The organism is Streptomyces sp. NRRL WC-3626 (assembly GCF_000718785.1).
Lineage (GTDB): Bacteria > Actinomycetota > Actinomycetes > Streptomycetales > Streptomycetaceae > Streptomyces > Streptomyces edwardsiae.
Window position 1 is genome coordinate 113,998 of sequence record NZ_JOCA01000011.1, and the last position, 57,134, is coordinate 171,131.

Annotated in this window: 52 protein-coding genes and 2 tRNA genes (2 of these 54 only partly in view); 8 read left to right on the forward strand and 46 right to left on the reverse strand. The window is 70.8% G+C overall.

Going from position 1 to position 57,134, the window contains the following annotated elements:
• The 16 genes from IF28_RS36435 to IF28_RS0119145 all read right to left on the reverse strand — a co-directional run.
• Nucleotides 1–673, reverse strand: partial view of a Pro-rich N-terminal domain-containing protein gene (locus tag IF28_RS36435; protein ID WP_030221618.1) — the 5' portion only. The gene continues 200 nt to the left of window position 1, outside the view; the window shows 673 of its 873 coding nt (coding positions 1–673); it begins with the start codon at nt 671–673; its stop codon lies beyond the left edge, outside the window.
• A 127-nt stretch (nt 674–800) separates the two neighbouring features.
• Entirely contained in the window at nt 801–1,895 is a 1,095-nt protein-coding gene (gene aroB / locus IF28_RS0119075; RefSeq protein WP_030221622.1) for a 3-dehydroquinate synthase, read from the reverse strand.
• A complete protein-coding gene (locus IF28_RS0119080; RefSeq protein ID WP_030221626.1) occupies nt 1,892–2,410 on the reverse strand; it encodes a shikimate kinase in 519 nt (172 codons plus the stop codon). Before IF28_RS0119080 ends, aroB begins: the two co-directional genes overlap by 4 nt.
• Nucleotides 2,407–3,591, reverse strand: a complete 1,185-nt coding sequence (gene aroC, locus IF28_RS0119085; RefSeq protein ID WP_030221629.1) for a chorismate synthase — start codon at nt 3,589–3,591, stop codon at nt 2,407–2,409. Before aroC ends, IF28_RS0119080 begins: the two co-directional genes overlap by 4 nt.
• A gap of 184 nt (nt 3,592–3,775) precedes the next feature.
• Nucleotides 3,776–4,162: a hypothetical protein gene (locus IF28_RS0119090; protein ID WP_030221633.1), complete on the reverse strand. Its 387-nt coding sequence runs from the start codon at nt 4,160–4,162 to the stop codon at nt 3,776–3,778.
• A gap of 50 nt (nt 4,163–4,212) precedes the next feature.
• Nucleotides 4,213–5,049 carry a shikimate dehydrogenase gene (locus IF28_RS0119095; protein ID WP_030221636.1) on the reverse strand — a complete coding sequence of 279 codons (837 nt, stop codon included), beginning with the start codon at nt 5,047–5,049 and terminating at the stop codon, nt 4,213–4,215.
• On the reverse strand, nt 5,039–6,763 hold the full coding sequence (gene mltG, locus IF28_RS0119100) for an endolytic transglycosylase MltG (protein ID WP_037893564.1): 1,725 nt from the start codon (nt 6,761–6,763) through the stop codon (nt 5,039–5,041). Before mltG ends, IF28_RS0119095 begins: the two co-directional genes overlap by 11 nt.
• A gap of 127 nt (nt 6,764–6,890) precedes the next feature.
• Nucleotides 6,891–7,385: a Holliday junction resolvase RuvX gene (gene ruvX, locus IF28_RS0119105; protein WP_030221642.1), complete on the reverse strand. Its 495-nt coding sequence runs from the start codon at nt 7,383–7,385 to the stop codon at nt 6,891–6,893.
• Entirely contained in the window at nt 7,382–10,054 is a 2,673-nt protein-coding gene (alaS, locus tag IF28_RS0119110) for an alanine--tRNA ligase (RefSeq protein WP_030221645.1), read from the reverse strand. Before alaS ends, ruvX begins: the two co-directional genes overlap by 4 nt.
• On the reverse strand, nt 10,054–10,431 hold the full coding sequence (locus IF28_RS0119115; protein ID WP_030221648.1) for a hypothetical protein: 378 nt from the start codon (nt 10,429–10,431) through the stop codon (nt 10,054–10,056). The genes alaS and IF28_RS0119115 overlap by 1 nt, the downstream gene beginning before the upstream one ends.
• Nucleotides 10,432–10,438: 7 nt before the next feature.
• Nucleotides 10,439–10,891 carry a DUF948 domain-containing protein gene (locus IF28_RS0119120; protein ID WP_106982090.1) on the reverse strand — a complete coding sequence of 151 codons (453 nt, stop codon included), beginning with the start codon at nt 10,889–10,891 and terminating at the stop codon, nt 10,439–10,441.
• A 192-nt stretch (nt 10,892–11,083) separates the two neighbouring features.
• Complete coding sequence (gene rpsD / locus IF28_RS0119125) at nt 11,084–11,698, reverse strand: 30S ribosomal protein S4 (protein WP_030221654.1); 615 nt, start codon at nt 11,696–11,698, stop codon at nt 11,084–11,086.
• A gap of 300 nt (nt 11,699–11,998) precedes the next feature.
• A complete protein-coding gene (locus IF28_RS0119130; protein ID WP_030221655.1) occupies nt 11,999–13,354 on the reverse strand; it encodes a replication-associated recombination protein A in 1,356 nt (451 codons plus the stop codon).
• Nucleotides 13,355–13,398: 44 nt separating this feature from the next.
• The gene (locus IF28_RS0119135) at nt 13,399–14,067 is read right to left on the reverse strand and encodes a vitamin K epoxide reductase family protein (protein ID WP_030221657.1); all 669 of its coding nucleotides are present in this window, start codon (nt 14,065–14,067) and stop codon (nt 13,399–13,401) included.
• A 245-nt stretch (nt 14,068–14,312) separates the two neighbouring features.
• The gene (gene hisS, locus IF28_RS0119140; RefSeq protein WP_030221659.1) at nt 14,313–15,575 is read right to left on the reverse strand and encodes a histidine--tRNA ligase; all 1,263 of its coding nucleotides are present in this window, start codon (nt 15,573–15,575) and stop codon (nt 14,313–14,315) included.
• A gap of 11 nt (nt 15,576–15,586) precedes the next feature.
• Nucleotides 15,587–16,303 carry an MBL fold metallo-hydrolase gene (locus IF28_RS0119145; protein ID WP_030221662.1) on the reverse strand — a complete coding sequence of 239 codons (717 nt, stop codon included), beginning with the start codon at nt 16,301–16,303 and terminating at the stop codon, nt 15,587–15,589.
• Nucleotides 16,304–16,488: 185 nt separating this feature from the next.
• On the opposite strand from IF28_RS0119145, the gene IF28_RS0119150 reads away from it, so the two are divergent.
• Nucleotides 16,489–17,310 carry a peptidylprolyl isomerase gene (locus IF28_RS0119150; RefSeq protein WP_030221664.1) on the forward strand — a complete coding sequence of 274 codons (822 nt, stop codon included), beginning with the start codon at nt 16,489–16,491 and terminating at the stop codon, nt 17,308–17,310.
• A 138-nt stretch (nt 17,311–17,448) separates the two neighbouring features.
• Nucleotides 17,449–18,678 carry a DUF349 domain-containing protein gene (locus tag IF28_RS0119155; RefSeq protein WP_030221666.1) on the forward strand — a complete coding sequence of 410 codons (1,230 nt, stop codon included), beginning with the start codon at nt 17,449–17,451 and terminating at the stop codon, nt 18,676–18,678.
• 86 nt (nt 18,679–18,764) lie between these two features.
• On the opposite strand, the gene relA is transcribed toward IF28_RS0119155, so the two are convergent.
• The 15 genes from relA to pgsA form a co-directional block, all read right to left on the reverse strand.
• Nucleotides 18,765–21,284 carry a GTP pyrophosphokinase gene (gene relA, locus IF28_RS0119160; protein ID WP_030221668.1) on the reverse strand — a complete coding sequence of 840 codons (2,520 nt, stop codon included), beginning with the start codon at nt 21,282–21,284 and terminating at the stop codon, nt 18,765–18,767.
• Nucleotides 21,285–21,694: 410 nt separating this feature from the next.
• On the reverse strand, nt 21,695–22,234 hold the full coding sequence (locus tag IF28_RS0119165; protein WP_030221672.1) for an adenine phosphoribosyltransferase: 540 nt from the start codon (nt 22,232–22,234) through the stop codon (nt 21,695–21,697).
• Entirely contained in the window at nt 22,231–23,349 is a 1,119-nt protein-coding gene (gene secF, locus IF28_RS0119170; protein WP_030221675.1) for a protein translocase subunit SecF, read from the reverse strand. Before secF ends, IF28_RS0119165 begins: the two co-directional genes overlap by 4 nt.
• A gap of 3 nt (nt 23,350–23,352) precedes the next feature.
• On the reverse strand, nt 23,353–25,131 hold the full coding sequence (secD, locus tag IF28_RS0119175) for a protein translocase subunit SecD (protein ID WP_078621259.1): 1,779 nt from the start codon (nt 25,129–25,131) through the stop codon (nt 23,353–23,355).
• Nucleotides 25,132–25,263: 132 nt separating this feature from the next.
• Nucleotides 25,264–25,764, reverse strand: coding sequence for a preprotein translocase subunit YajC (yajC, locus tag IF28_RS0119180; protein ID WP_030221680.1), 501 nt, complete (start codon nt 25,762–25,764; stop codon nt 25,264–25,266).
• Nucleotides 25,765–25,929: 165 nt separating this feature from the next.
• Entirely contained in the window at nt 25,930–26,997 is a 1,068-nt protein-coding gene (gene ruvB / locus IF28_RS0119185; RefSeq protein WP_030221684.1) for a Holliday junction branch migration DNA helicase RuvB, read from the reverse strand.
• Nucleotides 26,998–27,024: 27 nt separating this feature from the next.
• Nucleotides 27,025–27,630, reverse strand: coding sequence for a Holliday junction branch migration protein RuvA (gene ruvA / locus IF28_RS0119190; protein WP_030221688.1), 606 nt, complete (start codon nt 27,628–27,630; stop codon nt 27,025–27,027).
• Nucleotides 27,627–28,193, reverse strand: a complete 567-nt coding sequence (gene ruvC / locus IF28_RS0119195) for a crossover junction endodeoxyribonuclease RuvC (RefSeq protein WP_030221691.1) — start codon at nt 28,191–28,193, stop codon at nt 27,627–27,629. Before ruvC ends, ruvA begins: the two co-directional genes overlap by 4 nt.
• Before the next feature lie 123 nt (nt 28,194–28,316).
• Nucleotides 28,317–29,069, reverse strand: a complete 753-nt coding sequence (locus tag IF28_RS0119200; protein ID WP_030221694.1) for a YebC/PmpR family DNA-binding transcriptional regulator — start codon at nt 29,067–29,069, stop codon at nt 28,317–28,319.
• A gap of 49 nt (nt 29,070–29,118) precedes the next feature.
• On the reverse strand, nt 29,119–29,724 hold the full coding sequence (gene pdxT, locus IF28_RS0119205) for a pyridoxal 5'-phosphate synthase glutaminase subunit PdxT (protein WP_030221697.1): 606 nt from the start codon (nt 29,722–29,724) through the stop codon (nt 29,119–29,121).
• Entirely contained in the window at nt 29,718–30,629 is a 912-nt protein-coding gene (gene pdxS, locus IF28_RS0119210; protein WP_030221700.1) for a pyridoxal 5'-phosphate synthase lyase subunit PdxS, read from the reverse strand. The genes pdxT and pdxS overlap by 7 nt, the downstream gene beginning before the upstream one ends.
• 130 nt (nt 30,630–30,759) lie before the next feature.
• Nucleotides 30,760–31,302: a membrane protein gene (locus IF28_RS0119215; protein WP_030221702.1), complete on the reverse strand. Its 543-nt coding sequence runs from the start codon at nt 31,300–31,302 to the stop codon at nt 30,760–30,762.
• Nucleotides 31,303–31,827: 525 nt separating this feature from the next.
• Complete coding sequence (locus IF28_RS0119220) at nt 31,828–32,991, reverse strand: glycosyltransferase family 4 protein (protein WP_030221705.1); 1,164 nt, start codon at nt 32,989–32,991, stop codon at nt 31,828–31,830.
• Nucleotides 32,988–33,929 carry a phosphatidylinositol mannoside acyltransferase gene (locus IF28_RS0119225; protein ID WP_030221708.1) on the reverse strand — a complete coding sequence of 314 codons (942 nt, stop codon included), beginning with the start codon at nt 33,927–33,929 and terminating at the stop codon, nt 32,988–32,990. The genes IF28_RS0119220 and IF28_RS0119225 overlap by 4 nt, the downstream gene beginning before the upstream one ends.
• The gene (gene pgsA / locus IF28_RS0119230) at nt 33,926–34,597 is read right to left on the reverse strand and encodes a phosphatidylinositol phosphate synthase (RefSeq protein WP_030221711.1); all 672 of its coding nucleotides are present in this window, start codon (nt 34,595–34,597) and stop codon (nt 33,926–33,928) included. The genes IF28_RS0119225 and pgsA overlap by 4 nt, the downstream gene beginning before the upstream one ends.
• 862 nt (nt 34,598–35,459) lie before the next feature.
• On the opposite strand from pgsA, the gene IF28_RS0119235 reads away from it, so the two are divergent.
• Both IF28_RS0119235 and IF28_RS0119240 read left to right on the forward strand, forming a co-directional pair.
• The gene (locus IF28_RS0119235) at nt 35,460–37,658 is read left to right on the forward strand and encodes an elongation factor G-like protein EF-G2 (protein WP_030221714.1); all 2,199 of its coding nucleotides are present in this window, start codon (nt 35,460–35,462) and stop codon (nt 37,656–37,658) included.
• A 209-nt stretch (nt 37,659–37,867) separates the two neighbouring features.
• Nucleotides 37,868–39,523 carry a hypothetical protein gene (locus IF28_RS0119240; protein WP_030221716.1) on the forward strand — a complete coding sequence of 552 codons (1,656 nt, stop codon included), beginning with the start codon at nt 37,868–37,870 and terminating at the stop codon, nt 39,521–39,523.
• Nucleotides 39,524–39,634: 111 nt separating this feature from the next.
• Here IF28_RS0119240 and IF28_RS0119245 read toward each other — a convergent pair whose 3' ends face one another.
• Both IF28_RS0119245 and thrS read right to left on the reverse strand, forming a co-directional pair.
• Nucleotides 39,635–40,183 (reverse strand): HIT family protein, encoded by a 549-nt coding sequence (locus tag IF28_RS0119245; RefSeq protein ID WP_030221717.1) that lies wholly within the window; start codon nt 40,181–40,183, stop codon nt 39,635–39,637.
• A gap of 90 nt (nt 40,184–40,273) precedes the next feature.
• Nucleotides 40,274–42,250 (reverse strand): threonine--tRNA ligase, encoded by a 1,977-nt coding sequence (gene thrS / locus IF28_RS0119250; protein ID WP_030221718.1) that lies wholly within the window; start codon nt 42,248–42,250, stop codon nt 40,274–40,276.
• Nucleotides 42,251–42,775: 525 nt separating this feature from the next.
• On the opposite strand from thrS, the gene IF28_RS0119255 reads away from it, so the two are divergent.
• On the forward strand, nt 42,776–43,501 hold the full coding sequence (locus tag IF28_RS0119255; protein WP_030221719.1) for a 3'-5' exonuclease: 726 nt from the start codon (nt 42,776–42,778) through the stop codon (nt 43,499–43,501).
• Between the two features lie 60 nt (nt 43,502–43,561).
• On the opposite strand, the gene IF28_RS0119260 is transcribed toward IF28_RS0119255, so the two are convergent.
• The 9 genes from IF28_RS0119260 to IF28_RS0119300 form a co-directional block, all read right to left on the reverse strand.
• A tRNA-Val gene (locus IF28_RS0119260) sits at nt 43,562–43,633 on the reverse strand.
• Between the two features lie 39 nt (nt 43,634–43,672).
• Nucleotides 43,673–44,122 (reverse strand): SRPBCC family protein, encoded by a 450-nt coding sequence (locus IF28_RS0119265; protein ID WP_030221720.1) that lies wholly within the window; start codon nt 44,120–44,122, stop codon nt 43,673–43,675.
• A gap of 36 nt (nt 44,123–44,158) precedes the next feature.
• Nucleotides 44,159–46,891 carry a hypothetical protein gene (locus tag IF28_RS0119270; protein ID WP_030221721.1) on the reverse strand — a complete coding sequence of 911 codons (2,733 nt, stop codon included), beginning with the start codon at nt 46,889–46,891 and terminating at the stop codon, nt 44,159–44,161.
• Between the two features lie 100 nt (nt 46,892–46,991).
• Entirely contained in the window at nt 46,992–47,591 is a 600-nt protein-coding gene (locus IF28_RS0119275; RefSeq protein ID WP_030221723.1) for a hypothetical protein, read from the reverse strand.
• Between the two features lie 10 nt (nt 47,592–47,601).
• Entirely contained in the window at nt 47,602–48,480 is an 879-nt protein-coding gene (locus IF28_RS0119280; protein WP_030221724.1) for a carbohydrate ABC transporter permease, read from the reverse strand.
• Nucleotides 48,477–49,433 carry a carbohydrate ABC transporter permease gene (locus IF28_RS0119285; RefSeq protein ID WP_030221727.1) on the reverse strand — a complete coding sequence of 319 codons (957 nt, stop codon included), beginning with the start codon at nt 49,431–49,433 and terminating at the stop codon, nt 48,477–48,479. The genes IF28_RS0119280 and IF28_RS0119285 overlap by 4 nt, the downstream gene beginning before the upstream one ends.
• 14 nt (nt 49,434–49,447) lie before the next feature.
• The gene (locus IF28_RS0119290) at nt 49,448–50,737 is read right to left on the reverse strand and encodes an extracellular solute-binding protein (RefSeq protein ID WP_030221729.1); all 1,290 of its coding nucleotides are present in this window, start codon (nt 50,735–50,737) and stop codon (nt 49,448–49,450) included.
• Between the two features lie 365 nt (nt 50,738–51,102).
• Nucleotides 51,103–51,174: transfer RNA gene (locus tag IF28_RS0119295), tRNA-Val, on the reverse strand.
• A gap of 79 nt (nt 51,175–51,253) precedes the next feature.
• Nucleotides 51,254–51,718: a TIGR02611 family protein gene (locus IF28_RS0119300; RefSeq protein WP_030221732.1), complete on the reverse strand. Its 465-nt coding sequence runs from the start codon at nt 51,716–51,718 to the stop codon at nt 51,254–51,256.
• Between the two features lie 191 nt (nt 51,719–51,909).
• Between IF28_RS0119300 and IF28_RS0119305 the strand changes: the two genes are divergently transcribed.
• Both IF28_RS0119305 and IF28_RS0119310 read left to right on the forward strand, forming a co-directional pair.
• Nucleotides 51,910–52,323, forward strand: coding sequence for an SsgA family sporulation/cell division regulator (locus IF28_RS0119305; protein ID WP_004002642.1), 414 nt, complete (start codon nt 51,910–51,912; stop codon nt 52,321–52,323).
• 432 nt (nt 52,324–52,755) lie between these two features.
• Nucleotides 52,756–53,316 carry a CGNR zinc finger domain-containing protein gene (locus IF28_RS0119310; RefSeq protein WP_030221734.1) on the forward strand — a complete coding sequence of 187 codons (561 nt, stop codon included), beginning with the start codon at nt 52,756–52,758 and terminating at the stop codon, nt 53,314–53,316.
• Nucleotides 53,317–53,390: 74 nt separating this feature from the next.
• On the opposite strand, the gene IF28_RS39240 is transcribed toward IF28_RS0119310, so the two are convergent.
• On the reverse strand, nt 53,391–53,564 hold the full coding sequence (locus IF28_RS39240) for a hypothetical protein (RefSeq protein ID WP_158713699.1): 174 nt from the start codon (nt 53,562–53,564) through the stop codon (nt 53,391–53,393).
• Between the two features lie 155 nt (nt 53,565–53,719).
• Entirely contained in the window at nt 53,720–54,163 is a 444-nt protein-coding gene (locus IF28_RS0119320) for a hypothetical protein (RefSeq protein ID WP_030221738.1), read from the reverse strand.
• 643 nt (nt 54,164–54,806) lie between these two features.
• Between IF28_RS0119320 and IF28_RS0119325 the strand changes: the two genes are divergently transcribed.
• Nucleotides 54,807–55,328: a DsbA family protein gene (locus tag IF28_RS0119325; protein ID WP_030221740.1), complete on the forward strand. Its 522-nt coding sequence runs from the start codon at nt 54,807–54,809 to the stop codon at nt 55,326–55,328.
• A 246-nt stretch (nt 55,329–55,574) separates the two neighbouring features.
• Here IF28_RS0119325 and IF28_RS0119330 read toward each other — a convergent pair whose 3' ends face one another.
• Together IF28_RS0119330 and IF28_RS0119335 are read right to left on the reverse strand one after the other, a co-directional pair.
• Nucleotides 55,575–56,399, reverse strand: a complete 825-nt coding sequence (locus tag IF28_RS0119330; RefSeq protein ID WP_030221741.1) for a GNAT family N-acetyltransferase — start codon at nt 56,397–56,399, stop codon at nt 55,575–55,577.
• A 63-nt stretch (nt 56,400–56,462) separates the two neighbouring features.
• A protein-coding gene (locus IF28_RS0119335; protein ID WP_030221743.1) for an aminotransferase class IV crosses the window boundary here: on the reverse strand, nt 56,463–57,134 show its 3' portion. Its footprint extends 150 nt past the window's final position; the window shows 672 of its 822 coding nt (coding positions 151–822); the start codon falls outside the window, past its right edge; it ends in the stop codon at nt 56,463–56,465.

Sequence of the window (57,134 nt, forward strand, 5' to 3'; positions counted from 1 at the left end):
TGTCCAGACCGGGGAGGAGAACCACCGGCAGCAGACCCGGGCCCACGTGCCGCTTCCAGCCGCCGAGGCCGACGACCGGCCGGTCGGGGAAGACCGCGTCGTCGAGAATGCAGGAGATCCCGTTGGCGAGGAAGTTGCGCGCCGCGAAGCCGCAGGTGCGGCGGGCGAGACGATACTGCGCCTCCGAATGGTCGTTCCACCCGGACTGCGGATCGGCGAACCCCGAGCGCACCCATTCGCGTACGTCGTCGAGGCTGATGTGCGCCGTCGGCACCCGGCGGTGGTCCGCCCAGTACTTGGCCACGCTCGTCTTGCCCGCGCCGGCGGGACCTATCAGCAGCACCGCGAGAATCGTCCCGGCCGGGTCGGGCGCCGCGGGCGCCTGGGGCGGGCTCGGCATGGCGACCGGGCCGCCGGGCGGCAGCGGTACATGACCGGTGGTGTCCGGCGGCGGAGGCATCGAGGCGTGCTGCGGACCGGCGTGGGCCGGGCCGGGTCCTGGCGGCGGCGGTGCCGGATAGCCCGGTGCCGGAGGCGGCATGGGCAGCGGGGCGGAGCCCTGGTGCGCTCCCGGGTGCTGACCCGGGTGGTGTGCGGCCGGTGACCAGCCGGCGGCCGGTCCGTGCCCCGGCTGATGGGGCGGCGGCAGCGGAGACCCCACTGCGTGCTGCATCCGGTGCCACTCCGTCTCGTACAGGCGATGGGGCGCTGACAGCGGGCTTCTCCCGCGTGCTACCGAACGGTACCGCCCCCTGCCGTCGTTGTGTGAACGGCCGGGGGCGGTGATGAGTGCCCGGGGGCTACTCCCCCACCTCGCCGTACGCGGCGAGCAGGACGGCCGGGTCCGGCCCCTCCAGCACCGTGGGCTTGGCGAGGCCGTCGAGGACGATGAAGCGCAGCAGGTCGCCGCGGGACTTCTTGTCGACCTTCATGTTCTCCAGCAGCTTGGGCCACTGGTCGTGGCGGTAGTGCAGCGGGAGGCCGACCGATTCGAGGACCGTACGGTGGCGGTCCGCCGTGGCGTCGTCCAAGCGGCCCGCGAGGCGGCCGAGTTCGGCGGCGAAGTGCATGCCGACGGCGACGGCCGCGCCGTGGCGCCACTTGTAGCGCTCGTTCTTCTCGATGGCGTGGCCGAGGGTGTGGCCGTAGTTCAGGATCTCCCGCAGGCCCGATTCCTTGAGGTCGGACGAGACGACCTCGGCCTTGACCCGGATCGAACGCTCGATCAGCTCCGCCGTGTGCGGGCCGGACGGGGTGCGGGCGGCCTGGGGGTCGGACTCGATGAGGTCCAGGATCACCGGGTCGGCGATGAAGCCGGCCTTGATGACCTCCGCGAGCCCGGAGACGTAGTCGTTGACCGCGAGCGAGTCCAGCGCGGCGAGGTCGCACAGGACGCCGGCGGGCGGGTGGAAAGCTCCGACCAGGTTCTTGCCCTCGGCGGTGTTGATGCCCGTCTTGCCGCCCACGGCCGCGTCGACCATGGCCAGGACGGTGGTCGGGATCGCGATCCAGCGCACCCCGCGCAGCCAGGTCGCGGCCACGAAGCCGGCCAGGTCCGTCGTGGCCCCGCCGCCCACGCCGACGATGACATCGGTGCGGGTGAAGCCGGACTGGCCGAGCGCCTTCCAGCAGTAGGCGGCGACCTCGGCGGTCTTGGCCTCCTCCGCGTTGGGCACCTGGATGGCGATCGCCTCGTAGCCCTGCCCGGCGAGATCCTCGCGGAGTGCCTCGCCGGTCTCGGCGAGGGCTTCCGGGTGCACGATCGCGACGCGTTTGGCCTTCGCTCCGATCAGTCCACCGAGCTCGCCGAGGAGCTGACGGCCCACCAGGACCTCGTACGGGTCGGTGCCCGCCGTGCCGCCGATCTGGATCCGCGTCACTGCTTCGCTGCTCATGCGTCCTTCAACTCCAGTGCGTCCAGGGCCGCTTCGGTGACTTCCTCGGGCGTACGGCCGTCGGTGGGCACGACGGCCGTGGCGGCCTCCTCGTACAGATGCCGGCGGGCCTCCATCAGCTCGCGCCACTGCTTGCGCGGGTTGACCGCGAGGAGCGGACGGGCGGCGTTGAGGCCGGTGCGCTTGACCGCCTCCTCGACGTCCATCGAGAGGTAGACGACCCGCTGCCCGGCGAGCAGCGCACGTGTCTCCGGGTCGAGGATCGCGCCGCCGCCGAGCGCCAGGACGCCCTCGTGCCCGGCGAGGGCCGTACGCACCGCGCGCTTCTCGATCACGCGGAACGCGGGTTCGCCCTCGTCGACGAAGATGTCGGCGATGGTCCTGCCCTCGGCGGTGACGATGTCGTCGTCGGTGTCGCGGTAGGCCACGTTCAGCCGCTCGGCGAGCAGCCGCCCGACGGTGGACTTGCCCACGCCCATCGGGCCGATCAGCACGATGACCGGTGCACCCGTCATCGGATGGCCAGGTTCTCGAGGTACGACGTGACATTGCGGCGGGTCTCGGTGACGCTGTCGCCGCCGAACTTCTCCGCGACCGCGTCCGCGAGAACCAGCGCCACCATGGCCTCGGCGACGATCCCTGCCGCCGGCACGGCGCACACGTCGGAGCGCTGGTGGTGGGCGGCGGCCTCCTCGCCGGTGACGACGTCCACGGTCTTCAGCGCGCGCGGCACGGTCGCGATCGGCTTCATCGCCGCGCGCACGCGCAGCAGCTCACCGGTGGTCAGTCCGCCCTCGGTGCCGCCGGAGCGGCCCGACGCGCGCCTGATGCCGTCGTCGGTGACGACGATCTCGTCGTGCGCCTTCGAGCCGGGGACACGGGCGAGGTCGAAGCCGTCGCCGACCTCCACGCCCTTGATGGCCTGGATGCCCATCAGGGCGGCGGCCAGCCGGGCGTCCAGGCGACGGTCCCAGTGGACGTGGGAGCCGAGGCCCACGGGCACGCCGTAGGCCAGGACCTCGACCACGCCGCCGAGGGTGTCGCCGTCCTTGTGGGCCTGGTCGATCTCCGCGACCATCGCCTTCGAGGCGTCCGCGTCCAGACAGCGCACCGGGTCGGCGTCGAGACGCTCCACGTCGGCGGGGGTCGGGTACACGCCGTACGGCGCCTTCGCGGCGGCCAGCTCGACGACATGACTGACGATCTCGACGCCGGCCGTCTCCTTCAGGTACGACCGTGCCACCGCGCCCAGTGCCACGCGGGCGGCGGTCTCGCGGGCGGAGGCCCGCTCGAGGACCGGCCGGGCCTCGTCGAAGCCGTACTTCTGCATGCCGGCCAGGTCGGCGTGGCCGGGGCGGGGGCGGGTCAGCGGGGCGTTGCGCGCCAGGCCGGCCAGCACGTCGGGGTCGACCGGGTCGGCCGCCATGACCTGCTCCCACTTCGGCCATTCGGTGTTGCCCACCATGACCGCGACCGGGGAGCCCATGGTCAGACCGTGCCGGACGCCGCCGAGGAAGGTGACCTCGTCGCGCTCGAACTTCATCCGGGCACCGCGTCCATAGCCCAGCCGCCGCCTCGCGAGGTGGTCCGCCACCATGTCGGTGGTGATCGGTACGCCGGCGGGAAGACCCTCCAGCGTCGCCACGAGTGCGGGACCGTGCGACTCCCCCGCGGTCAGCCAGCGCAACCTGCTCAACGGTGCTCCTCAAATGCTCGCGCCCCGGTACTGCCCTGCGTACACGTCTCCTCGTGTACGACTGCGGCGTGACGGGGTGCGCGGCCCCGGTCCGCCGTCTTCGATCCTCCCACGTCCCTGCCGGGTGTCCGGCCGCCGGTCCATCAGGCGGACGGGCGGGATCCCGGGCCGGGCGGGCAGGAGATCAGGCCGTTCCGCCCTCGCTTCGGCGCTGCCGCGGGGCGTAGGCGCCGAGGAAATCGGCTCCGCTGCCCTGCGGCCGCGCCTGCTGGGGCGCGTGCTGTCCCAGGTAGTCGGCACCGCTCGGCTGCTGGGCGGTCTGCTGCGGGGCGTAGGCGCCCAGATGGTCGGCGCCGCTCCCCTGGCCGTACTGGGCCGCCGCGTGGACCGGCTGTCCGCGCCGGACCGCACGGCGGTGCGCGATCCTGCGCTTGAGCTTGACGACCCAGGACGCGACGACGGCGAGCACGATCAGCGCCAGCACCGTGATCTGCACCCAGTCGGGCAGGAAGCCCAGCACCGACTCGAAGATCTGGGACTTCACCGACGCCAGTGGTATGCCTGCGGACATGGAACGCGTTCCCTCCCGTGTTCCGCCCCCTGCGGAACCGACGGTGGATCTTATCGGGCCGCGAGCGCCAGCTCTCCCGCTTTTCGCATCGCGTCCAGGGGCGCCGGTGAACGTCCCGTCATCTGCTCCACCTGGAGCACCGCCTGGTGCACCAGGAGGTCCAGCCCGCTGACCACGGCACCCCCGTACGCCGACCAGCGGGCGGCGAGCACGGTCGGCCACGGGTCGTAGAGCACGTCGAAGAGGGCCCCCGGGTGTTCCGGGACGGCCCTGGCGAGGGTGTCCGTGACGCCGGCCGGGGTGGTGCTGACGACCAGCGGGGCGTGCAGGGCCTGCTCCGCGTCGTCCCAGGCGGCGATGCGCACCGCCACGTCGAGCCGCTCCGCCCACTCGCGCATCTCCGTCGCACGGGTCTCGCTGCGGACGTGGACGGTGACCTCGCCGGAGCAGATGCGGGCCAGGGCCGCGAGGGCGGAGGAGGCGGTGGCGCCGGCGCCGATGATGGCAGCCGTCTCCACCTTGTCGATGCCGTGCTCGCGCAGGGCGGCGACCATCCCGGGGATGTCGGTGTTGTCGCCGGTCCGGCGGCCGTCCGGCGTGAGGACGACCGTGTTGACCGCCTCGACCGAGGTGGCGGTCTCGCTGACCGAGTCCAGCAGCGGGATCACCGCCCGCTTCAGCGGCATGGTCAGCGACAGCCCCGCCCACTCGGTCCCGAGCGTGTCGAAGAAGCCGGGCAGGGATGTCTCGTCGACCTCGAAACGGTCGTACGTCCAGCCGTCCAGGCCCAGTTCGGCATAGGCGGTGCGGTGCAGCACCGGGGAGAGGGAGTGGGCGATCGGGGAGCCGAGTACGGCGGCCCGCCGCACCCCGGTCCTAGCTGGCATTGAACTTGTCCTTCAGCTTCAGGAACTCGTCGTGCGTCTTGGCGAACTCCGTCTTGTTCACGCCGTCGGTCGCCACGAAGTAGATCCAGCCGTCGCTCGTGGGGTTCAGCGCCGCCTGCAGGGCCTCTTCACCGGGGTTGCCGATGGGGCCGGGGGGCAGGCCCTTGTTGGTGTAGGTGTTGTACGGGTCCTTGTTGCTGTTGATCTCGGACTCGCTGATGTCGATGTTGCTCTCGCCCCTCAGATAGTTGAAGGTCGAGTCGAACTGCAGCAGCTGGTACGTCTCCGTGTTGTCGGGCTTGAGCCGGTTGTAGACGACCTCGGACATCTTGCGGAAGTCGTCGTGGGTCTTGCCCTCCGCCTGGACCAGGCTCGCTACCGTCACCAGCTCCCACGGACCCTCGAGGCCGAGCTTCTTCGACTGCCCCTCGAAGTCCAGTTCCTCGTACTTCTCGGTGGCACGGGCCACCATCTGTTTCAGCACGTCCTCGGGTTTCTGCCCCTTGGCGACGGCGTAGCTCGACGGGTAGAGGAAGCCCTCCAGCGGGTCCTTGAGCTTGTCGTGGTTCATGGCCCAGTCGGGCAGGCCGAGGCTCTTCCACTTGGTCTCGGCGACCTTGGCCGTGGTGCCGTCGTCCACCTTGAGGCGCTTGTCGATCAGCTCGTAGACGGCCGCGTTGCGCTTACCCTCGGCGATGATCAGATTGTCGCGGCTCTTCGGGCTGAGCATCAGCTCGACCGCGCTCGACGCCGACATCTCCTTCTGCAGCGTGTAGACGCCGTCCTGGATGGCCTTGCCGCCCGGGTTGGCCGCCTGGGCCGCGACGAAGGCGTCGACGCTCTTGACGACGCCCGCCTTCTTCAGCTCCTGGCCGATGGCGTATCCGCCGGATCCCTTGGGGATCGTGACGGTCACCTGCTCGCCGTTGCCGGCCCCCGCGAAGTCCGGGGCGCTGCCGAAACGATCCTGGTAGAACTGGTAGCCGAAGTAGGTGACACCCGCGAGGCCGCCGCCGAGGACCACGACCACGACGAGGCAGGCCATGCCACTGCGCCGCTTCTTCTCCTTGCCGCCGCGGCCCTGTCGTTCGCCGCGCCCGCGCCGCTCGGCCGGCTCGTCGTCGCGCTCGTCATCGTCGTCGCCACCGCCCGCGAAGAAGGCGTGTTCGCCCTGGTCGGGGCCCGGATCCCAGTCCGTCCGCGGCTCGGATTCCGGTTCGGGCCCGGGCTCGGGTTCGGCGCGGCGGCGGCCGGGCGGCTCCGGCGGCGGGTAGGCCTCGGGGGTGCTGTAGTAGTCGGGCTGTTCGCCCCCGTACGTCCCCGGCTGCTGCTGCCCGTACGCATCAGCAGGGCCGGCCGCGTAGGGGTCCTGGGGGTAGGAGCCCGTGGGCCAGCCGTTCTGGTCGTACTGCGGCTGTTGCTGCTGAGCGGCGTACTGCTGCTGGTCGTACTGATGCTGGTGCTGTTGCTGCTGGTCGTACTGGGGCTGGTCGTACTGCGGGTACTGCTGACCGCCGTACCCGTGCTGGTCACCGGTGCCCCAGTCGCCGTACTGCTGCTGCGTCTGCGGCTGCTGCGGGTAGTCCTGTGGCTGGCCGCCGTAGGGGGACTGCTGACCCTGCTGGGTCTGCTGTCCGCCCCATCCGCCGTCCCCGTACAACGGGTCGTCCGGATGCCACGGTTCGGAGCCCTGGCCCCGGCCATACTCAGTCATCGATCCCCTAGAGCCGCGAGGCGGCGGATACGCGGCCACCTGAAGACCGCGACTCCCGTCCCGCCTCTCTCTGTGCGGCGGCTGTTCGAACACCGTCCGCATCGCGCGGAACGTTACCGTATCGCGATCAGATGACCACTTCGACGCCCTCACCGGGTGGTCTGCCTGACACCCGTTCGGATTCCAGCGCCTGCTGGAGGATGATCACGGCGGCGACCTGGTCGATCACCGACCTGCCCTTCCTGGATCCGACGCCGGAGGCGCGCAGTCCCTGACTCGCCGTGACCGTGGTCATCCGCTCGTCGACCAGCCGCACCGGAACGGGCGCGATACCGCGTGCCAGTTCCTGTGCGAAGCCCCTGACCTTGGCCGCGGCCGGTCCCTCGCCGCCCTTGAGGGAGCGGGGGAGGCCGACGACGACCTCGATCGGCTCGTACTCCTCGACGAGTTGCCGCAGCCGCCGGTGCGCGGCCGGGACGTCCCGGCCGGGCACCGTCTCCACCGGCGTGGCGAGGATCCCGTCGGGGTCGCACGAGGCGACCCCGATCCGGGCGTCCCCCACGTCGAAGGCGAGCCGGCGGCCCCGGCGCAGGGCCGGGGCGTCGCCCTGGTTGCCGGTCACTTGGCGGTGTCCGCCACGAGCCGCTCGACGGCGTCGACGGCCTCGCCGACGGCGGCCGGGTTCTGGCCGCCGCCCTGGGCGACGTCCGGCTTGCCGCCACCGCCGCCGCCGAGGGTCTTGGCGGCGGTGCGGACCAGTTCACCGGCCTTGAGGCCGCGCTCGCGGGCGGCGTCGTTGGTGGCGATGACCGTCAGCGGCTTGCCGTTGTTCACGGTGAACAGGGCGACGACGACGGCCCGGCCGCCCTGGATGCGGCCGCGTACGTCGAGGACCAGCTTGCGCAGGTCGTCCGGCGTGGTGCCGTCGGGGACCTGACCGGTGACGACGGCGATGCCGCGGACGTCCTTGGCGGACTCGGCGAGACCGGCGGCGGCCTGGAGCACCTTCTCGGCGCGGAACCTCTCGATCTCCTTCTCGGCGTCCTTCAGCTTGCCGAGCATGGCGGAGACCTTCTCCGGAAGCTCCTCGGGGCGCCCCTTGATCAGCTCCTGGAGCTGGGCGACGACCGTGTGCTCACGGGCGAGGAAGTTGTAGGCGTCCACGCCGACGAGGGCCTCGATACGGCGCACTCCGGAGCCGATGGAGGATTCGCCGAGCAGCTTCACCAGGCCCAGCTGGGCGGTGTTGTGCACATGGGTGCCGCCGCACAGCTCCTTGGAGAAGTCGCCGATGGTGACGACGCGCACGCGCTCGCCGTACTTCTCGCCGAACTCGGCGATGGCGCCCTGCTTCCTGGCCTCGTCGATGCCCATGACGTCGGCGCGGACGTCGAGGTCGCGGGCGAGCACCTCGTTGATCTTCTGCTCGACGTCGGTCATCACGGCCGTCGGTACGGCCGACGGGGAGCCGAAGTCGAAGCGGAAGCGGCCGGGCTGGTTCTCGGAACCGGCCTGGGCGGCCGTCGGGCCGAGGGCGTCGCGCAGGGCCTGGTGGGTGAGGTGGGTGGCCGAGTGGGCGCGGGCGATGGCCGTACGGCGGCGGCCGTCGATGGACGCCTGGGCCTTGGCGCCGACGGTGACCTCGCCGACCTGGACGACGCCCTTGTGGACGTACACGCCCGGGACGGGCTTCTGGCAGTCGCGGATCTCGACGACGGCGCCGGTGTCGACCTTGATGCGGCCGGTGTCGCCGATCTGGCCGCCGCCCTCGGCGTAGAACGGGGTGCGGTCGAGGACGATCTCGACCTCGTCGCCCTCGGTGGCGGCCGGGGAGGAGGCGCCGTCGACGAGGATGCCGACGATCGTGGACTCGCTCTCGGTGTCGGAGTAGCCGACGAAGTCGGTGGCGCCGGCCTGGTCGGCGATCTCCCGGTAGGCGCCGGCGCCGGCGTGGCCGGTCTTCTTGGCCCGGGCGTCGGCCTTGGCGCGCTCCCGCTGATCCTTCATCAGGCGGCGGAAGCCGTCCTCGTCCACGGAGAGGCCCTGCTCGGCGGCCATCTCCAGGGTGAGGTCGATCGGGAAGCCCCAGGTGTCGTGGAGCAGGAAGGCCTTGTCGCCGGCCAGGACCTTGCCACCGGACCGCTTGGTCTCGGTGACGGCGGTGTCGAGGATGTTGGTGCCGGCCTTCAGTGTCTTGAGGAAGGCGTTCTCCTCGGCGAGGGCGACCTTCTCGATGCGCTCGCGGTCGGTGATCAGCTCCGGGTACTGCTGTCCCATCATGGCGATGACGACGTCGATGAGGTCCTTGACGACCGGGCCGGTGGCGCCGAGGAGGCGCATGTTGCGGATGGCGCGGCGCATGATACGGCGCAGTACGTAGCCGCGGCCCTCGTTGCCGGGGGTGACGCCGTCGCCGATGAGCATCACGGACGTACGCATGTGGTCGGTGACCACGCGCAGGGAGACGTCCGAGGCGTGGGCGTCGCCGTAGGCCACGCCGGTCAGCTCGGTGGCCTTGTTGATGACGGCCATGGAGGTGTCGATCTCGTACATGTTCTGCACGCCCTGCAGAATCATGGCGAGGCGCTCCAGGCCGAGGCCCGTGTCGATGTTCTGGCTCGGCAGGTCCCCGAGGATCTCGAAGTCGTCCTTGCCGGTGCCCTCGCCCCGCTCGTACTGCATGAAGACGAGGTTCCAGATCTCCACGTACCGCTCGTCGTTGACGGCGGGGCCGCCCTCGACGCCGAACTCGGGGCCGCGGTCGTAGTTGATCTCGGAGCAGGGGCCGCAGGGGCCGGGGACGCCCATGGACCAGAAGTTGTCCTTCTTGCCCAGGCGCTGGATGCGTTCGGCGGGCACGCCGACGACATCGCGCCAGATTCGCTCGGCCTCGTCGTCGTCCTGGTAGACGGTGATCCACAGGCGCTCGGGGTCGAGGCCGTAACCGCCCTTGTCCTGGGCGCTGGTGAGCAGCTCCCAGGCGTACTTGACGGCGCCTTCCTTGAAGTAGTCGCCGAAGGAGAAGTTGCCGCACATCTGGAAGAACGTGCCGTGGCGGGTGGTCTTGCCGACTTCTTCGATGTCGGGGGTGCGCACGCACTTCTGCACGCTGGTGGCGCGGTCGAAGGGCGGCTTGACCTCGCCCAGGAAGTAGGGCTTGAAGGGCACCATGCCGGCCGGGACGAGCAGCAGAGTCGGGTCGTCCGCGATGAGCGACGCCGAAGGGACGACGGTGTGCCCGCGCTCCTCGAAGAAGCTCAGCCAGCGGCGGCGGATCTCGGCCGACTCCATCAGTGGTCCTCATTCCGGTTGTACGGGTGCGTCGGGTACGTCTGGCGCGGCTCGAGTGCCGGGCCCTCGACGTACTTGGTGCTGTTGCGGTTCTCGATGACGGCGTAGCCGCGGGCCGCGGGGAGTTCACGGTCGACGGGGGCGGCAAGGCCGAGCGCGTCGCCGAGTTCGGCCTCGCGCCGGTCCATGTGGTCGCGGACCTCGAGCGCGAAGTCCACAGCCCGGTCCTTGAGCCGGCCGCCGGCCTCGATCGCCTTGTTCGCCGCGGTGACGGCGAGGTTCTCGGGCGTCAGCTGCTTGAGCTTGTGGTTGACCTTGGTGGTGGCCCACACTCCGGCGGCGACGCCGGTGGTGAACCAGAACGTTCGGCGGAACATCGCTGGGTCAGTCCTTCTTTCCCCGGGTCCGCTTTTCCCGCCGCGCGCCCGGTACCGTGCGGCCCACGATCACGTCGCGCCGCGACCGCTCGGCCGGGGCGTCGTCCTTGCGGCCGCTGACGGCGCGGCGCACGCCGTAGCCGAAGGCGGCGACCTTGACCAGGGGGCCGCCGAAGGTGGAGGCCACGGTGGTCGACAGCGCGGAGGCGTTGGAGGTGACCTCCTGGACGTCGGAGGCGATCGCGTCGACCCGCTCGATCTGGGTCTGCGCGGACCGCACCGCCGCGGAGGCGTCCGCCAGCAGGGGGACGGCCTGGTCGGTCACGTCCGCCACCAGCCTGGTGGTCGCCCGGAGCGTCTGGGCCAGCCTCGCGAGCGCGACCGCGAGGAAGGAGACCAGGATCGCCCAGAACACGGCCACCAGGATTCCGGCCACCTCGCCACCGGACACTGTGTGCACCCGCTCCCTTGAAACGCGCCTGAACATCGAGAAAAGTCGTGCGCCCGAGCCTATCGCGCCGGTGACGGGACTCCGTACCGGATTACCGTCCGCCGCGGGTGGAGTCGCGGGAAGAGACGACGAACCCGCCGCCTCGCCCGCCCACAGGGGGCGGGGAGACGGCGGGCTCGGGATACCGCGCGCCTGCTGGGGTCAGCGGGCGTAGTACTCGACGACGAGCTGCTCGTCGCAGATCACCGGGATCTCCTTGCGGTTCGGCTCGCGGTCCAGGCGGAACGCCAGGGACTTGAGGTTCACCTGGAGGTAGCGCGGGGTCTCACCGTCGGGGGCGAAGCCGCCTTCACGGGCGATCGTGAAGAGGGTCTTCTCCTTGCTGCGCTCACGGACCTGCACCACGTCGTCCGGGCGGACACGGAAGGAGGGCTTGTCGACCTTCTTGCCGTTGACCTGGATGTGGCCGTGCACGACCATCTGACGGGCCTGGTAGATCGTGCGGGCGATGCCCGAACGCAGAACCAGGGCGTCGAGACGGCGCTCCAGCTCGATGACCAGGGCCTCACCGGTCTTCATCGTGGTCTTCGCGGCACGCTCGTAGGCGCGAACGAGCTGGCGCTCGGACACGTCGTACTGCGCGCGCAGACGCTGCTTCTCCAGCAGACGGACCTTGTAGTCCGAGTTCTGCTTGCGGCCACGACCGTGCTCACCCGGCGGGTAGGGACGGGCCTCGAAGTACTTGACGGCCTTGGGGGTCAGCGCGATGCCGAGGGCACGCGACTTCTTGACCTTGGGGCGGGGCTGGTTCGCCACTTCTTTTCCTTTTCCTTTTCGGCTGCCTCAGGGTTACGGGAGGTCGCATCCGCAGCCGGGGATTTCCCCTCGGGTCGGTGAGGACCCGGTGGGCAGCCGCTCCCTGGTCTGGGCACATACGTGCAGCACACGAACGGCCCACCGACCGGTCCCTGGACTTACGGGGTGGTGGTGGGCTGCCCGCGACACCTACGACGGTGCGCGACGCTCCTGGATCGAAGGATCCGGCTGGATGTCCCGCCTGAGGCGCCGACCGGGGCCGGACACGGGACTCAGCACTGCGGAGAGTCTACAGGGTGGTCAGGACCGCTTCCGACCGAGGTGCTTCCTGGTCCACTCCACCGCGTCCGCGTATCTCGCCTCCGCGCCGTGCCGGGTGGGCTCGTAGTACGTGCGGTCCTTGAGGGCGTCCGGCGCGTACTGCTGGGCGGCGATGCCCTCGGGCAGGTCGTGCGGGTAGGTGTAGCCCTTGCCGTGCCCCAGCTTGGTCGCGCCCTTGTAGTGGCTGTCCCGCAGATGCGACGGCACGGGTCCGGCCAGTCCCTTGCGTACGTCGTCCAGGGCGGCGCCGATCGCGGTGGTGGCCGCGTTGGACTTGGGGGCCAGTGCGAGGGCGATGGTGGCGTGGCTGAGGGTGAGGGCCGCCTCGGGGAAACCGATCATGGCGACGGCCTGGGCGGCGGCGACCGCGATGGGCAGCGCGCCCGGGTCGGCGAGGCCGATGTCCTCGCTGGCGGAGATCATCAGGCGGCGGGCGATGAAGCGGGGGTCCTCACCGGCTTCGATCATGCGGGCCAGGTAGTGCAGGGCTGCGTCCACGTCGGAGCCGCGGATGGATTTGATCAGGGCGCTGGCGACGTCGTAGTGCTGGTCGCCGTCGCGGTCGTACTTCACCGCGGCCCGGTCGACCGTCTCCTCCAGCGTGGCCAGGGTGATCGACGCCTCGCCCTTGTCCAGCGCGGCTCCGGCGGCGGCCTCCAGGGCGGTGAGCGCGCGGCGGGCGTCGCCGCCCGCGATCCGCAGGAAGTGGTTCTCGGTGTCCCCGGGGAGCGTGACGGCGCCCTTCAGGCCCCGCTCGTCGGTGAGGGCGCGCTTCAGCAGGTCCCGGACGTCGTCGTCGGTGAGCGGTTCGAGGGTGAGGAGGAGGGAGCGGGAGAGCAGCGGGGAGATGACCGAGAAGTAGGGGTTCTCGGTGGTGGCGGCGATCAGGGTGACCCAGCGGTTCTCCACGGCGGGGAGCAGGGAGTCCTGCTGGGCCTTGCTGAAGCGGTGGATCTCGTCGAGGAAGAGGAGGGTCTCCTGGCCGTACCCGCCGGCGGCGCGGCGGGCGCCGTCGATGACCGTACGGACCTCCTTGACGCCCGCGGTGATCGCCGACAGTTCGACGAAGCGCTTGTTGGTGGCCTTGGAGACGACGTAGGCGAGGGTCGTCTTGCCGGTGCCGGGCGGGCCCCAGAGGATCACCGAGGAGGGCCCGGCGGGGCCCGAGGTTCCCTCGCCGACGAGTCTGCGCAGGGGGGATCCCGGCTTCAGCAGGTGTTGCTGGCCCACCACCTCGTCGAGGGTGCGCGGGCGCATCCGGACCGCCAGGGGACTGCCGGTCGGATCCTTCTCCTGGCGTTCTTCGGCTGCGGCGGTGAACAGGTCGGGCTCCACGCTGAAACCCTAAGCCACCCCACCGACAACGCCCCGCCGGGTGATCAGCTGGTCCAGAACTCCCACCAGCGGGTCAGGATCAGCATGCCGATGATGCCGATGTGCAGGACCGGCATGACCCAGGTGAACTCGCCGAAGAAGCTCTTCAGCCAGCCGGGGGCGGGCAGGAAGCCCTGGCGGACGTTGAACGACGTCACGTACCAGAACATGATGATCGTGGCGACCCAGGCCAGGCAGCACCACAGGCACAGGGCGTTGATCCGGTACAGCGACTGGAACATCAGCCAGGCGCAGAAGACGACGCCGAAGAGCGTGCCCGCGTTGAGCGTGAGCCAGTACCAGCGCGGGAAGCGGGCCCGGGCGAGCAGGCTCATGCCGACGCAGACGACGATGCCGTAGGTGACGAGGCCGAGCATCGGGTTGGGGAAGCCGAAGACGGACGCCTGGTCGCTCTCCATGACACTGCCGCAGGAGACGACGGGGTTGAGGCTGCAGCCGGGGACGAAGGTCTCGCCCTTGACCTTGGCCTCGAGCAGTTTGAACTTGTCGAGCGTGATCACCCAGGCGGCGAGTACACCGGCGGCACCGGTGATCACCAGGAGCAGGGCGAAGGCCCGGCTCGCGCCTTCCGTGCGCGGCGCGGAGGCGGTGCGCCGCGGTGCGGCCGAGGGCTCGGGCTCCATGTCGACGTCCCTGACTGTCGTCTTGCTCATCACGCCGATTCCGTCACTGGAGAGTGTGGACCTGCTTCGGGCAGGGGCCATTGTGCCGCACGGAGCTGTGGGTGCGCCGTTGTGCGGGCATAAGGACATACCGGGGTTCGCCCGTGGGCGTGGGGTTTCGGCCGATCCCTGTGGGAGGGCCGTACACACGATCCCTTCCGGGTCATCCGGCCGGGTGACGGCGAAGGCGCCGGTGCCCCGCGCGGGGCACCGGCGCCTCGGTGGGTGCGTGGGGCTCAGCCGAGCCGTGACTCCAGTTCCGCCACGATCTCGTTGACGCCGACCGCCGACTGCTCGCCGGACTCCATGTCCTTGAGCTGGACCACGCCCTCGGCGAGGTCGCGCTCGCCGAGCACCAGGGCGTAGCGGGCGCCCGAGCGGTTGGCGGCCTTCATCGCCGCCTTGAGACCCTTGGCGCCGTACGAGAAGTCCGCGGCCACGCCGTTCTTGCGCAGCTCGGTGACCTTGGCGAACAGCACCCGGCGGGCCTCCTCGCCGAGCGGGACGGCGAACACGCTGGTGGTGGTGGGGAGTTCGAGCTCGACCCCCTCCGCCTCCAGGGCCAGCACGGTGCGGTCGACGCCGAGGGCCCAGCCGACGGACGGCAGCGCGGGGCCGCCGATCATCTCGGACAGTCCGTCGTAGCGGCCGCCGCCGCCCACCGCGGACTGGGAGCCGAGGCCGTCGTGGACGAACTCGAAGGTGGTGCGCGTGTAGTAGTCCAGTCCGCGCACCAGCTTGGCGTCGTCCTCGAAGGAGACGCCCGCCGCCGTGATCAGTTCACGGACCTCCTCGTGGTACGCCTTGCAGGCGTCGCAGAGGTAGTCCCGCAGCAGGGGCGCGCCGGTGAGCTGCTTCTGCACCGACTCGCGCTTGTCGTCCAGGACGCGCAGCGGGTTGATCTCGGCGCGGCGCAGCGTGTCCTCGTCCAGGTCGAGTCCGCGCAGGAAGTCCTGGAGCGCGGCCCGGTACACGGGACGGCACTCCTTGTCGCCGAGGCTGTTGAGCAGGATGCGGAAGTTCTGCAGGCCCAGCGAGCGGTACGCCTGGTCGGCGAGGATGATCAGCTCGGCGTCGAGTGCCGGGTCCTCCGCGCCGATCGCCTCGGCGCCCACCTGCGAGAAGTGGCGGTAACGGCCCTTCTGGGGGCGCTCGTAGCGGTAGTACGAGCCGGAGTACCAGAGCTTGACCGGGAGGTTGCCCGCCTTGTGCAGGTTGGCCTCCAGGGCGGCGCGCAGCACGGAGGCGGTGCCCTCGGGGCGCAGGGCGAGCCGGTCGCCGCCCTTGGTCTCGAAGGCGTACATCTCCTTGGTGACGATGTCGGTGGACTCGCCGACACCGCGCGCGAACAGCTCGACGCTCTCGAAGCCGGGCGTCTCGATGTAGCCGTAGCCGGCGCCCCGCAGCGGCGCGGCGATGGCCTCGCGGACGGCGAGGTACGTGGCGCTGTCCGGCGGGATCAGGTCGTAGGTGCCCCTGGGGGCCTTGAAGGTGCTCACGGAAGGTCTCGTCACATTCCTCGTCGGGGAGCCTCGGTGGCGCCGCGTTCTTGACGGTCTGCCGCCACCTGCCGCAGATACGGGTTGGTGGCGCGCTCCTGGCCGATGGTCGTCTGGGGGCCGTGGCCGGACAGCACCACGGTCGAGTCGTCGAGCGGCAGGCACACGCGTGCCAGCGAGTCGAGCATCTCGGCCATGTCACCGCCGGGCAGGTCGGTGCGTCCGATGGAGCCGGCGAACAGCAGGTCGCCCGAGAAGAAGACGGGCGGGATGTCCGCCGCCTCGGGCAGGCCGAAGGTCACCGACCCCTTGGTATGGCCCGGCGCGTGGGACACGGTCAGTTCCAGACCGGCCAGCCCCAGCTTCGCGCCGTCGGTGAGCTCCTTGACGTCGTCCGGCTCCCCCACCGTCAGCTCGCCCATCAGCGGCATGCCGATGGCGCGTCCGATGCCCTTCTCGGGGTCGCTCATCATGTACCGGTCCCCGGGGTGGATCCAGGCCGGTACGCCGTGCGCTCCGCACACCGGGACGACCGAGGCGACATGGTCGATGTGGCCGTGGGTGAGGACGACGGCGACGGGCTTGAGCCGGTGCTTGCGGACCGCCTCCGCGACGCCGTCGGCGGCCTGATGGCCGGGGTCGATGATCACGCACTCCTCACCGGCGGCGGGGGCGACGAGATAACAGTTCGTCCCCCAGGCCCCGGCGGGGAACCCGGCAATGAGCACGATCGTCCTTCGTTGTGCGGATACGGGAGGCTTGCGACGGGGCTGCGCCCGTGGTCAGAGCCTACCGGCGCTGCCGATTCCTCAGCGAACCCATATACGGTACGGGGCACACGCAGGCGGCCGGCATCACCGCACGCACGCACGCGTACCGGCCGGTACACGAGACGCATTGAGGAGAGAACCCGGTGGTCAGCCAGGAACAGCGGCGGCGTCAGCTCGCCCGGGAGAAGTTCTTGCGGCAGCAGCAGCGGCGCACTCAGGCGCGGCGGAAGTCGCGGATGCGCACCTCGGTGATCGCGTCCGTGCTCGGTGTGATCCTCGTGGGCAGCGGCGCGCTGTACGCGACCGGGGCGCTGGAGCAGGACGACGACAAGACCAACGCGAACGCGGAGGTCACGCCGAGCCCCTCCGCGCCGAGCAAGGCGCCGGACCCCTGCGAGAAGCCCGCGGAGGGCAAGGTCAAGTCGGAGACCTGGAAGAAGGAGCCGGCGATGTCCATCGACAAGTCGGCGAAGTACACCCTGACGCTGGACACGACCTGTGGCGCCATCGACGTGGACCTGAAGGCGTCGGCGGCCCCGCACACGGTCAACTCGTTCGACTTCCTCGCGAACAAGGGCTACTTCGACCACAGCAAGTGCCACCGGCTCACCACGAACGGCATCTACGTGCTGCAGTGCGGTGACCCGACGGGCATGGGCACCGGCGGTCCCGGCTACACGATCCCGGACGAGAACCTGAAGGACAAAAGCCTGAAGGACAACATCTACCCGGCGGGCACGGTCGCGATGGCCAACACCGGGCAGAAGGACAGTGGCGGCAGCCAGTTCTTCCTGGTCTACCAGGACAGTCAGCTCCCGCCCAGCTACACACCGTTCGGCACTCTCTCGGACGCCGGCATGAAGGTCCTGCAGAAGATCGCCGGGGCCGGAGAGAGCACCGGAGCCGGCGACGGGGCGCCCAACGCGACGGTCGTGATCGACAAGGCGACCGTCACCGAATCCTGACCCCCAACTGCGAAATTTCGGTCGCGCGGGATGCGGACAGGCATCCCGTCGGTCGCCTATGTTGGCCGTGACGAAACTGTGGACGATGCCCGGGGGAGCTTCGAGGCCCCCTCGACGGCATCATGTGGAGGAGGCGCTGTGAGCAGCGACCCGTGGGGCCGCGTCGACGAGACGGGGACCGTGTACGTGCGTACGGCCGACGGCGAGCAGGTCGTCGGTTCCTGGCAGGCCGGCTCCCCCGAGGAGGCTCTGGCCTACTTCGAGCGCAAGTACGAAGGCCTGGTTGTCGAGATCGGCCTCCTCGAGAAGCGAGTGAAGACCACCGACCTGTCGTCCAAGGACGCCCAGACCGCGATCGGGCATCTGCGCGAGCAGGTGGACGCCCATCACGCGGTCGGGGACCTGGACGCGCTCAGGGCCCGGCTGGACAAGCTCGTGGAACTGGTGGACGCGCGCCGTGAGGAGCGCAAGGCTCAGCGGGCCAAGCAGTCCGACGAGGCGCGGCACGCCAAGGAGGCGCTGGTCGTCGAGGCGGAGGGGCTGGCGCAGTCCGACCAGTGGCGGGCCGCCGGTGAGCGGCTGCGGGCCCTGGTGGACACCTGGAAGGGCCTGCCGCGGCTGGACCGCAAGTCGGACGACGAGCTGTGGCACCGGTTCTCGCACGCGCGGTCGGCGTTCTCCAAGCGGCGCAAGCAGCACTTCGCGCAGCTGGACGCGCAGCGCGAGGACGCCCGCCAGGCCAAGGAGCGGCTGGTCGCCGAGGCCGAGTCGCTGTCGAACTCGACGGACTGGGGGCAGACGGCCGCCCGTTACCGCGAGCTGATGACGGAGTGGAAGGCCGCGGGCCGCGCCCAGCGCGAGCACGAGGACGATCTGTGGAACCGCTTCCGCGGTGCGCAGGACGTCTTCTTCGCCGCCCGCAGCTCGGTCTTCGCCGAGCGGGACGCGGAGCAGACGGAGAACCTCAAGCTCAAGGAGGAGCTGGCCGGTGAGGCCGAGAAGCTTCTGCCGATCACGGATCTGAAGGCCGCGCGGGCCGCGTTCCGCGGGATCAACGAGCGCTGGGAGGCCATCGGCCATGTGCCGAGGGACGCCCGCCCGAAGGTCGAGGGCCGGATGCACACCGTGGAGCGGGCGCTCCAGGAGGCCGAGGAGTCGGAGTGGCGCCGCACGAACCCGGAGGCACGCGCGCGTGCCGCGGGTCTGACGGGTCAGCTCCAGGCCGCCGTGGACAAGCTGCGGGGCCAGATCGAGCAGGCCAGGGCGCAGGGCAACTCCGCCAAGGCGGACAAGCTCGAGCGGGAGCTGGCGGGCCGCCAGGCGCTGCTGGACCAGGCGCTGAAGGGTCTGCACGAGTTCGGCGGCTGAGGCCGCACGCCGGCACATGGAAGAGGGGCCCCGTACGCGAAGTACGGGGCCCCTCTTCCATGTGCCGGCGTGCGGTTGCGGGGTTCCTACGTGCGGTTGCGGGCCGAGGTGACGCGGTAGACGTCGTAGACGCCCTCCACGCCGCGTACGGCCTTCAGGACGTGGCCCAGGTGCTTGGGGTCGCCCATCTCGAAGGTGAAGCGGGAGGTGGCGACACGGTCGCGGGAGGTCTGGACGGCCGCGGACAGGATGTTGACGTGCTGGTCGGACAGGACGCGGGTGACGTCCGACAGCAGCCGGGACCGGTCCAGGGCCTCGACCTGGATGGCGACCAGGAACACCGAGGACTGGGTGGGGGCCCACTCGACGTCGAGGATCCGCTCGGGCTCCCGGGACAGCGAGTCGACGTTGACGCAGTCGCTGCGGTGCACCGATACGCCGCTGCCGCGGGTCACGAATCCGATGATCGGATCGCCGGGTACCGGCGTGCAGCAGCGGGCCAGCTTCACCCAGACGTCATCGACGCCCTTGACGACGACACCGGGGTCGGCACTGGAGCGGCGTTTGCGGCTGCGGGCCGGCGGGACCGACTCGTCGATCTCCTCGGTGGCCGCCTCCTCGCCGCCGAGGGCCTGGACGAGCTTCTGCACGATGTTCTGCGCGGAGACATGGCCCTCGCCGATCGCCGCGTACAGCGCGGAGATGTCCGAGTAGCGCATCTCGTGCGCCAGGGTGACCAGGGAGTCGCCGGTGAGGATGCGCTGGATCGGCAGGTTCTGCTTGCGCATCGCGCGGACGATGGAGTCCTTGCCCTGCTCGATCGCCTCGTCGCGGCGCTCCTTGGAGAACCAGGCGCGGATCTTGTTGCGGGCGCGCGGCGACTTCACGAAGCCGAGCCAGTCGCGGGAGGGCCCCGCGCCGGCCGCCTTGGAGGTGAAGACCTCGACCAGGTCGCCGTTGTCGAGGGTCGACTCGAGCGGGACGAGGCGGCCGTTGACCCGTGCCCCGATGGTGCGGTGTCCGACCTCGGTGTGGACCGCGTAGGCGAAGTCCACCGGGGTGGCACCGGCGGGGAGCGCTATGACGTCGCCCTTGGGGGTGAAGACGAAGACCTCGTTGCGGGACAGGTCGAAGCGCAGGGACTCCAGGAACTCGCCCGGGTCCTCGGTCTCCTTCTGCCAGTCGAGGAGCTGTCGCAGCCACGCCATGTCGTTGATGGCGTCCTTGTCCTTACCGGAACCCTTGGGCACGTCGGTGCGGACCTTGGAGGCGCCGGCGACGGCCTCCTGCTTGTACTTCCAGTGCGCGGCGATGCCGTACTCCGCGCGGCGGTGCATGTCGAAGGTGCGGATCTGCAGCTCGACGGGCTTGCCGCCGGGGCCGATGACCGTCGTGTGCAGCGACTGGTACATGTTGAACTTGGGCATCGCGATGTAGTCCTTGAACCGGCCGGGGACCGGGTTCCATCGCGCGTGCACCGTGCCGAGGGCCGCGTAGCAGTCGCGGACGGTGTCCACGAGGACGCGGATGCCCACCAGGTCGTAGATCTCCGCGAAGTCACGGCCGCGGACGATCATCTTCTGGTAGACGCTGTAGTAGTGCTTGGGCCGGCCGGTGACGGTGGCCTTGATCCGGGCGGCGCGCAGGTCCTGCTGCACCTCGTCGGTGACGATGGCGAGGTACTCGTCGCGCTTGGGGGCGCGCTCGGCGACGAGGCGGACGATCTCGTCGTACATCTTGGGGTAGAGGATCGCGAAGGCGAGGTCCTCCAGCTCCCACTTGATGGTGTTCATGCCCAGGCGGTGGGCGAGCGGCGCGTAGATCTCCAGGGTCTCGCGCGCCTTCTTCTCCTGCTTCTCGCGCTTGAGGTAGCGCATGGTGCGCATGTTGTGCAGGCGGTCGGCGAGCTTGATGACCAGGACGCGGGGGTCCTTCGCCATGGCGACGACCATCTTGCGTACGGTCTCGGCCTGCGCGGCCTCGCCGAACTTGACCTTGTCCAGCTTGGTGACGCCGTCGACGAGGAGCGTCACGACGTCGCCGAAGTCGCGGCGCAGGTCCTCGAGGCCGTACTCGGTGTCCTCGACGGTGTCGTGCAGCAGGCCGGCCATCAGCGTCGCCGGGTCCATGCCCAGCTCGGCGAGGATGGTGGTCACGGCGAGCGGGTGCGTGATGTACGGGTCGCCGCTCTTGCGCTTCTGGCCGCGGTGCCAGCGCTCGGCGACCTGGTAGGCGCGCTCGATCTGGCGGAGCGTGGCGTTCTCGATCTTGGGGTCGTTGCCGCGGACGATCCGCAGCAGCGGCTCGAGGACCGGGTTGTACGGATTGGCGCGCTGGACGCCGAGGCGGGCGAGGCGGGCGCGGACGCGGTTGGAGGAGCCGGAGCGGGGCTGGCCGGTGTTGGGGCGGGCGAGAGTCGCGGAGCGCTCGGGAGGGGCCGGCTTGGGGCGCGGCTGCTCGGGCTTGTCCACCGGCGCGGACTGGGCGTGCTTGACCGGCCCGCGCGAGTCGTTCTTCGCGTGGGGCGCGCTCGGCGCGGGCTTCGCCGCGGCCGCCGAGGCGGACTCGGGCTTGGCGGCGGTCAGGTGCTGGGCCTCGTCTGGCAAGAGGACTCCTCGTGCGCGATCCGGGTCCCCCGGTCAGGCTCCGGAGCCCCCATGGTAGCGAGCCCGCGGCCACAGATGCCCTGCGGGCGGATGTGATCCCCCTCCACTCCCGCAACACCCAGGCCACCCCCCGCATTCCCCGGCGCTCCCCCGAACCCCCTTCCTGCCGCACATCACCGCAGGCCGGCGCCCACACCGGGCCACCGCCCAACCCCGCCTGGGCGGGCGCGACGGCACCCCGCGAGCGCCCGGCCGCGCGACCCGCACCCGCACCCGCACCCGCACCCGACGGAGCTCGTACGCGTTTCCGCGGGCAGGAACCAGAGGGCCCGCCCGCGCGGACATGCCGTGCGGGCGGGCCCGGAGGAATCCGGACCCGCCCGCTGTGGTGGTGTGCGTCGGCGACGCGGTCAGACGATGAGCAGCGCCTCCAGCGGCGCGCCGCCCAGAACCGGCTCCAGCCGGGCCCGGCCGCCGAGGAAGCCGAGCTCCATCAGGACGGCCAGGCCCGCGACCTCGGCGCCCGCCCTGCGGATGAGCTGGACCGACGCCTCCGCCGTACCGCCGGTGGCGAGGACGTCGTCGACCACCAGAACGCGGTCGGCGGTGCTCAGGTCCTCCGCGTGCACCTCGATCTCGGCGGAGCCGTACTCCAGGTCGTACGCCTGGCTGAGGGTCGCTCCGGGGAGCTTGCCCGCTTTGCGTACGGGGATGAAGCCGAGCCCCGCGCGGATCGCGACCGGGGCGCCGAGGATGAATCCACGGGCCTCCAGGCCGACGATCTTCGTGGCGCCGGTGGCGCGGGCGATGTCGGCCAGGGCGTCACTGAGCGCGGTGAACGCCGCGGGGTCCGCCAGGAGCGGGGTGATGTCCTTGAACATCACGCCCGGCTCCGGGTAGTCCGCCACGTCCCGGATACGGCTGAGGAGCAGGTCCCGGATCTCGGTCATCGGCGCTTCCCGGAGGGACGGCCCCGCCCGCGGGTACGGGACGCCGCCTGGCCGCGCGGGCCGACTACCGCGGGGGCGGCGTCCTCCGCCTCGTCGTCGTAGTCCCCGTCGGTGACCGCGGCGTCCTGCGTCCCGCCCGTGGCCCCGCCCTGGGCGCGCTTGGCGAGGACGCGCTTCTTCAGCGACTTCATCGACGGCTCGAGCTCCTTGAGGTCGGCGACGAGCGGCGTGGCGATGAAGATCGAGGAGTACGCACCGGCGGCGAGGCCGACGAACAGCGACAGCGAGATGTCGTTCAGCATTCCGGCGCCGAGGACACCGCCGCCGATGAACAGCAGACCGCCGACCGGCAGCAGCGCGACCACCGTCGTGTTGATGGAGCGGACCAGGGTGCTGTTGATCGAACGGTTCGCGATCTCGCTGTACGTCCAGCGGGTCTGCTTGGTGATGTCTCTGGTCTGTTCCTTGAGGCTGTCGAAGACGACGACCGTGTCGTACAGCGAGTAGCCGAGGATGGTGAGCAGACCGATCACCGTGCCCGGCGTCACCTCGAACCCGACGAGGGCGTAGATGCCGACGGTGATGGTGATGTCGTGGATCAGGGCGACGAAGGCGGCGACGGCCATGCGCCACTCGAACGCGATCGCCAGATAGATCACGACGAGGAACATGAAGATGCCGAGGCCCTGCCAGGCCTTGTTGGCGATCTGTTCGCCCCAGCTGGGGCCGACCAGTTCGGCGTTGATCCGCTCGCCGTCGACCTTGAGGTCCTTGGCGAGCTGGTCCTTGATGCCGTCCGAGGTCTTGGTGTCGATGCCCGCGACCTGGATGCGCATGCTGCCGTCGCCGAGCTGCTGGACGATCGCGTCGTGGCCGGACGCGTCCTCCGCGTAGCCCTCGGCCGTCGCGACGGAGACGGTCATGTTCTTCGGGGTGGTGAAGACCGCGCCGCCCTGGAACTCGATGCCCATGTGCAGGCCGCGCACCGCCAGGCCGACGATGGCCGTGATGGTGATCAGGATGGAGATGCCGTACCAGATCTTGCGGTTCTTGATGAAGTCGTAGCCGACCTCACCGTGATGCAGTCGGGCCCCGAGGGTGCCGAGTTTCGACATCTCTCACGCCTCCTTCGTCTGCGTGGGGGCGGAGGTACGGCGGGTACGGCGCAGGGGCGGTTTCGCGCCCAGTGCCTTCGGGTCGAGACCGGACCACTTGTGGCCGCTGGCGAAGAACTTCCGGCGGGCCATCAGCGTCAGCAGCGGCTTGGTGAAGAAGAACACCACGACGACGTCGAGGACGGTGGTCAGACCCAGCGTGAACGCGAAGCCCTGCACCTTACCGACGGTGACCACGAAGAGGACCGCGGCGGCGAGGAACGACACGAAGTCGGAGACCAGGATGGTGCGCCGGGCGCGCGGCCAGGCCCGCTCCACGGAGGGGCGCAGGGTGCGGCCCTCGCGGATCTCGTCCCGGACCCGTTCGAAGAACACGATGAACGAGTCCGCCGTGATGCCGATCGCGACGATGGCACCGCACACGGCCGGCAGGTTCAGCGCGAAGCCGATGGCCGGGCCGAGCAGCGACATGATCACGTAGGTGAGTGCCGCGGAGACCAGCAGGGAGGCGATGGCGATGAAGGACAGGCCGCGGTAGTAGAGCAGCAGGTAGATGACGACCAGGGCGAGGCCGATGGCGCCGGCGATCAGACCGGCCTTCAGCTGCTCGCCGCCGAGCGCGGCGGTGACCGTCGTGACACTGTCCTCGCGGAAGGTCAGCGGCAGGGCGCCGTACGACAGCATGTTCGCCAGTTCCTCGGACGACTGCTGATTGAAGTTGCCGGAGATCTCGGCGCTGCCGCCGGTCAGGGCCTGGCTGACGTAGGGGTCGGAGACGACCTCGTTGTCCAGGACGATGGCGAACTGGTTCTGCGGGGACTGGTTCTGGGCCAGCTTGCCGGTGATGTCGGCGAACTTCTTGGAACCCTTGTCGCTGAAGTCCATCGTGACGGTCCAGCCGGCGCCGGACTGGGTGTTCAGGACGGCGTCGGCCTTGTCGACCTCGGTGCCGTCGACCGCGGCGGGGCCGAGGAGGTACTTCTGCCACTGGCCCTGGGAGTTCTGGCCACAGGCGACCGTGGAGTCCGTGGACTTGGAGCCGTCACCGGCCTTGGCGCGGACGCTCTCCTTGCTGCAGTCGAGCGCGGCGTACTGGGCCTGGAGCTTGCTGTCCGCGTCGCCGGAGGTGCCGCCGGTCGCGGAGGGGCTGGCCTCGTCCCCGGTCGTGCCGCTCGGGGAGGCGGCGGGCGTCTCGTCGGCCTTCAGGGCGTCGGTGACGGCACGGCCCTGGGTGGTGGCGCTCGCCGACGGGGAGGAGCCGTCGGTGGCCTTCTCCGTGGACTTGTCCGTGGCCTTGTCGGTCGCCTTGTCCTGGCCGGTGTCCTGCTTGGAGCCGTCGCCGGTCGCGCTGGGCGTCGGGGCGGCGCCGCCGCCGGCGAGTTCGGTGGCGAGGACGGGACGGAAGTACAGCTTGGCGGTGGTGCCGACCTGTTCCCGGGCCTGCTTGGAGTTCGTGCCCTTGGGAATGTTGACGATGATGTTGCGGGTGCCCTGCGTCTGGACCTCGGCCTCGGACACACCGAGACCGTTGACCCGGCGCTCCATGATGGAGACCGCCGTGTCCATGTTGGTCTTGTTGATCGCGGACTCCTGGCCGGCCTCGGGGACCGCTGCCAGCGTGATGCTCGTACCGCCGGCCAGGTCGATACCGAGACGCGGAGTCTTGTGACCGGAGACGAACATCGCTCCGGTGAGCGCCACGATGGCGATAAGGATCAGAGCGAGCGAGCGCCACGGCTTACTTGTGGCGCTCGCGTTCCGTCCCTTTTTGACTGCTGCCACCTTCTCGTACTCCCTCTCGGGCCGCCTCGCGCCGGATCACCGGGCGGGCCGCCATGACGTGGTGTCGGGACCTCGTGCGAGTCGGGCGAGTCCCGGGGCGCGCGGGTGCCGCCCGCGCGCCCCGGGACACGACTACTTCGCCTCGGAGTCGCCGTCGGACTTCTTCGGCTGCGCGTCCGCCTTCGCCTCGTCGGCGGGTTCGGCGTCGGCCGGCTCGTCGGCCGCGTCCTTCTTGCCGAGGTCGACGGGCGTGTCGTCGGATGCGGCGGCAGCGTCGGAGGAGTCGTCGGTCTCGGTGAGGGAGGAGGCGTCGTCGGGGACGACGTCGGCGTCGGACTTCAGGTCGTGCTCGATGCCGTGGACGATGCGGTTGTACTCCTCGTCGGTCAGGACGGCACCGATCGAGTTCTTGGCGAACAGCAGGTCCACGCCGGGGCCGGCGTCGAGGAGGACCGTGTCCTCACTGACCTCCTTGACCGTGGCGTACATGCCCCCGATGGTGCGGACGCCGGAACCGGGCTGCATCTGGTTCCGCATGTCGATGGCCTGCTGCTGCTTCTTCTTGGCCGACCGGGTCATCAGGAACATGGCCCCGATGAGCACAATGAACGGGAGGAGGGTCAGGAGACTCACGGGACGGAACTTCCTTCACACGACCGCGCTGGTGAACGGCCTGATCGTTGGGGGTATGTGGTGCCGCCGACAAGGGTGGCATCGGCGGAGTCTAAGCGAGTCCGCGCGCAGGGAACAACGCTCAGCATGGCACCGGGGTTCCTGCCCTGACCATCCTCCTCGCCGTCACGCCCCGAACAGGTCCCCTTGTCCGTTTCCGGAGGTCCCCGGGCGGGGCGGCGTGAGGCCGAGATGTGCCCATGCGGCAGGGGTGGCGACCCGCCCGCGCGGGGTGCGGGCGAGCAGCCCCTCCCGTACGAGGAAGGGTTCGGCCACCTCCTCCACGGTCTCACGTTCCTCGCCGACCGCGACGGCGAGCGTGGACAGGCCGACGGGTCCGCCGCCGAAGAGCTTGAGCAGGGCCTCGAGGACGGCCCGGTCCAGCCGGTCCAGGCCCCGGGTGTCGACCTCGTACACGGCGAGGGCGGCCCCGGCGATGTCCTGAGTGATCACTCCGTCCGCCTTGACCTGCGCGTAGTCCCGGACGCGGCGCAGCAGTCGGTTGGCGATCCGGGGGGTGCCGCGGGAGCGGCCCGCGATCTCCGCGGCGCCGTCGGCGTCGATCTCCACGTCCAGGAGACTCGCGGAGCGGTGGACGACCCGCTCCAGCTCGGTGGGCTCGTAGAACTCCATGTGCGCGGTGAAACCGAAGCGGTCGCGCAGCGGGGGCGGCAGCAGGCCCGCGCGGGTGGTGGCGCCGACCAGGGTGAACGGGGGCAGTTCGAGCGGGATGGCGGTGGCGCCGGGGCCCTTGCCGACGATCACGTCGACGCGGAAGTCCTCCATCGCCATGTAGAGCATCTCCTCGGCGGGCCGGGACATGCGGTGGATCTCGTCGAGGAAGAGGACCTCGCCCTCCTGGAGGGAGGAGAGGATCGCCGCGAGGTCGCCGGCGTGCTGGATGGCGGGGCCCGAGGTGATGCGGATGGGGGCTTCCATCTCGGCGGCGATGATCATGGAGAGGGTGGTCTTGCCGAGGCCGGGGGCTCCCGAGAGCAGCACATGGTCGGCGGTGGCGCCGCGCGCGCGGGCGGCGCGCAGCACGAGGTCGAGCTGCTCGCGGACCTTCTCCTGGCCGATGAACTCGCCCAGGTCCTTCGGGCGCAGGGCGGCCTCGACGGCCTGGTCCTCGCGGTCGGCGACAGAGCCCACCAGCCGCTCGCCGTCGGCGTCGGTGGTGTCGTCCCAGTTCATGCGTGTGGCCTCAGTTCTCCGTACGGGCTATCGGGCGCGGTTCAGCGTCTGCAGGGCCGCCTTCAGCAGCTGCCCCACCTGCGGGGTGCCGCCGGCGGCCTCCGCCTGGGGGGCCACGGCGGAGACGGCCTCGTCGGCCTCGCGGGTCGCGTACCCGAGGCCGATCAGGGCGGCGTGCAGCTGCTCGCGCCAGCCGGTGCTGACCGGGGTGCCGACGGCGGGGGCGCCGAGCGGCTCGCCGAGGCGGTCCTTCAGCTCGAGCAGCAGTTTCTGGGCACCCTTCTTTCCGATGCCGGGGACGGCGGTCAGCGCCTTCTCGTCGCCGGTGGAGACGGCTCTGCGCAGGGCGTCGGGGGTGTGTACGGCGAGCATCGCCTGGGCCAGCCGGGGGCCCACCCCGCTGGCGGTCTGCAGCAGCACGAAGACCTGCCGCTCGTCGTCGTCGGCGAAGCCGTACAGGGTCAGGGAGTCCTCGCGGACCACGAGGGAGGTGGCGAGTTTCGCGGGCTGTCCGACGCGGAGTGCGGAGAGCGTGTTCGGCGTGCACTGGACGGCCATGCCGACCCCGCCGACCTCGACCACCGCGGAGTCGGGAGCGAGGGCGGCGACCGTGCCGCTGACGAAGGCGATCATGCCGTACGGCCTTTCGATGCGTGCGGGGCCAGGGGGGCGCGGGAGGTCTTCGACGCGTGCAGGGCGGCGGCCTGCTGGAGCCGGTTCTGCGCGGGGGCGCGCCAGATGTGGCAGATGGCGAGCGCGAGGGCGTCGGCGGCGTCGGCGGGCTTCGGCGGCGCGGCCAGCCGCAGCAGACGCGTGACCATGGCGCCGACCTGGGCCTTGTCGGCGCGTCCTGAGCCGGTGACGGCCGCCTTGACCTCGCTGGGCGTGTGCAGGGCGACGGGGATGCCGCGGCGGGAGGCGCACAGGATGGCTACGGCGCTGGCCTGCGCGGTGCCCATCACCGTACGGACGTTGTGCTGGCTGAAGACGCGCTCCACAGCGACGAACTCGGGCCGGTGCTCGTCCAGCCATTGCTCGAGACCCTGCTCGACGGCGACCAGGCGGTGGCCGAGATCGGCGTCGGCCGGCGTACGGACGACACCCACGCCGAGCATCGTGAGCGGCCGGCCCGCGACACCCTCCACGACTCCGACCCCGCAGCGGGTCAGCCCCGGGTCCACCCCCAGTACGCGCACGCCCCTGCCCTCTTCCCTCGATCACCTGTTTGTGCAGGCTATCGGGTGCCACTGACATCGATCCCGTTACAGAGCGACGGGCCGACGGGGTGTGTCCCGCCGGCCCGCTGAGGGGTGGACGCGTTACGCGTCGACCTTCTCCATGATCTCGTCGCTCACGTCGAAGTTGGCGAAGACGTTCTGCACGTCGTCGCTGTCCTCCAGGGCGTCGATGAGCTTGAAGATCTTCTTGGCGCCCTCCTCGTCCAGCTCGACCTGCATGGTCGGGACGAAGTTGGCCTCGGCGGAGTCGTAGTCGATCCCGGCCTCCTGCAGCGCGGTGCGCACCTCGACGAGGTCGGTGGCCTCGCTGAGCACCTCGAAGTTCTCGCCGAGGTCGTTGACCTCCTCGGCTCCCGCGTCCAGGACGGCGGTGAGGACGTCGTCCTCGCTCAGCTCGCCCTTGGGGACGATCACCACGCCCTTGCGGTTGAACAGGTACGACACCGAGCCGGGGTCGGCCATGGAGCCGCCGTTGCGGGTCATCGCGACACGGACGTCCGAGGCGGCGCGGTTGCGGTTGTCGGTGAGGCACTCGATGAGCACCGCGACACCGTTCGGACCGTAGCCCTCGTACATGATCGTCTCGTAGTCGGCGCCACCGGCCTCCAGGCCGCCGCCGCGCTTGACCGCGGAGTCGATGTTCTTGTTCGGGACCGACTGCTTCTTCGCCTTCTGGATGGCGTCGTACAGCGTCGGGTTGCCCTCGATGTCGACGCCGCCCATGCGCGCCGCGACCTCGATGTTCTTGATCAGCTTCGCGAAGAGCTTGCCGCGCTTGGCATCGATCACGGCCTTCTTGTGCTTCGTCGTAGCCCATTTAGAGTGGCCGGACATCTGCCTGTCTCCTTCGCGTAACCCATCTCCTGAAACGAACGCAGGAATCCTACAAGGACCGACGGGCCCGGTTCGCGCGCACCATGTCGGCGAACAGGCCGTGCACGCGGTGGTCGCCGGTCAGTTCCGGGTGGAAGGACGTGGCCAGCGCGTTGCCCTGGCGGACCGCGACGACGTGGCCGTCGTGCTCGGCGAGCACCTCGGCACCGGCGCCGACGGACTCCACCCAGGGGGCGCGGATGAAGACGCCCTCCACGGGGTCGCCGGTGACGCCCTTGATGTCGACGGCCGCCTCGAAGGACTCGTTCTGCCGGCCGAAGGCGTTGCGGCGCACGATCATGTCGATACCGCCGACGGTCTCCTGGCCCGAGCGCGGGTCGAGGATCTTGTCGGCGAGCATGATCATGCCGGCGCAGGTGCCGTAGACGGGCAGACCGTCACGCACACGTGCGCGCAGGGGTTCCATCAGGCCGAACAGGACCGCCAGCTTGGAGATGGTGGTGGACTCCCCGCCGGGGATGACCAGGCCGTCGACCTCGGCGAGTTCCTCGGGGCGCCGGACCTCCCTGGCCACGGCGTCGGCCGCGGCCAGGGCGACGAGGTGTTCCCGTACGTCGCCCTGGAGGGCCAGAACACCGATGATCACGGTCACCAGCCGCGGTTGGCGTAGCGCTCGGTCTCGGGGAGGGTGTCGCAGTTGATGCCGACCATGGCCTCGCCCAGGTTGCGGGACGCGTCCGCGATGACCTTCGGGTCGTCGTAGAAGGTGGTCGCCTTGACGATGGCGGCGGCACGCTTGGCCGGGTCGCCGGACTTGAAGATGCCGGAGCCGACGAAGACGCCCTCGGCGCCGAGCTGGCGCATCAGCGCGGCGTCGGCCGGGGTGGCGACACCGCCGGCGGAGAACAGCACGACGGGCAGCTTGCCCAGCTCGGCGACCTCCTTGACCAGCTCGTACGGGGCGCGCAGCTCCTTGGCGGCGGCGTACAGCTCGTTGTTGTCGTAGCCGCGCAGGCGGGCGATCTCGTTCTTGATCTGGCGCAGGTGGCGTACGGCCTCGACGACGTTGCCGGTGCCGGCCTCGCCCTTGGAGCGGATCATCGCGGCGCCCTCGGCGATGCGGCGCAGGGCCTCGCCCAGGTTGGTGGCACCGCAGACGAACGGCGTGGTGAAGGCGAACTTGTCGGAGTGGTTGACCTCGTCGGCCGGGGTGAGGACCTCGGACTCGTCGATGTAGTCGACGCCGAGGGACTGCAGGACCTGGGCCTCGACGAAGTGGCCGATGCGGGACTTGGCCATGACGGGGATGGAGACCGCGTCGATGATGCCCTCGATCATGTCCGGGTCGGACATGCGGGCCACGCCGCCGTCCTTGCGGATGTCGGCCGGGACCCGCTCCAGGGCCATGACGGCGACGGCGCCGGCGTCCTCGGCGATCTTGGCCTGATCGGGCGTGACGACGTCCATGATCACGCCGCCCTTGAGCTGCTCGGCCATGCCGCGCTTCACACGGGCGGTACCGGTCGCGGGACCCTGGTTTTCGGAGAGCGTGCTGGACACGAATGACCTCGCTGAGGGGAAAGAGGGGGGTTTCTGCAGCACTGAGGAAACGTGAACGGAGCAGTCCACAGCAAGGGCCAATGGGAAGCCGGTGGATCGTTTTCGGTCCGCGGTGACCGGGCGTGTGCCGTTACGAGGCCCGCTCGATCAGGGCGGCCGGGGGCTCGTCGTCCATCTCGACGGCCATCGGGAAGGGCGCGTGTCCGGCCAGCCGGAACCAGCGCACCTTGCGGTGCCGTCGCAGCGCGCGTGCCGCGCGTACGGCGTCGTTGTGGAAGCGGCGGGCCATCGGCACCCTGCGGACCGCCTCGGCGAGCTCCAGGGCCGCCTCCTCTCCCCCGGGCGCCTCCCGGACCGCGTCCACCTGCTGGGCGTCGGCGAAGACCGCGCGCAGGGCCTGGCCGAGTTCGCTCTCGGCGACCTCGCGCTGCTCCTCGGCCGCCTGCCGCGCGGCGTGCGCGGCCTCGTAGAGGACGATCGACGCGGCGGGGTCGAGCACGCCCGAGGTGGCCAGCTCCTGGGCCACGGAGGCACGGCGCAGCAGCTGGGCGTCGAGCGCGGCGCGGGCGGCGTCGATGCGGGCGTGCAGCCGGTCCAGACGCCCCGCCGTCCAGCTCAGATAGAGGCCGATGGCGACAAGGGCGACAAGGATCCAAATGAGGGTTGCGGTCACGGGCGGCAAGGCTAGTACCGCCGGGGGCGATCATGTCCCGGGGGGCACCACGCCACGCGCGGTCCCCGGAGGCCGGCGGTGGCGTCCGGCTGTCGGGGCAGCACCCCGGGACCGGCGCCGCGCGGGACACGTCGGCCATCGGTCCCCCGAAGCCGCCCCCCGAGTCCCGGCCCCCACGAACAGCGCTCCCCCCGAGCCACCCCTTGGCCGCGCCTTGTGTCCCGGTCCCCGTGTGCCACCCACCGTCTCCCGGCCCTCACTGGGGGAAGCGCCCCGAGCCGGGCCCCGGGCCACGCCGTAGCCCCGACACCGGGGCCGCCCTGGTCCCGCCGGGGCGGCCCCGCCGACCCGGTCTCCCATGAGCAGCGCCCCCGGACCGAGCCCCGGGCCACGCCGTGGTCCCGTCAACCGGGAGCCACGCCCCGGACGCACCGTCCGTCGGTGTCGCGGAGGCTGCGGCCCGACGCGGGCTCCGCGGCCGCGTCGTGTTCCCCGTCCCGGGGCGGAGCACCGGGACGGGAGCGGTCAGTCCCGGGCCAGGCCGAAGCGGGCTCGTAGGCCCGTCGTGCGGTCGTCCGTGGCCACCGCTGCCGCGCCTGCCGTCACCGTCTCGTAGACCGACAGGATGTCCGCGCCGACCGTCGACCAGTCGAAGCGGCGGACGTGGGCGCTGCCTCGTTCGCGGAGTTCCGTCCGGCGTTCCGGGTCGGCCAGGAGCCGTACGGCCGCGTCGGCGAGGGCGTTCGCGTCCTCGTTGGCGAACAGTTCGCCCGCCGCGCCCTGGTCGAGGACCTGTGCGAACGCGTCCAGGTCCGAGGCGAGCACCGGCGCACCCGCCGACATGGCCTCGACCAGGATGATGCCGAAGCTCTCGCCGCCGGTGTTGGGCGCCACGTACAGATCGACGCTGCGCAGGAAGCGGGCCTTGTCCTCGTCGCTGACCATGCCGAGGAACTCCACGCGCGGGCGCAGCTCACGCGGCAGCGACTCGACCGCCTCCTTCTCGTCGCCGCGCCCGGCGACCAGCAGCCGGGCCTGCGGGCGGGCGGCGAGGATCTTCGGCAGGGCCTTCATCAGCACGGGCAGGCCCTTGCGGGGCTCGTCGATCCGGCCGATGAAGCCGATGGTGTCGCCCTGCCACTCGGGCTTGGGTTCGGCCTTCGCGAAGAAGTCGACGTCGACGCCGTTGGGGATGACCACCGCGTCGCCGCCGAGATGCTCGACGAGGGTGCGGCGGGCGTACTCGCTCACCGCGATCCGCGCGCTGATCTTCTCCAGGGCGGCCTGGAGGATGGCGTAGGCGGCGATCATCGCGCGGGAGCGCGGGTTGGACGTGTGGAACGTCGCGACGATCGGCCCCTCGGCCGCCCAGCAGGTCAGCAGGCCGAGCGAGGGCGAGGTCGGCTCGTGGATGTGGACGACGTCGAAGGCGCCCTCGTGCAGCCAGCGGCGCACTCGCGCGGCGGACAGGAAGCCGAAGTTGAGCCGGGCCACCGAGCCGTTGTACGGCACCGGCACCGCGCGGCCCGCCGAGACGACGTACGGCGGCAGAGGCGTGTCGTCGTCGGCGGGGGCGAGGACGGACACCTCGTGACCGAGCCGGATGAAGTACTCGGCCAGGTCACGGATGTGGAACTGGACACCACCCGGTACGTCCCAGGAGTACGGGCAGACGATGCCGATCCTCACGAGGTCCCCTTCTGGTCCTGTACGGGGGCGGTCGCGGGGTCCCGCGCGGGGTCGAGGTCCTTCAGCCACAAACGCTGCAGCATGTGCCAGTCCTCCGGGTGCTCGGCGATGCCCGTGGCGAAGGCGTCGGCCAGCGCCTGTGTCATGACGGACGTCTTCTCGGGCCGTGTACCTGACTCGGGGACCCCGACCGGCGGATGGACCCGGCCCCGCATCACCGTCGAGTCGTTGTACCAGAGGGTCACCGGCAGCAGTCGTGCGCCGGTCTGCTGGGCGAGCAGGGCGGGTCCGGCCGGCATCCGGGCCGTCTCGCCGAAGAAGTCGACCTCGACACCGGAGGCGGAGAGGTCGCGGTCGGCGACCAGACAGACCAGTCCGCCGTCGCGCAACCGCCGGGCCAGGGTGCCGAAGGCGGAGCCGCCGCTGTGCGGGAGCACCTCCATGCCGAGGCCCTCCCGGTAGGCGACGAACCGGTCGTACAGCGTCTCCGGCTTCAGGCGCTCGGCGACGGTGGTGAACGGTATGCCGAGCTTCGTGGTGACCCACGCGCCGGCGAGGTCCCAGTTGGCGAGGTGCGGCAGCGCCAGGATGACGCCCTTGCCTTCCGCCATGCCGTCGGTGAGGTGGTGCAGGTCCTTGGCCTCGAAGCCGCCGGCGACGCGCTCGGCGCTCCACGCGGGAAGCCGGAAGGACTCCATCCAGTAGCGCAGATACGAGCGCATCCCCGCGCGGGAGAGCTCCGCCAGCCGCTCCGGGCCCGCGTCCGGCACCACACGCGCGTAGTTGCGTTCCAGCCGGAGCACGCCCTTGCCGCGCCGTTTCCAGGCGAGGTCCGCGATACCGCGGCCGAGGCGTACGGCGACGGGCTCGGGGAGCTTCTTGACGGTGCCCCAGCCGGCGCCGTAGAGGGCGTCGGCCAGCCGCTCCTGGGCGCTCACTTCGCGGCCTCGCTCCCCTGGGTCTCCTGCCGTTCCGCGGCCTCCGCCTCGGCGGACTCGCGGCGCACGGTGACCACTCGCTGGATCAGCGTGACCAGGCTGCCGACGGCGACGATCCACAGGGCGACGGGCAGCAGGTACTGGATGCCCGGCACACCGAACGTGTGCAGGCCCGCGAAACCGGCCGCGACCAGCGAGATCACCAGCCGCTCGGCCCGCTCGACCAGGCCGTTGACCGCGACGGGCAGGCCGATCGACTCGCCGCGCGCCTTGGTGTACGACACCACCTGACCGCTGGCCAGACAGAAGATCGACACCGCGCACAGGGCGATGTCGTCGCCGCCCCCGGCGTACCAGAGGGCGAAGCCGCCGAAGATCGCGCCGTCGGCGACCCGGTCCAGGGTGGAGTCCAGGAAGGCGCCCCAGCGGCTGGAGCGGCCGAGCTGGCGGGCCATGTTGCCGTCGACGAGGTCGGAGAACACGAACAGCGTGATCACGACCGTGCCCCAGAAGAACTCGCCCATGGGGTAGAAGACCAGCGCGCCGGCGACCACTCCCGCGGTGCCGATGAGGGTGACCGTGTCGGGGCTGACCCCCCGCCGGATGAGAAACGCGGCGAACGGTGTGAGGACACGCGTGAAGAAAGCACGCGCGTACTTGTTCAGCATGGTCTTCCCGACGGTCGGTAGAGCCACGTGGCCCCTACTGACCACCCGGCGCGCCCAATCGTAGCCACGCACACGCGGGAGCGACGGCACGGCACCCGAACACCCGCGCGGGAAACGGCGCGGCCCGGCCGCCCCCGAACCCCTCGGGCGCGCGTGCCCCACCCGAAGAACGCGAGAGGGCACCCGGGACCGTCCCGTCATCACCCCCACGCCCGGTCCACCGGGCAGAAGCCGCCCTGCGCCCCGCAGGCGCCCGCGCCGGGATGCCCGGCGAACTCCGGGCCGCGGACACGCGCCGCGCCCGCGTGGGCCGGGCACGGACACCCGGATCGCGTCGCTTCGAACGGCATGAGGAGCCGCCCCTGCCCGGCCCGCCGACCGTGGCCCCGCCCGCCCGGCGCGGGCAGGAACAGCCACACCGACCCCCCGCCGGGCAGCGGCCGCCCCGCTCCGCAGCGAGCCCGGGGTGGCCCTCGGGACGGGCCGGGCGCAGGGCGTTCCGAACCACGTACGCCGTAGCACCCGGCGCCGGGCCCCTCCGGCTCGGCCGGGCGGAAGGATCACGGCCCGCGACACCGGCGCGATCGGTGCCGGGCACCGGGGCACGGTGTTCCGGCCGTCGGCAGGGCGAGCGGCTGCCGGGGCCGAGGCCGACGGCGGGCGGACCACCCGCGTGAACGCACCGCGTCACGAACGCGTGGGACGCCCCGGGGCGCCGGCGGCGGGATCGCGTCGTTCGTATGGACGCGTCGTGACGGGAGTGGAAAGCTCGAAGGACCGCGGGCGTCGCCGGAGCCGCACCGCACGCGGATTCCGCGGGTCCGCGCCCACAGTGACCTCACCGTGCACGGGAGGCAGGATCATGGGCGACAAGACGCACTCACACCCCGGGGCCGCCGGCAGGGCACGAGCGGCCGACCACCCCACGTCCGTACGGAATGTGGTGCTGGTCGGCCACTCCGGATCGGGCAAGACCACGTTGGTGGAGGCTCTCGCGCTGACCGCGGGAGCCGTGAACCGGGCGGGCCGCGTGGAGGACGGCGGCACCGTCTCCGACTACGACGACATCGAGCACCGGCAGCAGCGCTCCGTACAGCTCTCCCTGGTGCCCCTCGAATGGGACGGCATCAAGGTCAACCTCTTGGACACCCCCGGATACGCCGACTTCGTCGGAGAACTCAGGGCCGGTCTGCGGGCGGCGGACGCGGCCCTCTTCGTCGTCTCGGCCTCCGACGGGGTGGACGGCACCACCCGCATGGTGTGGGACGAGTGCGCGGCGGTCGGCATGCCGCGCGCCATCGTCGTCACACACCTGGAAGCGGCACGCGCGGACTTCGAGGAGATGACCCGCGTCTGCGCGGAGACCTTCGGCGGCGACGACCCCGACGCCGTACTGCCCCTCTACCTGCCGCTGCACGGCCCGGAGGGACCCGACGGGCACGCGCCCGTGACCGGCCTGACCGGACTGCTGTCGCGGAAGCTGTTCGACTACTCCACCGGCGAGCGCAAGGAGTCCGAGCCCGGCGAGGACCAGCTCCCGCTGATCGAGGAGGCCCGCGGCCGGCTCATCGAGGGCATCATCGCCGAGAGCGAGGACGAGACCCTCATGGACCGCTACCTCGGCGGCGAGCAGGTCGACGTCGAGACCCTCATCGAGGATCTCGAACGGGCGGTCGCGCGCGGCGTGTTCCACCCCGTCCTCGCCGCCGCCCCCGCCGCCGACGGCGCCCGCCAGGGACTCGGCACGGTCGAACTGCTGGAACTGGTCACCGGCGGCTTCCCGACCCCGCTCGAGCACGGCACCCCGAACGTGACCACCCCCGACGGCGAGCCGCGCGAGCTGAAACCGTGCGACCCCGAGGCCCCGCTGGTCGCCGAGGTCGTGAAGACCTCCTCCGACCCGTACGTCGGCCGGATCTCCCTCATCCGGGTCTTCTCCGGCACCCTGCGCGCCGACCAGACGATCCACGTCTCCGGACACGGGCTCGCCGACCGCGGCCACGAGGACCACGACGTCGACGAGCGCATCGGCGCGCTGTCCACCCCGTTCGGCAAACACCAGCGTCCCGTCTCCCACGTCATCGCGGGCGATCTCGCGTGTGTGGCGAAGCTCAGCCGCGCGGAGACCGGCGACACCCTGTCCGCCAAGGACGACCCGCTGCTCATGGAAGCCTGGGACATGCCCGACCCGCTGCTGCCCCTGGCCATCCGGGCACACAGCAAACCCGACGAGGACAAACTCTCCCAGGGCCTGTCCCGGCTGGTCGCCGAGGACCCGACGATGCGGCTGGAACAGAACCAGGACACCCACCAGGTGGTCCTGTGGTGCCTGGGCGAGGCGCACGCGGACGTGGCCCTGGAACGGCTGCGCGGCCGCTACGGCGTCCAGGTCGACGTCGTACCGCACCGCGTGTCGCTCAGGGAGACCTTCGGCGGCAAGGCCGCCGGACGCGGCCGGCACGTCAAACAGTCCGGCGGCCACGGACAGTTCGCCATCTGCGAGATCGAGGTGGAACCCCTGCCGAACGGCTCGGGCATCGAGTTCGTCGACAAGGTGGTCGGCGGTGCCGTGCCACGCCAGTTCATCCCCTCCGTCGAGAAGGGCGTACGGGCCCAGGCCGGCAGGGGAGTCGCCGCCGGACATCCCCTCATCGACGTCCGCGTGACACTCCTCGACGGCAAGGCGCACTCCGTGGACTCCTCCGACGCCGCGTTCCAGACCGCCGGCGCGCTCGCCCTGCGGGAGGCCGCCTCGGACGCGAAGATCCATCTGCTGGAGCCGGTGGCCGAGGTCAGCGTCCTGGTCGGCGACGACTACGTCGGCCCCGTGATGAGCGACCTGTCCGGCCGGCGCGGCCGGGTGCTCGGCACCGAGCAGTCGCCCGGCGGACGCACCCTCATCAAGGCCGAGGTCCCCGAGATCGAGATCGGCCGGTACGCCATCGACCTGCGCTCCCTCTCCCACGGCACGGCCCGGTTCAGCCGCCACTACGCACGGCACGAACCCATGCCGCCGCAAGTGGCGGACCGGGTCAGGGAAGAGGCGCGCGCCACCTCGTAGCCGGCGCCGGGAAGCCCCGGTGTGCGCCCGCGCACGCGCCCGCCACCGGGGCGACTCCGGAATGCCTCACTCCGTGGTGACGGACGGCTTCGGCAGTCCGCCCACAGCGGACACCGGCTGCGGATACGCTGAAGACCTGATCAACAGGTGTGCGCAGCACGGAAGTCGGGAAGGCCGCAAGACGACAGTCGCGGCGATCGGGGGCGGGAATGACCGTTGAGAGCGGTTACGCGGATTTCTTCGGTCCGCAGGTACCGCGCACGGGCGATGAAGGGCAGACGCCGACGTTCGCGCTGGCCTCCGCCGCCTACCGGGACAACGAAGCGGACGAGATACTCAAGGCCAACAGCGAGTGGCACAAGTCGGCCGTCAGCAAACCCAGGCTGAAGCTGTTCCGGCCGAACCTGGGCGAGGCCTACTCCAGAGCGATCATCGACCGGATGCTGGGCTCCGGCCGCGCGCCGCTCATCCAGTCCTTCGGCGCCCAGCCCCAGGTCGTGGTCGAGCACTCGCTCGCGGCACACCGCATCCGCCGCGAGCGGGACAACTGGCTGAGCGCCGTCATGGTCCTGTGCGGGCTGCTCTTCCTGCCCGGCCTCCTCGTCTGGCTGCTCGTCTTCCAGATCCGTACGACGATGGCCAAGCGGGACGACAAACGGGCCGGGGCGCTCGCCACCACCCTGCTGGTCGCGGTGGGCGCCCTCGCCGTGCTGTTCCTGATCCGTATGCCCTTCGACGGATTCTGGGGCTGGTACGCGCGCGCGTCGGTCGTCGCCCCGGTGCTCGGCTGGTTCTGGGCCAAGCGGATCTGCGAGCGCACGGCGAAGGACCTGCGCGAGCGCTGGGACAGCCTCCTCTCCGGCAGCAGCGTCGGCGCCAAGGTCCCCGAGGCCGTACCGAGCAGCCCGGGCGAGACGGCCGCCGAGCAGCTGCGCCAGTCACTGGCCCGGCTCAGCGCCGAGCAGCAGTCCAACTCCGTCTTCTACGCCGGCCCCAAGGGCATACTCGGCATGGGCACCCGCTGGGGCAGCTGGCAGCTCGCCGAGGAGCTGGTACCCGCCGACCCGGACCGGGAGATCAACCCGTTCCGCAGCTGGGACGTCATCAGGTCCATCCACGACCGGCTGCGGATGCTGGAGCGCGGACCGCTGCACACCGGCGGCTTCCCCAAACCGTCCGTACGGCACTGGATCGTCACCCCGATCGGCGAGAACGCCGGAGGAGTGTCCCGGCCCGAGGGCACGGACGTCGAGGCGTACCAGATCAAGTCGCACGCCATACAGGACATCTGCAACAAGCAGCAGTTCGGCGCGGGCGACCGGCACTACCTGGGCGTGCAGTGGACGCTGTGGGACGGCCAGTTGGTGATCACGATGCTGATCACGGTGACCGTGCTGCACGAGACGCTGCGCATCGAGGTCACCGGGCACGCGCTGGGGCCGGTGCACTCGCTGTTCACCAGCAAGCCGGCCGCCAAGGAGAAGGAGGTCCAGAAGTCGGTCAGGTTCTGGGAGACCCGGAAGGTGAAGCTCCCGCTGGTCGACTCGGACGAGGTGGTACGCCTGGCCGCGCGGGCGCCCCTGACCTGGTATCCGCCGCTGCTGTACTGGCTGGGCGGCAAGCTGAGCCTGCCGGAGCCGTTCGGGCTGCGGCACGCGTGGGCGGACAAGCCGTGGCGGCACCGGTTCATGGCGGACGACGCGTTGCGGGCGGCCACGCCGGTGTTGCGGGCGGTGCACTCCGCCGCGATCAAGGTGCTGGCGGAGAACGGGGTGGACACGGAGAAGTTCGGGTCCCGGTCGTCGTCCCTGAGCACGGCCGTGCAGGATGCCGCGCCGCGGAAGGCGGACGTGTACGACGCGTGAGCGTTCGGATACGGGGTGTCGCGGCGCCGGGTGGGGGTGGGTGCGCGGCTCGGCGCTAACGAGGTGCCGCTGCGCCCACCCGTGCCGCCGCAGCGGCACGATGGCCCGCGGCTACGGGGTCGGCCAGGCCTCCGCGAGCATCTTGCGGGTGTCTGCGAGGAGTTGGGGCAGGACCTTGGTGTGGCCGATCACGGGGAGGAAGTTGGTGTCGCCGCCCCAGCGGGGGACCACGTGCTGGTGGAGGTGGGCGGCGATGCCCGCGCCCGCCACCGTGCCCTGGTTCATGCCGATGTTGAAGCCGTGGGCGCCGGACGCGGTGCGCAGAGCCGTCATCGCCTGCTTGGTCAACTCGGCCAGCTCGGCCGTCTCGGCCTCGGTGAGATCCGTGTAGTCGGCGACATGCCGGTAGGGGACGGTCATCAGGTGGCCGCCGTTGTACGGGTAGAGGTTGAGCACCGTGTACACCTGCTCGCCCCGCCTGATGATCAGCCCGTCCTCGTCGGACTTCGCCGGGATCGAGCAGAAGGGGCATGCCTCGCCGGCATCAGGGCTGCTCGGCTTGTTCTCGCCCTGGATGTACGCCATCCGGTGGGGCGTCCACAGACGCTGAAACGCGTCTGGCGTCCCCACTCCCAGCTGCTGTTCCGGCTCACTCGTCATGCGTGCAGCATATGGCGTCCCCACAGGGCCACGGAAAAGCCCCCCGGGATCACTCCCGGGGGGCCGAGCTCCACTGCTGTGGGATTCAGATCACACCTGAACCCGGCGCTCCACCACATCAACGAGCTTCGCCAGCGCCTGGTCACGCGGGATGCCGTTCTCCTGCGATCCGTCGCGGTAGCGGAACGACACCGTGCCCGCGTGCATGTCCTCGTCCCCGACGATGATCATGAACGGGACCTTCTGCTTCTGCTGCGTGCGGATCTTCTTCTGCATCCGGTCCGAGGAGGAGTCCACCTCGACCCGCAGCCCCTTGCGCCGGGCCTCGCCCGCGAACTCCTCCAGGTACTGCACATGGGCGTCGCCCACCGGGATGCCCACCGCCTGCACCGGCGCCAGCCACGCCGGGAACGCGCCCGCGTAGTGCTCGAGCAGTACCGCGAAGAAGCGCTCGATCGAGCCGAACAGCGCACGGTGGATCATGACCGGCCGGGTCTTGGCGCCGTCCGCGCCGGTGTACTCCAGCTGGAAGCGCTCCGGCAGGTTGAAGTCGAGCTGGATGGTCGACATCTGCCAGGTGCGGCCGATGGCGTCCTTCGCCTGGACGGAGATCTTCGGGCCGTAGAAGGCGGCGCCGCCCGGGTCCGCCACGAGCTCCAGGTTCTGCTTCTCGGCGACCTGGCGCAGCGTCTCCGTGGCCTCTTCCCAGGCCTCGTCGGAGCCGACGAACTTCTCGGGGTCCTTGGTGGACAGCTCCAGGTAGAAGTCGGTCAGACCGTAGTCGCGCAGCAGGTTCAGGACGAAGGTGAGGGTCTTGTCCAGCTCCTCCGACATCTGCTCGCGGGTGCAGTAGATGTGCGCGTCGTCCTGGGTGAAGCCGCGGGCCCGGGTCAGGCCGTGCACGACGCCCGACTTCTCGTACCGGTACACGGTGCCGAACTCGAACAGGCGCAACGGCAGTTCGCGGTAGGACCGGCCGCGCGCGTCGAAGATCAGGTTGTGCATCGGGCAGTTCATGGGCTTGAGGTAGTAGTCCACGCCCTCGTCGAGCTGCATGGGCGGGTACATGCCGTCGGCGTACCAGTCGAGGTGGCCCGAGGTCTCGAAGAGCTTCCCCTTCGTCGCGTGCGGGGTGTAGACGAACTCGTAGCCCTCCTCCTCGTGCCGGCGGCGCGAGTAGTCCTCCATGACCCGGCGGATGATGCCGCCCTTGGGGTGGAAGACGGCGAGGCCGGAGCCGATCTGCTCCGGGATGGAGAAGAGGTCCAGCTCGGAGCCGAGCTTGCGGTGGTCGCGCTTCTCGGCCTCGGCGAGGAACTCCAGGTGGGCCTTCAGCTCGTCCTTGGTGGGCCAGGCGGTGCCGTAGATGCGCTGGAGCATCGGGTTCTTCTCGCTGCCTCGCCAGTAGGCGGCCGCGTTGCGCATCAGCTTGAACGCCGGGATGTTCCGGGTGGTGGGCAGGTGGGGGCCCCGGCAGAGGTCCTTCCAGCACAGCTCGCCGGTCTTGGCGTCCAGGTTGTCGTAGATCGTCAGCTCGCCGGCGCCGACCTCGACGTCCGCGCCGTCGTCGTGCGAGGCGGAGCCCTTGAGGCCGATCAGTTCCAGCTTGTACGGCTCGTCGGCGAGCTCCTCGCGGGCGGCCTCGTCGGTGACGACGCGGCGGGAGAAGCGCTGCCCGCGCTTCTGGATCTCCTGCATCTTCTTCTCGATGGCCTTGAGGTCATCGGGGTGGAAGGGCTTTTCGACGTCGAAGTCGTAGTAGAAGCCGTCCTTGACGGGCGGGCCGATGCCGAGCTTGGCCTCGGGGAACAGCTCCTGCACGGCCTGGGCCATGACGTGCGCGGTGGAGTGGCGCAGGATGGCGAGGCCGTCGGGGGAGGAGATCTCCACTGCCTCGACGGTCTCGCCGTCCCCGACCTCGTAGGCGAGGTCCTTGAGCTCGCCGGCCACGCGCGCCGCGATGACCGAGCGCTCGCCTGCGAAGAGCTCGGCGGCCGTGGTGCCCGTCGTCACCACGCGTTCGTCCCGCTCGGAATCGCGTTGGATGATCACACGGACGTCTGACACCGGTCTCTCCTGACTGAAGGCTTGGCCGCGGCGCCATACCGGAGCGCACGCATGGGTGCGATCGTACCGACCCGGACCGTCGGTCCGCGAAATCATTCCGCGCAGCCGGGCCCGCGGACCTCACCGAAGAAGGCGGGCGGGTGTCGAAGGCGGGGTGTGGTCGTACGGCCTCGGGGGTTCGCCGGCGGGACCGGTACGTCACGGGCTGGGACGGTGAGCCCCCGGCGGCGGCCCGCGACGGCGTGCGGGTGGCCGGCCTGCGGGGTCTCCACGCGGGCGGTGGTCGCGAGTGTGCCGCGAGTGGGTGGTGTGCGCCCGGGCAGCAGCCGTCCCCCGTTCGGGCTGCGTGACGGCCATGGCCAAGTGCCGCCCGGACCGGGTGCCTTCAGGCTGTGGGTCGCTGAACCGCCGGGACCCGTACTCCTGTTGCCGCCCAGCGGCGTACGGCGCAAACAGCCCGGGTATCACCTTTCCGGGCAGTGGGCTGTGCGCCGACTGCTCCTGGTGAGTGAGGGGTTGGTGGGTATGGCGTGCTGGTACGAGGGGCCGCTGGCCGCTTTCGACACGGAGACGACGGGTGTGGACGTCGAGAGCGACCGGATCGTGTCGGCCGCGCTCGTCGTGCAGGACGCGCCGGGTGCGCGGCCGAGGGTGACCCGTTGGCTGGTGAATCCGGGGGTGCCGGTACCGGCCGGGTCGACCGAGGTGCACGGTCTGACGGAGGAGCATCTGCAGCGCAACGGCCGCTGGCCCGCGCCGGTGATGTACGAGACGGCTCAGGCGCTGGCCGAGCAGGCGGCGGTGGGGCGGCCGCTGGTGGTGATGAACGCGCCGTTCGATCTGACGTTGCTGGACCGGGAGTTGCGCCGGCATCGGGCGTCGTCGCTGGACCGCTGGCTGGACCGGAGACCGCTGCTGGTGCTGGATCCGTGGGTGCTGGACAGACATCTGGACCGTTACCGCAAGGGCGGGCGCACGCTGTCGGATCTGTGCGCGCACTACGGCGTGGCGCTGGAGGGGGCGCATGACGCGGCGGCGGACGCGGTGGCGGCGCTGGAGGTGACCCGGGCGGTGGGACGGCGTTTCGCGTCCCGGCTGGAGCGGCTCACCCCCGGTGAGCTGCACGCGTTGCAGGCGGTGTGGCATGCGGCGCAGGCGCGGGGGCCGCAGGCGTGGTTCGCGCGCGCGGGCGCGGACGAGGAGGTGGATCCGGCGTGGCCGCTGCGTCCGGAGCTGCCGGCGGCGGCGTGAGCGGTGGCTTCCGGGGGTACAAGAAAGCCGGTCCGTCGGGGACGGACCGGCTTTTCCCGGTGGGCGATACTGGGTTCGAACCAGTGACCTCTTCGGTGTGAACGAAGCGCTCTCCCACTGAGCTAATCGCCCGGGAACGGACTGAACAATACAGGTCCGGGGAGGCTTCCTTCAAACCGCTTCCAGGTGGGCGGCGAGACCTCGCTCCCCGGCGCGCATCATCAGGGTGTGGTTGGCGCGGAGGATCGGGCGTGCGGGTACGGCGAGCAGGCGCAGGAGGCGTTTGCGGACGTCGACCTCCTGCTCGTAGTGGGCGAGAGCGCGGTCGGCGCCGAGGCGGGTGACGGTCCAGCGGGCCCAGCCGTCGATGTCGCCGGACAGGCCGACCTCGAGGATGCCGGTTTCCGGGTCGCGGCGCCCCTCGCGCACGGTCGAGGTGAGGTCGTAGGGCAGGAGGGAGCGGATGGTGAGGATGCCGCTGGTGTCGTCGAGCCGGGTGACGTCGCGTACCTGGGGCCACCACAGTGGGTAGTCCTCGATCCGCCCCAGGACGTGGAAGACCACGGGGGCGGGCGCGGACAGGGTCCACAGACTGCGGAAGCGGTAATGGTTCCAGTCCATGGTCGCAGTGTTCCCGTCCGCGCCCGTTGTGTGCGTCTACGGCATGCGGTCTCCGAGGAGTGACAGCAGTTCGATGGCGGCGAGGCCGTAGAGGGCGGTGTCGTTCGTGGAGACCCAGGTGGCCTCACCGCCGGCGACGAGGGCGGTGGGGCCGCTGATCCTCTCGGTCTTCCAGGGTGCCGATTCCTTGTAACCGTCGGAGTCGTAGAACTTCTGCCAGGCCCGCTCGGCCAGTTTCCGGTCGCCGGTGCGTACGGCGGCGTAGGCGTCGAGGCGGGAGTGGCCCTGGAAGAGGATCAGGCTGCCGAAGTTGGCGCCGTAGCGCTCGGCCTGTTCGGTCTTGCCGGCGTTGAAGTAGCGGCAGTAGTCGTAGTAGGCCTCCTCGAATTCCGGCATGTCGACGAGGTCGATGAGTTCGGCGCACAGTTCGTTGAGGCCGAAGACGGCGGACAGATGGGACACCTCCACCTTGGGGGTGTCGGCGACGGCGAACCTGCCGGTGTCGAGGTCGTACAGGCCGCTGCCCTGGACGAAGCCGTTGGGCTGGGCGGCGATGGTCTCCATGGTGGAGAGCACGCGGGCCCTGGCCTTCTCCCACTTGGGGCCCTTGCGTTCCCATTCGGTGAGCCAGGCGGAGACCAGTCCGCTCCAGTCGGTGCCGAAGCCGATGGACAGGGCGTTGCGGTCGGGTGTGTAGGGCTCGGTGCGGATCTTGCGCAGCGGGTCGAGGGCGAGGAAGGTCTCGTCGGAGTCGACGTTGGCGTGCATGAGGTCGCCGACGCGTTCGTCGGCGGTGAGGAAGTAGTAGTAGCGGCGGTAGGTGGTGTTGGCGATGCGCTGCTGTTTGGCGCTGTCGGCGTAGTGCTGGACGCCGTGCCGGGTGCCGAGGCCGGCCCATTCGCCGATGTGGTAGACGTCGACCTCGCCGGTGTGGCGGGTCATGGACTCGGCGAAGCGGAAGATGTCGGCGCGGCCGGAGCGCAGGTAGGCGTACCAGAGCCACAGGTCGGGCGAGAGTTCGAAGTTGTCCCAGGCGTAGCCGCCGACGTCGTACCGCCACTGGTGCCGGACGGTGTCGTAGGTGTGCATGATGTCGCCGTAGTCCCAGAAGCCGTACCAGCGGCGTTGCTCCACCTGGTCCTTGTAGTAGGTGAAGAGGAAGTCGAGGTGGTCCTCGATCTTGGCCTTGGCGGGGGTGGAGCGGTCGGGTTCGGCGTACAGGCCGGGGCCGAAGACCTTGGCGTCGATGAGCTGCTTCGGCGGGGCGGCGAGCTGGGGGAGGACGCGTACGGCTTCGATCTGTTCGGCGAGTTCGTCGGCTGTGGGGGTGGACGCGTTGGCCCAGAAGAGGAGTTCGGAGGTGCGGGCGATTCCGTAGGGGGTGCCGAATCCGGGCTCGTAGTCCTCGTAGGTGATGTTGAGGCCCTCGATCTGTTCGGGGAAGGTGTCCTGGCCCATGCCGTCGTGGTAGAAGCGCAGGTCCATGGGCTGGGCTTCGGGTGACCAGAGCCAGAGGGTGACCTCGGCCTCGTCGGTCTGGGCGTCGCGGATGTCGAGCTGGGCGGGGTGCTTCTCCCAGAAGTCGCGCAGGCCGAAGGAGAGGCCGCCGCCGGCTCCGCCGACGTAGCCGAAGCCGGAGGCGCGCCGGCCGCCGCCGGCGCCGATCCAGCCGTACCCCTTCTTGGTGCGTTTGCGCAGGGTGAAGCCGTCGGCGGAGAGCTGGGAGAGGGTGTAGTCACCCCATTCGGGAATGTACTGGAGGCGGGTGGTGACGCGCTGGTCCCAGGTGGCGGGGTCGGGCAGTCTCTCGCCCGCGAACTGGGCGGCCTGTACGGCGGCTCCGGGGTCGCGGCGCAGTCCGGTGACGCCCTTGACGGCCTCGCGGAGCAGTCCGGTGCCTTCGCCGCCGAGGCGGATGTGGCGGTCGTAGGACTCGTCGCGCATGGGGACGGTGAAGCGGACGCCGATGCCGCGCAGGAAGTCGCCGCTCGCCTTGCCGGGTTCCTGCTTTCCGTCATAGGTGATGGTGTGCACCATGCGGAAGGAGTCGGCGCCGGCGTAGAAGTAGAGGCGGATGGAGAACGGCAGCAGGCCGCGGTGGCCCCGGCGGTGCTTCCCGTCGACGCGGACGACCGCGCGGACGGGTCCGTCCTGTTCGACGGTGACGTCGGAGATGGCGCCCTCGAAGCGTTCGGTCCTGACGGTCGTCTGGTCGCCGTCCTCGAACTCGGGCTGGCGCAGGACGACGAGGCGGCCGTTCCTGGCGATCTCGGTGGTGCCGCGCCGGACGGACTTGACGATGGTGGTGCCGGACGTGCCGATCCTGGCGGTGATGACCCCGGTCGATACGTCGATGGTGCCGCCGCGTCTGTCGACGGTGACCTTCTTCTCGGGCGCGGTGGGCGCCCCGGCGGTCAGGGTGAGCTTGCCGGTGCCCGAACTCACGGCGTGGGCGGTCCACTTGAGGGAGCCGTCGGGCCAGTGGGCGAGGGGCCAGGACTGGACGGGGACGGATCTTCCGTCGGCGTCGGTCAGTGCGAAGGTCTGGTCGTCCTGGTGGACGCCCTTGGGCCAGGGCACGCCGACGGTGGAGCCGGGGGCCGCTCCGAGGCCGCCGTCCTCCAGCCAGTTCAGGGTGACCGGGTCGGCGGCGGCTTCGGCGCGGGGTGCGGCGGCGGCGTTCTGGGTGCCGAGGGCCCAGCTGAACTGGGCGGCGGCGCCGGTGACGGCTGCCGCCTTGAGCAGGGATCTGCGGGGGATGGGGGACATGGCCTTTCCTTTCCATTGCGGTGATGCATGGGGATGTCAAGGGCATGACAGACACGGACGCGACGCCGGAGCGCCGGCCTCGGGATGCGGGCACCGCCGCTCAGCGGTGCCGGTACCGCTCCTCCACGGCGACGGCCGCCGCCGCGACGGCCCCGAGGACGGGAACCGCCAGCGGCGGGACGAACCAGGCGGACAGGACCACCACGCCCAGCCCGCAGACGACCAGGAAGGATCCGGCGGGATCGAGCACGGTCCGCCGCCCCGCCTCCGCGAGCAGCGGCCGCCAGGACGCGCCGGGCGTCCAGGCGGCGGCCGCCCGCAGCAGGGCCACGACGGCCCCGATCAGCGCGAAGACACCGACGGCCCCGACGAGCGGCCCGCCGGGCAGCCCGGCCCGGACGGCGAGGACGTCCACCCAGACCGCGGCCGCCACCGCCCATCCGGCGAGCCCGACGGCCCACCCGCCGCGCACGGCCGTACGGAAGTCGGCGGCGAACTCCCGCAGGCCACCGGCCTGATGGGAGGTACGACGCCGCAGGTGCCGTGCGCCGGCGGCGAACGCGGCCGGGTAGGTGACGACGCCGAGGCCGGCGACGGCGATCCACACGCCGGTGAGCAGGCACTCGGCGAACACCGAGAAGCGCTCGCCGAACACCGGGGCCCTGCGCGGGGCACGGGCCTTCACGCGTACTTGCGCCATGGCGACCGCCTCAGCCCTTCAGTCCGGAGGTCGCCATCCCGTCGATGAGATAGCGCTGGAAGGCCATGAAGAAGGCGACGACCGGCACCAGCGCCACCAGCGACATCGCGATCATGCTGCCGTAGTTGGAGACGCCCTCCTGGTCGCGGAACATCATCAGCCCGAGGGAGACCGTGTACTTCTCGGGGGTGTTGAGGTAGATCAGCGGCCCCATGAAGTCGTTCCAGGCGTTGATGAAGGTGAAGATGGCGCTGGTGATGATGGCGGGCCGGCTCAGCGGCAGCACGATCGACCAGTAGGTGCGCAGATGCCCGCAGCCGTCGAGCTTCGCGGCCTCGTCCAGTTCCCTCGGCAGTCCGCGCATGAACTGCACCATCAGGAAGACGAAGAAGGCCTCGGTGGCCAGGAACTTGCCCGCGACCAGCGGCACCAGGGTGTCGGTGAGCTCGAGGTTGCGGAAGAGCACGTACTGCGGGATGAGCAGCACGTGGTACGGCAGCAGCAGCGTGCCGATCATCAGGGTGAAGAGCAGGTTCCGCCCGGCGAACCGGATCTTGGCGAAGGCGTACGCGGTCAGCGAGCTGGACAGCACGACACCGATCACGGCGAGGACCGCGTACATCAGCGAGTTCCAGAAGAAGCTGCCGATGGAGATGCCGGAGATGCCGTCGGCGAGCCCGGAGAAGTTCTCCCAGACCGGCGCGGTGGGCAGCAGGTCGAGGCTGGCGATGATGTCCTTGCTCGGCTTGAACGAGGCGCCGATCACCCATATCACGGGGTAGAGGACGACCGCGAGGACGGCGAGCGCGCCCACGTGCCAGACGATCGATCCGTGACGCCGCCGCCCCTTCGCGGCGGACAGGGCGGGGCTGGTGGTGGCACTGGTCACTTGGCGGCCTCCTCGTAGTGCACCCACTTCTTCTGCGACCAGAACAGGACCGCCGTGACGAGCGCCACCGCGATCACCAGCGTCCAGGCCATCGCGGAGGCGAAGCCCATCTGGGCCTCCTTGAAGCCCTTCTGGTAGAGGTAACAGGTGTAGACGAGCGTGGCGTCGGCGGGTCCGCACCGGGTGTCGGAGACGACGTAGGCGGAGCCGAACACCTGGAACGCGTGGATGGACTCCAGCAGCACGTTGAAGAACAGCACCGGGGAGATCATCGGCAGGGTGACGTTCCAGAATCGGCGCAGCGGTCCGGCACCGTCCATCTCGGCGGCCTCGTACAGCTCCTGCGGGACCTGCTTGAGGCCGGCCAGGAAGATGACCATGGGCGCGCCGAACTGCCAGATGCTCAGGGCCACCAGGGCGTAGATGACGTAGTCGGGGTTGCCGATCCAGCCGCCCACGTCGAGGCCGAAGATCTTCTGCGTACGGTCCACGACGGCGTCGTCGGAGAACAGCGCCCGCCACACGAAGCCGACGGAGACGCTGGCGCCGATGAGCGAGGGCATGTAGAAGGCGGCCCGGTACAGGCCCTGTCCGCGCCGCCTCTGCGCGAGCAGCAGCGCGACACCGAGCGCGAGCAGCAGTTTGAGCGGGGTCGCCACGACGACGTACTTGAGGGTGACCTCGACCGACTTCTGCCAGCGCGGGTCCTGGAACATCGTCGTGAAGTTGTCCAGGCCGATCCACCGGGGCGGCGTGAACAGGTTGTAGCTGGTGAACGCGTAGTACAGCGACGCGATCATCGGGCCCGCCGTGAGCAGCAGGAAGCCCGCGATCCACGGCGACATGAAGAGATAGCCGGCGAGATTCTCGCGGCGCCGCCCGCGCCGCCCGGCGGCGGGAGCGGCGGACCGCTTCCCGGCCGGGCGCGCGGGCGCTTCCTTGACGAGCGTCATGGTCGTACGTCCCCTCAGCCGGCGAACGCGGCCTTGGCCTCGCTGAACAGTGCCTTGGCGGCGTCGGCCGGCTTGGTCTTGCCCTGGGCGACCTCGCCGCCGATGCGCAGGAACGCCGCCTCGATGACGTCGGCGCCCGACGGGTGCGGGGTGATCTTGCCGAGGACGCCGGCCTTCGCGACCTCGTCCTCGTAGGCGGCGACGCCCTTGTTGTTGGCGTCGGCGGGCTTGAACGCGTCGTACTGCTCGGTGGTGGCGAGGATGCCGCGGTCGTAGCCCATGATCTCGCCGACCTCGGGGTCGTGGACCATGAAGTCGATGAACTGGGCGACTTCCTTGGGGTGCTTGGTCCCGGAGAAGGCGCTCAGCATCAGCGAGCCGAGGTACTGGCCGGTGTCCTTGCCGTCCGTGGTGGGGATGGGGGCGAGGCCGTAGTCCGACTCGCCCTCGCCCTCGTAGCGGATGGAGAAGTTGTCCCAGGTGAACTCGGACGCGGCGAGGCCCGCCGAGAGCGCGGACTTGGGCTTGGCCTGTTCGACCTTCTTCGGGTCGGCGACCAGCCCGGACTTCACTCGCTTGTAGCCGTCCTCCCACCACTGCGTCAGATCGTCCTCGGTGAAGCCGAGATCGCTGTCGGTGAAGAAGGCCTTTCCGTTCTGCCGGAGGTAGAGGTCGTAGAGGTACATGATGCTGAAGTAGCCGGTGTCACCGGCGATCTTCAGCTTGTCCTGGATGGTCTGCAGCGCGGCGAAGTACTCGTCCCAGGTCCAGCCGAACTGCGCCTCCACGCCGGCCTTCTCGAAGGCCTTGAGGTCGATGACGAGCGCCATGGTGTTGGCGCCGACGGGGACGGCGATCTGCTTGCCGTCGACCTGACCGTTCGCCAGCACGCCGTTGCGGAAGTTGTCCAGGCTCAGATTCCCGGCGTCCGCCTGGGCCTTGAGGTCCAGCAGAACACCGCGCTTGTCGTACTTACGCAGGAAACCGACCGCATTCTGGAAAACGTCCGGGGGATTTCCACCGGAGGCCTGGGTCTGGAACTTCTCCCAGAATGCTTCGTAATCGGTGAATTCGGGCTTGATCTTGATCTTCGGGAACTTCTTCTCGAAGAGCGCGATCGTCTTCTTGATGGCGATGGTGCGCGGCTCGCCGCCCCACCACGCGTAACGGAGTTCGACCGTCCCGTCCCCCGAACCGCTGTCGCCGCCGCACGCGGTGGCCGTCGCACCGATTCCCGCGACGGCGAGCGAGGCCCCCGCCGCTTTGAGGATCGTCCGCCTCTCCACATTGCCACCCTGCTGCATATGAGCCTCCCCGCGACGTTCGCGTCCGCCTCATGAATCGTTTCAAGTAAGCGCTTGCTGGCACAAGTTACGGAGGGCCCCCGGACACGTCAATGATTCGGACAGGAATTCATATGCGGGGCCGCGGGGCGATGGCGGCCGGTATCGCGGACCGCGGCCGGGGGCCGGCCGCAAACGCCCAGGTGACGTCCCTGCGACCGACGGGCCGAACAGCTTCGGGACTGCGGGAGGGGCCGCGGCGGAAGGTCACGGTTGGATGAAGGGGAGCGGAAGCGGAAGCCCCGGACGCACGGGAGCCGCCCGCTCCGCGGCACGACGAAGCGGCCCGGCTCACTCCTGGTGAGCCGGGCCGCTTGATGATCCGGTGGGCGATACTGGGTTCGAACCAGTGACCTCTTCGGTGTGAACGAAGCGCTCTCCCACTGAGCTAATCGCCCGGACGCAGGGAGAACATTACCCCATGTCAGGGGGTGCCCGTGACCAGCGGGAGCCGGGCCGGACTGTGCCCTCCGCCGGTCACTGGTCCTTGATCTTCCAGGGCATCTCGAGGCCGAACTTCCACAGGTAGATCCCGGCCAGCACCGCGATGATCACCACCCCGATGGAGGTCAGGATGATGTTCCGGCGCCGCACTCTGGGATCCAGCGCGCGCTGCGCCGCCTCGGTGACTTTTCGCTTGGTCCAGCGCAGCACCAGCTGGGCCCAGACGAACTCGGTGGCCCAGATCGCCATGCCGCCGAATATCACGACCCAGCCCGGCCCCGGCAGGGGCAGCATGATGATGCCGGCCACCACGACCGCCAGGCCGACGATGAAGACCCCGACCTGCCAGCTCAGATGCAGCGCGCGGCGCGCTTTGACGAATTCCGGTGCCCTGGAACCGAGCCCCCGCTCGGCCCGTCCCTCGCCGTCACCGTCGGCCGCCGTCGCCCCGTGGGCCGCGACGGCGGCCTCGCCAGGCTTGTCACTCCCCGTGTTCATACGCCCAAACACTACCGGAGCGAAAGACACCACCGGAATGGGTGATGAGCGCGAACGATCTTTCGGCCGGAAGAGTTACGTAAACGCACGCAAAACACTCAGAGGGGTTTACAACGGCACCGTAGGTGGCATGTCGATTTCGCCGACGTGCGAATCCCCGAGCGCACACTGAGCGAAAGGCCCTGGCGCTTATGAACACCACGGTCAGCTGCGAGCTGCACCTGCGCCTCGTTGTGTCGAGCGAGTCCTCCCTGCCTGTCCCCGCAGGCCTGCGGTACGACACGGCCGACCCCTACGCCGTGCACGCCACCTTCCACACCGGAGCCGAGGAGACCGTCGAGTGGGTGTTCGCCCGTGACCTCCTCGCCGAGGGGCTTCACCGTCCCACGGGCACCGGCGACGTCCGCGTCTGGCCGTCGCGCAGTCACGGTCAGGGCGTCGTGTGCATCGCCCTGAGCTCACCGGAGGGGGAGGCCCTGCTGGAGGCCCCGGCAAGGGCTCTGGAGTCCTTCCTGAAGCGCACAGACGCCGCCGTGCCGCCCGGCACGGAACATCGGCACTTCGACCTCGACCAGGAGCTCTCGCACATCCTGGCGGAAAGCTAGGCGAGGCTCACCAAGCCGCCCGGCGCCGTCCACTCGGGGAGACGGCGCGGGCCCGGACAGCCGCCTGCGGAGTGCCGCACACGGCTCACACACAACGGCGCCGACACCGCGGGGTTCCGCGGGCGGCGCCGTTGCGCTGCGTGTGCGGGGGCAGGGGCCGGCCCGGTGGATCGGGCCGGCGAGGCGGAGCCCTGCGGGTCCTCCCCCACCCCCACCAGGCACTCCCCACCCGGGCTGCGGGGCGCCGCCGGACCGCTCCGGCCGGATCGCCGGGCCGACGCTGAGCCGAACGGGTGATCGGGAACGTCGGCGGGGGTTCCGGCGTTGGAATCGAAGCCATGTGCGGAGCGGGGGAGGTAAGGGGCGCGCCGGAGCACTAGCATCGGCCGTTACCGGCGGGCGCCCGCCCGACCCCAGGCCAGGGAGCTGACTGTGCTGATCACCCACGACACCCGGTGCGCGCTGGACACCGTGGTGGATCTGGTGAACTCCGCACCGGAGGACGACACGACACCGGAGGGGCTGCCGGACGTCGCGGCGCTGAAGGAGTTCGTGCGGCAGCACGAGGTGAGCGAGGTCGGGGCGCTCACGGAGTTCGACCTGACCGCGGTGCGCAGGATACGCGGCCGGTTCGCTGCGGTCTTCGCCGCTCCGGACGCCCGTGCCGCCGCCACGCTGATCAACGAGCTGATCGCGGCCGCGGGCACCACGCCCCGGCTCACCGACCACGACGGCTACGACTGGCATGTGCACTACTTCGCGCCCGGTGCCTCCGTGGCCGACCACCTGGCCGCCGACTGCGGGATGGCGCTGGCGTTCTTCGTGGTCGCCGGGGAGCAGGAACGGCTGCGGCGCTGTGAGGCGCCGGACTGCCGGCACGCCTTCGTCGACCTCTCCCGCAACCGCTCGCGCCGCTACTGCGACAGCCGCACCTGCGGAAACCGTCTGCACGTGGCCGCGTACCGGGCGCGGCGCAAGGAGGCGGCGGGCTGACCCGCCCTCGCGGGGAAGTTCGATGCCGTGCCGACGCGGTCCCGACGGGTGACGCCGGGTACCGCGGGTACGGCTCACAGCCACAGCAGGTCGTGCAGGGCAGCCGTGAGCAGCAGACACCCGATCACCGCAAGGAAGATCATCAGCGGTGGCTGGGAAAGGGCGAAGAGGCATCCGCGCGGCTCGTCCTGCTGCCGCGTGGCATCGCTCTGTGTCGTGTCCAGCATCTCGCCGCGATGATGACGCATCGGGAGCGCCCTACGCGATCAACGCTCACGGAGTGAATGCCGGTTCGCCGATTCCGTGATCTACGGTGCGGCTTGTGATCACTTCCGGGCGGTACGGGACACACTGTGGCGTTTCCGCCGGTCAGGCGCCTCTCTTCAGCGGCGGTACGCCGCGGTCATATGCCGTGCTTCTTCAGGATGGCCTCGATGTCGCTGAAGTCCTCGTCGCCCCGGGAGGCGGCGGGTGCGGGGCGGGCGGCCGGGCGGGAGCCCTGGCCCAGGGAGGGCGCGGAGGCCCCGGGCGCGACCGCCTCGGGCCGCGCCGCGGCCCGGGCCGCCTTGCGCTCCTTGCGGGTGCCGCCGCCGCGCCTGCGCTCCACGGTGCGGGTGGTCGCGAACAGCACCCAGGACAGGCCCAGCACTCCGAAGCCGGCCCATGCCGTCGGGCTGAACGCGGTGTCGGCCAGCCAGTCCACGACACCGGTCATCACCAGGCCGATGGGGACGAGCGAGTAGGCGGCGATGCGGGCCGCCGCGAGGAAGCGCTTGCGGTAGGCCGTGACAGCCGCGATGCCCAGGCCGGCCACGGAGACGGCGGAGCATACGGTCTCGGCAATCATCCGGTCCTCCAGGCAGGGTGCGATCACATGTCACGTCGTCCCCTCCATCCTGCACCTGCGACCCCCCGGCGGGCCATGCTCCGCCCGGACATCAGGGACATCTCCGGGTCACCACTCCTCCGCCGGGGTGACGGCGGGTGCCGCCGACGCCTCCGGTGACCGGCGGGTTCGTGCCACCCGGCACCGGCGCTCCCCCGCCCCGAGCCGCAGCCCCGGTCCCCGGCTGCCGTCGCTCCCCCGCCGGGCTGCCGCCCCGGGCCCCCATCTCGGTTCCGGTCCGGCCACGCCCCCGCAGCGGACCCGCCCCCCGGCACCAGGCTTCCCGCCACGGGCTCGCCCCAGCCCGGCCGTCGGCGCTCCCTGCCGTGGGCACCCCCGGCCGCCGCTCCCCCCACGGGGTCCGCCCTCGACGGTCCCGGCAGCAGACCAGGCCCTGGCACCGAGCTCCCCGCCCCGGGCTACCGCCCCCGACCCGGGTATCGGTACGCGCCGCCGGGGCTGCGGCCTCCGGTCCTGGGCGGGCCGCGTTCCCGGGTCCCCGTGGAGTACGCCCGGACGTGGCGGGCACCGGTGGGCTCTCGTGATCCGGTGTCGTCGCAGGTGCGATTGGGTGGTCCGGGAGATCGGCTGGAAGACTGGGGGCATGAGCGACTCCTCCCCCGCCCGCCCCGCCGCCCCCGTCCTCGACGTCTGGTGCGAGCTGCAGTGTCCCGACTGCCGAAGCGCCCTCGACGACCTCCGCGCCCTGCGGGCCCGTTACGGGGACCGTCTGGAGCTGCGGCTGCGGCACTTCCCGCTGGAGAAGCACAAGCACGCGTTCGCCGCAGCCCAGGCCGCCGAAGAGGCGCTGGAGCAGGGGCAGGGGTGGCCGTACGTCGAGGCCGTACTGAACCGGGTCGAGGAACTGGACCGCCTGGGCGAGTCCTTCCTCGTCGAGGTCGCCCGCGAACTCGGTCTGGACGCCGAGGAGTTCGACACCGCGCTGATCGACGGGCGGCACATCCTGATCGTGGACGCGGACCAGGCCGAGGGCAAGGCGATCGGGGTGACCGGCACCCCGACGTATGTCATCGGCGGCGAGCGCCTCGACGGCGGCAAGAGCCAGGAGGGCCTGCGCGAGCGCGTCGAGGAGATCGCGGACAGGCTGCTGGCCGAGCAGGGTTAGGGGCTGCTGCCCAGAACCGCTCCCGGGCCGAGGAGCCGCGTGGGCGGCGCACCCGGCGGGGGTCGCCGCCGCGAGGCCTCTCATGGAGCGGACGGCACACGGCGCAGCGCCGGGTGGCTCACGGGAGCGTGGTCGGCGTCCCCGTCACCGGCGGCTCGCGGCCGGAGGGGCCGGCGGCGGGACGACATTCCCGTGAGGCCCCCGTGAGCAGAGGCGTCGCCGGCCGGAACCCGGGACCGTCCGCCCTCAGAGCAGCGGTTTGTACATCGAGTACTGGGTCGTGGTGTAGCCGAGGGAGTCGTAGAGGCGTTCGGCCGGGGTGTTGCCGGCGAATACGTTGAGGCCGATGCGGCGGTTGCCGGACGCGGCCGACTGGGCCTCGGCGAGCAGCATGAGGGTACGTCCGTGACCCCGGCCGCGGTGGCCGGCGGTGGTCTCGACGTCGAAGACGTAGGCCCGTTCCCCGCGCACCGACAGCCACAGGGTGCCGACGGGAGTGCCCTCGTGTTCGAGGACGCTGAGGAGCATGCCCTCGGTGGCGCGGCCGTCGGGCAGCAGCGCGGCATGGTCCGCCGCCGCCTTGGCCCGCGCCTCGGCCTCCGGCACCCCGCGCCGTATCCAGTCCCCCGCGTAGTCCTCCTGCCCCTTGGCGAGCCAGGGCCCGAACTCGGCGTCGGTCATGGGCCGGACCGCACTGCCGTCCGGCAGTACGGGCGGGGCGGCCCCCAGGGGCTTCTCCATGTTCCGGTTGCGCACGACGTACCCCAGCGTCGTGGCGAGCGCGAGGGCGGCCCGCGGATCGGCGGGGACCGCGGACTCGATACGGCGGCAGCCCCAGCCGCGCGCCACCTCCTCGGCGGCGAGGGCGGCCACCGTGCCCCGGCCCCGCCGTCGGTCCGGCTCCTCGATGCGCAGGCGCATGATCCGGGCCACGGCGGCGCCGAAGACGGGATGCGTACCGAGGTGAATCGCGCCGACGGGACGGCTGTTGACGCACACCTGGTAGTGGCGTGAACGCGTGCCGTCGGGGTTCTGCTGAAGCGGCTCGGCCGGCCGCAGGGTGGTGGTCATCGAGGATGTTCTACCCGCCCGCCCCTGTCGTCCGCGCTCCGCACCGGGCGAATTCCGGGCCCGTCACGGATCCAGGTCCGCGCCGGAGCGTTCGTCGAAGATCCGCATGGCCTTGGCGGTCACCGGGCCGGGGGCGCCGGGCAGTTCGCGGTCGTCGACGCGGTGCACGGCCTGGACGTCGCGCAGCGTGGAGGTGAGGAAGACCTCCTCGGCCCGCTCCAGGACGTCCAGCGGCAGGTCGGTCTCCTTGGCGCCGGTCCACTCGACGGCGAGGGCGCGGGTGATGCCGGCGAGACAGCCGGAGGCCGTCGGCGGGGTGTGGAGTTCGCCGTCGAGGACGACGAAGACGTTCGATCCGGTGCCCTCGCAGAGCGCGCCGACGGTGTTGCCGAACAGCGCCTCCGACGCGCCCCGCTCGCGCGCGCGGGCGAGGGCGACGACGTTCTCGGCGTACGAGGTGGTCTTCAGGCCGGTGAGCGCGCCGCGTTCGTTGCGGGTCCAGGGCACGGTGACGACGGCCGTGGTGTCGGGGCGGCGGGTGGTCTCGCCGAGGGCGACCACGAGGGTCGGTCCGTGGTCTCCGCGGTCGGAGCCGAGCGGGCCGTGGCCGCCGGTGTAGGTGAGGCGCAGCCGGCCGAGCGGCATCGGGTTGGCCTCCAGGACGGCGGCGCAGGCGCGGCGGACCTCGTCGAGATCGGGGTCGGGCAGGCCGAGCCCGCGGGCCGACCGGGTCAG

Excerpts from the sequence above, each read along its gene's own strand:
- IF28_RS0119265 (WP_030221720.1), bottom strand. The coding sequence starts at position 44,122 with ATGGACTGGAACCATTACCGCTTCCGCAGTCTGTGGACCCTGTCCGCG.
- IF28_RS0119255 (WP_030221719.1), top strand. The coding sequence starts at position 42,776 with ATGGCGTGCTGGTACGAGGGGCCGCTGGCCGCTTTCGACACGGAGACG.
- IF28_RS0119080 (WP_030221626.1), bottom strand. The coding sequence starts at position 2,410 with ATGACGGGTGCACCGGTCATCGTGCTGATCGGCCCGATGGGCGTGGGC.
- IF28_RS0119285 (WP_030221727.1), bottom strand. The coding sequence starts at position 49,433 with ATGACGCTCGTCAAGGAAGCGCCCGCGCGCCCGGCCGGGAAGCGGTCC.
- IF28_RS0119275 (WP_030221723.1), bottom strand. The coding sequence starts at position 47,591 with ATGGCGCAAGTACGCGTGAAGGCCCGTGCCCCGCGCAGGGCCCCGGTG.
- aroB (WP_030221622.1), bottom strand. The coding sequence starts at position 1,895 with ATGAGCAGCGAAGCAGTGACGCGGATCCAGATCGGCGGCACGGCGGGC.
- IF28_RS0119290 (WP_030221729.1), bottom strand. The coding sequence starts at position 50,737 with ATGCAGCAGGGTGGCAATGTGGAGAGGCGGACGATCCTCAAAGCGGCG.
- IF28_RS0119300 (WP_030221732.1), bottom strand. The coding sequence starts at position 51,718 with ATGAACACGGGGAGTGACAAGCCTGGCGAGGCCGCCGTCGCGGCCCAC.
- ruvA (WP_030221688.1), bottom strand. The coding sequence starts at position 27,630 with ATGATCGCCTTCGTCAGCGGCACGGTCGCCGCCCTCGCTCCCGACTCC.
- IF28_RS0119115 (WP_030221648.1), bottom strand. The coding sequence starts at position 10,431 with ATGTTCCGCCGAACGTTCTGGTTCACCACCGGCGTCGCCGCCGGAGTG.
- IF28_RS0119095 (WP_030221636.1), bottom strand. The coding sequence starts at position 5,049 with ATGCCAGCTAGGACCGGGGTGCGGCGGGCCGCCGTACTCGGCTCCCCG.
- IF28_RS0119325 (WP_030221740.1), top strand. The coding sequence starts at position 54,807 with ATGAGCGACTCCTCCCCCGCCCGCCCCGCCGCCCCCGTCCTCGACGTC.
- pgsA (WP_030221711.1), bottom strand. The coding sequence starts at position 34,597 with ATGCTGAACAAGTACGCGCGTGCTTTCTTCACGCGTGTCCTCACACCG.
- alaS (WP_030221645.1), bottom strand. The coding sequence starts at position 10,054 with ATGGAGTCGGCCGAGATCCGCCGCCGCTGGCTGAGCTTCTTCGAGGAG.
- IF28_RS0119165 (WP_030221672.1), bottom strand. The coding sequence starts at position 22,234 with ATGACCGAGATCCGGGACCTGCTCCTCAGCCGTATCCGGGACGTGGCG.
- IF28_RS0119330 (WP_030221741.1), bottom strand. The coding sequence starts at position 56,399 with ATGACCACCACCCTGCGGCCGGCCGAGCCGCTTCAGCAGAACCCCGAC.
- IF28_RS0119245 (WP_030221717.1), bottom strand. The coding sequence starts at position 40,183 with ATGACGAGTGAGCCGGAACAGCAGCTGGGAGTGGGGACGCCAGACGCG.
- IF28_RS0119240 (WP_030221716.1), top strand. The coding sequence starts at position 37,868 with ATGACCGTTGAGAGCGGTTACGCGGATTTCTTCGGTCCGCAGGTACCG.
- IF28_RS0119235 (WP_030221714.1), top strand. The coding sequence starts at position 35,460 with ATGGGCGACAAGACGCACTCACACCCCGGGGCCGCCGGCAGGGCACGA.
- secF (WP_030221675.1), bottom strand. The coding sequence starts at position 23,349 with ATGTCGAAACTCGGCACCCTCGGGGCCCGACTGCATCACGGTGAGGTC.
- mltG (WP_037893564.1), bottom strand. The coding sequence starts at position 6,763 with ATGACTGAGTATGGCCGGGGCCAGGGCTCCGAACCGTGGCATCCGGAC.
- IF28_RS0119270 (WP_030221721.1), bottom strand. The coding sequence starts at position 46,891 with ATGTCCCCCATCCCCCGCAGATCCCTGCTCAAGGCGGCAGCCGTCACC.
- IF28_RS0119305 (WP_004002642.1), top strand. The coding sequence starts at position 51,910 with ATGAACACCACGGTCAGCTGCGAGCTGCACCTGCGCCTCGTTGTGTCG.
- IF28_RS0119090 (WP_030221633.1), bottom strand. The coding sequence starts at position 4,162 with ATGTCCGCAGGCATACCACTGGCGTCGGTGAAGTCCCAGATCTTCGAG.
- ruvB (WP_030221684.1), bottom strand. The coding sequence starts at position 26,997 with ATGAACTGGGACGACACCACCGACGCCGACGGCGAGCGGCTGGTGGGC.
- IF28_RS0119320 (WP_030221738.1), bottom strand. The coding sequence starts at position 54,163 with ATGATTGCCGAGACCGTATGCTCCGCCGTCTCCGTGGCCGGCCTGGGC.
- IF28_RS0119200 (WP_030221694.1), bottom strand. The coding sequence starts at position 29,069 with ATGTCCGGCCACTCTAAATGGGCTACGACGAAGCACAAGAAGGCCGTG.
- IF28_RS0119135 (WP_030221657.1), bottom strand. The coding sequence starts at position 14,067 with ATGAGCAAGACGACAGTCAGGGACGTCGACATGGAGCCCGAGCCCTCG.
- IF28_RS39240 (WP_158713699.1), bottom strand. The coding sequence starts at position 53,564 with ATGCGTCATCATCGCGGCGAGATGCTGGACACGACACAGAGCGATGCC.